Below are 48,307 nucleotides of genomic sequence, written 5' to 3'. Positions count from 1 at the left end.
ATCATGTTCACCGACAGCAATGACGAGGCGCCCATGCAAGTGCTCGAGCGGGTACGTCAGCACTTGAATGGCACACCGGTCTCCCACCTCCACGCCAAGCTGCGCATCACCTTTTCAGCCGGCCTGACGGCCTACCGCACGGGCGAAGACATCTACCAGGTCATCGAACGCGCCGATCAGGCGCTCTACGAGGCCAAGGCCGCGGGACGCAACTGCACCCGCCGCGCCGCGTCTCCTCCAGCTGCGGCAGCCTGACTCAGACGGACGGATCGTCGCGCTCGAACACCGCCATGCTTTCCACGTGTGCCGTGTGCGGGAACATGTTCACCGCACCGGCCGCCGTGCAGCGGTAGCCTCCCTGGTGCACCAGCAGGCCGGCATCACGTGCCAGCGTCGCCGGGCTGCAACTGACGTAGACGATGCGGCGCGGCAGAGTGAAGCCGGGTGTCAGGCTCGGATCCTGATGGATGTCTGCCACGGCCTTGGCCAGGGCAAAGGCTCCCTCGCGCGGCGGATCGACCAGCCACTTGTCGGCCTGGCCATAACTGGCCAGCTCCTGCGGCGTGATCTCGAACAGATTGCGGGCGACGAAACGGGTGCGCTCGGACAGTCCATTGGCGCGGGCATTCTCCCGCGAACGCGCCACCAGTTGCTCGCTGCCCTCGATGCCCAGCACCTCTCGGGCCTGGGTGGCCAGCGGCAGGGTGAAGTTGCCCAGACCGCAGAACCAGTCGATCACGCGCTCCTGAGGCTGCACGCCCAGCAGGCGCAGGGCACGACCCACCAGCACCTGGTTGATGTGGTGATTGACCTGCGTGAAGTCAGTCGGCTTGAAGGGCATGGTGATGCCGAACTCGGGCAAGGTGTAATCCAGCCCGGGCAGGGATTCGTCCAGCGGATGGACCGTCTCAGGGCCCTTGGGTTGCAACCACCATGACAGCGGGAAACGCCCCTCGCTCCAGGCGCTGTGCTCGGCGGCAAAGGCCCTCAGCAAGGCCTTGTCGCGCTCGCTGAGCGCCTCCAGGTGGCGCAGCACCAGCACGGTGATCTGGGTGCCCACGGCCACCTCGATCTGGGGCAGGCGGTCACGCTGGTCCATGCTGCCGATCAGCGCCCGCAAAGGGGTGAGCAAACGGGCGACATGGGGGGGCAGAATCTCGCAGTGCTGCATGTCGGCCACATAGCGCGACTTGCGCTCATGAAAGCCCACCAGCACGGTGCCCTTCTTGGCCACATAGCGCACCGACAGGCGAGCGCGGTAGCGGTAGCCCCAGGAGGGCCCTTCGATGGGGCGCAGCAGCCGTTCGGCCTTGACCTTGCCCAGGTGCCAGAGGTTGTCCTCCAGTGCCCGTTGTTTGACAGCCACCTGGGCGCTGGGATGGAAATGCTGCATCTTGCAGCCACCGCACAGCCCGAAATGAACACATTGAGGCACGACCCGCTGGGAGCTCTCGTTGCGACGCTCGGTCACATCGGCCTGCTCCCAGTTGTTCTTCTTGCGCGAGACGCTCACGCGCACTTCTTCACCCGGCAGGGCGCCATCGATGAAGACAACCTTGCCATCAGGGCGATGGGCCACCCCCTGGGCTTCGAGGTCAAGGGACTCCACCTTCAGCCACTGAAGGTGGGCAGGCACGGCGGCGGCTTCTGCCGCCTGGGGGTCAAGCGCCGCCTGGGGCGCAGCAGTCAGATCAGTCATCCCCCGATTGTCTCAGAGGGCGACGATCACACGACGGCCTCAGCGTGCCGGCAAGGATTTGGACGGGTCGATGGGCTTGCCCTGCTTGCGGATCTCGAAGTGCAACTGCACACGTTCCGCGTCGGTGTTGCCCATCTCGGCGATCTTCTGGCCCTTGCGCACGACCTGGTCTTCCTTGACCAGCAGAGACTGGTTGTGAGCATAGGCCGTGAGGTACTGGGCATTGTGCTTGACGATGACCAGATTGCCATAGCCACGCAAGCCGGAGCCGGCATAGACGACGCGGCCATCGGCGGCGGCCAGCACCGGGTCACCGGCCTTGCCTCCCAGCACCATGCCCTTGCGCTTGCCTTCTTCGAAACTGCCCAGGATCGGGCCCGAGGCGGGCCACTGCCAGGCAGGCTCATCCGCGTCCCGAGTGTCGGGCGTCGACGCCGCCGGTTCGCTGCCCGCAGGTGCGCTGGCCACAGCCGGGGCACCAGTCGCCGGTTTCGCGGCACTGGCGGGCACGGGCGTGCCGCCCGGGGCCGCCGGGGTCGTGGTGGTGGTGCTGGCGGTGGTCTGAGGCTTGCTGTCCAGGCTGCGGGACTCCACCTTGGGCGTCGTGATGGGCTTGGTGGCCGTCGCCGTGGTCTGTGCGCCTGAGGCCACCGCAGGGGCCGGGGCCGTGGAGGTGGAGGTCAGCTCGCCCGGGCGAGGTTCGACGCGCAGCACCTGACCGACTTCAATGAAGTTGGGATTGTCCAGATTGTTCCAGGCTGCCAGATCACGCCAGTTCTGGCCGCTCTCCAGCGCCACGCGGATCAGCGTGTCGCCCGGCTTGACGGTGTAGTAGCCCGGTTTGCCCGCGTTCTCGATCCCCGGCGGCAAGCGAGAGGAGCTCAGGCCGGTGCCCACACGGCCTCGGTCTTCGACCGGGGCCTTGTGAGTCGGAGAAGCGCAGCCCACCAGGGTGAGCACCACGGCCGCGGAGGCCAGCAACCGGAAGGTATTTCGCGTGTCGTACATGTTGGATAGCTCAGGCCGGAACGTCATGTCGTGCCTGATTTTAGAGGGACGAACAAGACCTGTCCCGCCACGGCCTGTTGCAATTGGCCATTGGGCAGTCGATCAATGATGGTGAGCACCTGGTGGCCGGTGCGGGGGTCTTCCATGGGAGCCACCAGACGCCCACCGGGCGCGAGCTGTTCGATCCAGGGTTGGGGCACCGCAGCGCCACCGGCGGCAGCGATGATGGTGTCATACGGGGCGTTGGGCGGGTGTCCGAGCATGCCATCGCCATACACCAGGCGGACATCCTGCCAGTGGGGCATGTCGCGACGCAGCCGATCCAGATTGGCGCGCGCCTTGAGGTGCAGATCCCGCAGCCGCTCGACCGACACCACGCGACGTGACAGCACCGACAGCAGGGCCGCCTGGTAGCCGCAACCCGTGCCGATGTCCAGACAATGCCCCAGGGGATGAACGGTCTCGGGCGTCAGCCCGGGGCGCACGCACAGCAGCTCGATCATCGAGCCGATGACCGAAGGCTTGGAGATGGTCTGTCCCAGACCGATGGGCAGACTGGTGTCCTCATAGGCCTGATTGACCAGGGCCGAGTCGACAAACCAGTGGCGTGGAATGGCGCTGAAAGCCTCCAGCAGGCGCTGATGCCGGATGCCATCGGCATACAGGCGCTCGACCATGCGCCGCTGCACCGCGCGGGAATCCATGCCCAGCCCTTGGGGCGTGCTCTGCTGGCGTCGATCACGCGCGGCGTGCTCCAGGGGCGCCTGCGGACGCAGCAACTCGCGCGGTGACGTGGGGCGCGCGGGTGTTGCCGCGACCTGATCGAGGCGCAGGGGGAAACGCCGAGGCTTGTTGCCCGATGGCGCGCTGCTCATGACCGAGCCCTCCTCATGCCCGGCCCGCCCAGTCGCGCCAGCGCGGCAGGCCGGCATGGTCCGTCATGTCGACCTGCAGCGGGGTGATGGACACCGCTCCGCTCCGGGTGACCTCGAAGTCGGTGCCCGCCCCTTCGTCACGGGCCTCACCGGCCGGACCGATCCAGTAGATGGGCTCGCCGCGCGGGTTGGTGGTGGCAATGGCCGGTCGGCTGGAGTGCCGGCGCCCCAGGCGGGTCACCACCCAGGGGGCCTGCTCGCACTCGGCCACCGAGGGAATGTTGACATTGAGCAGCCAGGGGGCAGGCCCCGGCGGTTGGGCCAGCACGTGTTCCACGATGCGACGGGCCACGCGCGCGGCAGCATCCAGATGCGCCCAGCCCTTGTCGACCTGAGAGAACGCGATGGCAGGCACACCGAACAGATAGCCCTCGGTGGCCGCGGCCACCGTGCCCGAGTACAAGGTATCGTCGCCCATGTTCGCGCCGTTGTTGATCCCCGACAGTACCAAGTCCGGCTTGGGAATCAAGCCCGAGGTCAGGGCCAGGTGCACGCTGTCGGAAGGGGTTCCGGTAACAAATCGAAACCCGTTGGTGGCCGTGTGCACCGTGAGGGGCTGATGCAACGTGAGAGCATTGGACGTCCCGCTCGCATTGCGTTCGGGGGCGAAGACGTCCACGGTGCCCAGGCCTTCACACGCCTGCACCAGGGCAGCGAGCCCCGGCGCCAGGTATCCATCGTCATTGGCGATCAAGATGCGCATGGCCCGATTGTAGGTGCGACACGGCTCCATCCCGACAACCTGATTCAGGACTGTCCGAACATCCCGCATCGCACCATAATGTCATTCCTACCCTGCAGGTCTTCTCATGGTTCAGGGAGCCCTTCCCGACAAGATGCGTCACTCAAGCATCGTTCGGGGACTTTGTGTGTTCAACCCAGGGGGTTGTACCTTCGACACCCCCTCGGGAGCATTTCATGGCCGTCAAAGTATTGATTCTTGAAGACAATCCCGTCGCACGGGGCTTTCTGTGCCGCGTGGTGCGAGAGAGCTTCAGCGACGTGAGCAGCATCACCGAAGCCGGTGATCTCGAAGCCGTCCGCCGCTTGCTGGGCCACAGTGCTGGCCAGCGCGCTCCGGTGACGGCCGACCCCTTCCAGCTCATCCTGGTGGATCTGGAGCTGCCCGACGGCAGTGGCCTGGAGTTGCTCTCCGAGTTGTCGGCCTATCCCGCCACCCGCATCGTCACGACGCTCTACTCCGATGACGAGCACCTCTTCCCGGCTCTGCAGCACGGCGCTGACGGCTACCTGCTCAAGGAAGACCGCTTCGAGGTGCTGGTGGAAGAGTTGCAGAAGATCGTGCGCGGCCAGCCTCCACTGTCGCCGGCCATCGCACGCCGCCTACTGACGCACTTCCGCTCCGGGGACGGTCAGCCCATGGGCAACCACCATGCTGCGCCCGCCGCGCCTGCGGCGCCCGCCGTCCCGATGGACCACGAGCGCCTGACGCCCCGTGAGAGCGAAGTGCTGACCTACCTCAGCAAGGGCTTCACGATCAAGGAGATCGCCAGCCTGATGGGCATCAAGTGGTTCACGGTCAACGACCACATCAAGTCCATCTACAAGAAGCTCAATGTGTCCAGCCGCGCTGAGGCGGCGGTGCTGGCCAGCAAGCAGGGGCTGGTGTGACGCCTGCTCAGGCAGGTGTCGGACGTCCGCCGCGCAGCATGCCAGGGACCCTGGATGAGGCACTGCAGGGCGACAACCCCCTGCCCCGCTGGATCGGCTGGCGTCTGCGGCTGCTGGTGGGCGTCATCCTCGGGGGGTGCCTGCTGGTGTTTCTGGTGGCGCAGTGGCTGAGCACCCAGCCCCGCTTGCCCGTGGGCCTGCGCGCCACGGCCGAAGGCCAGGTCAAGCTGGTGTCGGCCATCACGCCCCCGCTGCAACGCCTGGAAGGGCATGCGCTGGAAGGCCTGCGGATTGAGCAGATGGGCCCCCTGGGCGAAGTCAGCGTCGTCGAAGCGCCGGTGGACATCCTGGCGCTGCAGCGCAGCGCCCGCTGGATCATCGACCCTGCCGATCGCGAACGCTACACCACCTTGCACCGCAGCCTGGCGCGCCTGGCCGACAGCCTGCCCGCCCAAGGCGGCGTCGTTCTGCTGGAGCTGGAAGATGCCCCCGACGAGCCCGTGCTGGTCGCTCCTCGCGGCTGGGGCGGGCTGACCCCCCTGTTCTGGCTGCTCTCCCTGCTGGCCCTGGTGGTCTCGGGCGTGGGGGCGGTGGTGCTGCTGGCGGGCGTGCAGTGGCGCAATGCCGCCTTTGCCCTGATGGCGGTGACGCAGGGCGGCCACCTTCTCCTGATGGCCATGGAGTCCAATCTGGAGCTCTTCATGCCGCTGTGGTTCATCCACCTGGACACCACCTTGCGCACCGGCTTCGATGTGGCCTCGGCGGCCGCCATGATCCAGGTGGCCGTGCTGCACCCCCGCAAACATCCCTGGTGGCCATGGATCAGCGTGGCCGGCTGGAGCGCGGCCTTGCTGCTGGGGCTCAGCACCCCCTTGATCACCGACACCTGGCGCTGGTGGTGGATCCAGGGAGGCTGCACGGCCCTGGCGCTGGCTGCCATCGGGCTCATGGTCCTGACCTACCGCCAGGCCCCCCACCCCTTCAATTTGCTGCTGCGGCGCTTCACCTCCATTTCCCTGGGCACCTGGGTGGTGGTCTGCGCCGCCACGGCCTACCCCGACGGACGGGCCGACATGCTGCTCAACGTCACCACCTTCGGGGTGATGACCTGGCATGTGTTCTTTGCCTCGCAATTGCTGCTGGCGCCTTATCTGTCACGCTCCAAGCCCATCTTGCAGGAGTTCTCGCTGCTGGCCGCGTCCAGCACGGTGGCCGCCTCGCTGGACCTGCTCTTTGTGGCCGCGTTCTCGCTGGGCCAGTTCGCGTCGATGACGCTGTCGCTGTTCCTGTCCTTCGGGGTCTATCTGAGCCTGAGGCGCTGGGTGATGACCCGCGTGCTCAGCCGGGACCCCATCACCACCGAACGCCTGTTTGAGCGCCTCTACCGCATCGCGCGCGAACTGGAGCGCCGACCCGAGCGGCTGGACGATCTGATGGCCCGCCTGATGCGCGAGTTGTTCGACCCGCTCGACACCGCGCTGGTGAAGGGCGATGTCAGCAGCAGCACGCTGCGTGGCAATGGCGGCATCCTCATCGTGCCCCTGCCCCGGCTGTCCGGTGCGGATGGCAGCAACGCCAGAGTGTTCGTGCTCAAACATGCGGACAAGGGGCGGCGCTTGTTCACCTCCGAAGACGCCCGCCTGGCCGATCGCATCGTGGAGCAGTTGCACCGTGTGCTGACCTTCGACCGTGCGGTCGAGCAAGGCCGCAGCGAGGAGCGGCTGCGCATCGCCCAGGATCTGCACGATGACATCGGCGCACGCTTGCTGACCCTGATGTACCAGGCTCCCAACCCGGAGATCGAGGACTACATCCGGCACACCCTGCAAGACCTCAAGACCCTGACGCGCGGCCTGGCCGTGCAGAGCCACACCCTGATCGACGCGGCCAGCGAGTGGAAGCGCGATCTCAGCCACCGCCTGCATGCGGCGCGCTGCGAACTGGACTGGGTGCTGCGATGCTCACAGGACATGGAACTCAACGTCGTGCAGTGGTCGGCACTGACACGCATCCTGCGCGAGCTGGTCAACAACACCATCAGCCATGCCCGTGCCAACCGGGTGCGGATCGAGCTGTCGCTGGATGACGATCAACTGCACCTGGTGGTGACCGACAACGGTGTGGGTCGTGCCCCGGAAACCTGGTCCCACGGTCTGGGCCTGGGGGGCGTGCGCAAGCGGGTCAAGCAGCTCGGCGGCGCGGTGGCCTGGCGTGAGGTCGAGCCCAGGGGCATTTGTTGCGAGGTGCTGGTAGAGCACTTCTCGGCGCAGCCCAACAGCTGATCTCAGCCCTCCCACTGAGGCGTGTTGCGCAGCACCTCCTCCAGTGTGGTGACCCCCTCGGCCACCTTCATCATGCCCGCCAGACGCAGGGGCTTGAGGCCTTGCTGCACGGCATGCTGCCGCACCCGAGACAGGTCCACCACCGGCACGATGGCCTGGCGCACCGCCTCGCTCACCGACAGCAGTTCGTACAGGCCCACCCGACCCTTGAAGCCCGTCATGCGGCACTCCAGGCAGCCCACCGGCTTGTAGGCGCGTGGTGAGCCATTGAGCCGCCAGGGTTTGACCACATCGGCCAGGCTCTCGCTGGTCACCGACGGATCGGGCTGCTTGCACGCCGGGCACAAGGTGCGCACCAGGCGCTGGGCCAGCACACCGATCACGGTGGCGCTGATCAGGTAGGGCGGCACGCCGATGTCGGTCAGCCGGGTGATGGCCGACACCGCATCGTTGGTGTGCAGGGTCGAGAACACCAGATGCCCTGTGAGAGCCGACTGGATGGCCATGTCGGCGGTTTCCCGATCACGGATTTCACCCACCATGATGATGTCCGGATCCTGGCGCATCAGGGCACGCACGCCCTCAGCAAAGCCCAGATCGATGTTGGCTTGCACCTGCGTCTGGTTGAAGGCAGGCTCGATCATTTCGATCGGGTCCTCGACCGTGCAGACATTGACCTCTTCGGTGGCCAGGCGCTTGAGGGTCGAGTACAGGGTGGTCGTCTTGCCCGAGCCCGTGGGCCCGGTGACGAGGATGATGCCGTGCGAGCGCGCCGTGAGCTGCTCCCAGACCTGGGTCTCCTGGGGCCCGAAGCCCAGGGCATCGAAGGACTTGAGCGCATTGTCGGGATCGAAGATGCGCATGACCAGCTTTTCGCCAAAGGCCGTCGGCATGGTCGACAGACGCATTTCGACCTCTTCCCCGCCAGGGTTGCGGGTCTTGATGCGGCCATCCAGCGGGCGGCGTTTTTCCACGACGTCCATGCGGCCCAGCAGCTTGATGCGGGCGGTCATGGCCTGCATCACCGACAGGGGCACCTGGTAGACCATGTGCATGACGCCGTCGATGCGAAAGCGGATGGCGCCCATGTCGCGGCGCGGCTCCAGGTGGATGTCCGAGGCGCGCTGATCGAAGGCGTACTGCCACAGCCAGTCCACCACCTGGATGATGCCCTGGTCATTGGCATCGAGCTGCCGTGTGGTGCGCCCCAGCTCGACCAGTTGCTCGAAGTTGTGGGCCACACTGTCGCCCGACTTCTTGTTGGCATCACGCACCGACTTGGCCAGGGTGTAGAACTCGGTGCGATAGCGCTGCAGGTCCAAGGGGCTGGACACCACCAGGCGCACCGACTTGCGTGTGTGTGCCAGGATCTCGTCGACCCAGGCCACGTCCAAGGGCTCACAGGTGGCGATGGTGATCTCGCTCAGCCCCACCTGGATCGGCAAGGAGCGGCGGCGCTCGGCATAGGTGATCGACATGACATCGGCCACGCGGGAGACATCGACCTTGAGCGGGTCGATGCGCACATAGGGCATGCCGACACGCGAGGCGAGCCACTCCGTCAGCGGCTCCAGCTCCAGCAAGGAGCCCGTGTCCAGGCGTGTCAGGCTCAGGCCCGCGATGCGCACCAGCGGATGCTGGGCACTGTCTCCTGCCGCGAAGCGATGGGCCACCTTCTCGGCGTCCTTGAGCGCGATCACGCCATCCTCGGTCAGCCAGGTCACCAGCAGCTTCCAGTCCAGCGGCCCCTGGTGGGTCACAGGGCGGCGTGGCGCAGGGCTCTTGGGAGTGATCGAGGAGGTCGCGGCGCTCATGCAAAGGCTCCGTTAAGCAGGGGGGTCAGTCGGCCACGGCGGCCGGCGTGAAGGCCGACAGCAGCTTGACCCATTTTCGCGCGGGCAGCTCGAAACGGGCTTGTAAAGTTTCGGCACGTGCAGCCAGAACGTCACGCTCAGGCAGGTCAAAGCCCTTCCAGGCCAGCACGATGGTGTTGCCTTCGCGCGTGGGCTTGAGCATGGCCGTGCGCCCGGCGCCGAAGGCCGCGGCGATGCGGGCCGTGCTGCGCTCGAAGCTGGCCTCGCGGCCAAACAGGTTCACGCTCATCACGCCGCCGTCGTCAAGCACCTGCCAGCAGGCGCGGTAGAAATCTTCGTCGTCGAGGACCGGACTGGCCGCCTCATGGTCGTACAGATCCACGCTCAGGGCATCAAACTGGGCCACCTGTTCCGGATCATTCACGAAACGTGCGGCGTCGTCCTGACAGACCGTCAAGCGTTCGTCGTCTTCAGGCAGATGGAACCACACCCGGCACACCTGGATGACCTTGGGGTTGATCTCGACGGTGGTGGTCGGCACGCGCAGGACGCTGTGACAGTACTTGGTGATGGCGCCCGAGCCCAACCCCAGTTGCAGGGTGCGCGTGGACGCCCAGTCACGAGGGTCGCGCAGCAGCAACCAGGCCATCATGCGCTGGATGTAGTCCAGTTCGAGCTTGAGGGGTTTGCGGATGCGCATGGCGCCCTGAATCCAGGGGGTCTCCAGATGCAGGTAGCGCAGGCCACCTTCTTCGGAAATGGTGGCATCGGGCAGCTTGAGTTTCTTTTTGGCAGGGGCTTTCACGGCGGGAAGTGTGTCACAAAGGTGTCTGTACTGGGCACAATGGGGGCGTGAATCCAGCCACCCCTGCCCCGACGCTGCTGGGCCTGCCGCCCATCCTGGATGCCCGCACCCGCCTGCTGGTGCTGGGCAGCTTTCCGTCGATCGCCTCGCTGCAGGCACAGCAGTACTACGCCCACCCGCGCAATCAGTTCTGGCCCATCGTCTCGGCGCTGTGGGGCCTGACGGGTTCACAGTCGCTGCAGCATCGCCCTTACGCCGATCGGGTCGCCGCCGCCCTGAACCACGGACTGGGCATCTGGGATGTCTACGCCCGCTGTCGGCGCCAGGGCAGCCTGGACAGCGCCATCGAAGAGGCGGAACTCAATCCCTTGCATGAACTCCGGCAGCGTGCGCCCGGCTTGCGGGGCATCGCGCACAACGGCGGCGAATCGGCGCGTCACATCAAGATCACTCAGGCACTGGGTCTGCCTGTGCTGAAACTGCCTTCCACCAGCCCGGCCAATGCCTCGTGGTCCTTGGAGCGCAAACTCGCCGCGTGGGGGGAGGCCTTCGAGCGCTTCGGCCTGCTGCCCACCCCCATGGCTGAGTGAGCCCTCAGGCGGGGGATCGGTCCAGGGCCGCCAAGGCACCATCCAGATGCTGCAACAGGCCGTCGACGTCCAGTGGTTTGGGCCAGAAATCGGCAAATCCCTGCTCGCGCGCACGGGCCAGGGGGTCTCCCGACACATCGGCCGACATGGCGATGCAAGTCAGATGGCTCGCCTCGGGGATCTGACGGATGGCCGCAAGCACCTCGGCCCCGCTCATGTCAGGCAGATGCAGATCGATCAGGACCAGATCCGGATGCTGCGCCCTGACTTGAACCAGACCCTGCTGGCCCGAGTCGGCGATCACCAAGGTGAGCTCCGGCCTGAGGTCGAAAATGGCACGCAGAAGGGCCGCGTTCAAAGGGTTGTCTTCGATGCACAGCACCGTCGCACGGGTGAGAACCGCCACGGCAGGCGCTTCATCGCCAGGACCCGGTTCGACCTCCGTCGTGGCAGGAGTCTGCCCTGGCGCCGCCCGGGGCAGACGCAGGGTCACCACCGTGCCGGTGCCCGGCGTGCTGTCCACCTCGATCACACCGCCCATCGCTTCCACCAGCCGGCGCGAGATCACCAGCCCCAGACCCGTGCCCTCGATGCCGGCACGCTCGGCCCCCAGGCGGTTGAAGGGCTCGAACAGGCCCTTCAGTTGCTCGGCCGTCATGCCACAGCCCGTGTCCGCGATGATCAGTGCCAGCTCATCGCCCTGCAGCTCCGAGGTGACGGCCACCCGCCCCCCGCTGTGGTTGTACTTGATGGCATTGGACAGCACATTGATCAGGACCTGCTTGAGTCGCCTGGGATCGCCCAGGATCTCCCGCTGATCTCCCAGGGCCTTTTCGGCCAGGACCGCCACACCGCGCGCCTCGGCCTGCGGCAAGACCATGGGCAGGCTGTCGGCCAACCAGGTGCCCACGCGCACGGGCTCGACCACCACATCCGAATGACCCGATTCGATCCGGGTGAGATCGAGGATGTCATTGATCATCTCCAGCAGATGCTGGCCCGCACTGAGGATGTGCTCGACGTACAGCTTCTGTCCACCGGTCAAGCGTGCATTGCCGCTGTGCAGCAGCAACTGCCCAAAGCCGATGACGGCGTTGAGGGGCGTGCGCAACTCATGGCTCATGCGCGACAGGAACTCACTCTTGGCCCGGCTGGCCTGATTGGCGGCCTCCTGTGCCCGGATGGCGGCCTCGGCCTGTCTGCGCTCGGTCACATCGCGCGAGAGCACGATGAAACGGGTGTCAGCCTCCATCGCCGCCCCCTTGCGAGACACGGACAGCTCGAACCAGCGGCGTCCATGGGGCACGGGCAACTCCAGTTGCGTGCCCACCGATCGCCCCCGGACCAGGGCCTCCTGCAAGGCCGCCGTCACCGCACGGGCATCTTCGGGTGGCAAGACCTCGTGCACCGTCTTGCCCACCAGATCGCTTTGAGGTCGCACCAGCAGGTCCTGTTGCGGGGTATGAACCGCGTGATACCGCCCTTGCAGATCCATCTCCAGCATGACGTCGGGCACGGCGTCCAGCGTGGCCTTCAACTGATCCCGCATGGCCGCCATCTCACGATAGGGCTCCTCGATCACCTCCACAAAGACCGCACGGTACAGAAACAGGTAGGCGATCACCTTGTAGAGGTGCCCCATCAGGTTGTAGACATCGTGCACGCGGAGGTAGAGCGTGAAGAAGCATTCGCTCAGGGCCATGGCGCACACCGCGCCGAACAGGGCCGCTGCATTGAAGTCCTGGGGGCTTCTCATCCGCCACCACAGGATTCCCCCGGAGACGGCATAGAGCCCGATGATGAGGAACTCCGCCCGCACCTTGAAGGCAGTGAGCCCCACCCCAGGCACAAAGGTCGCCGGCATCCACTCGGGCCGATACAGGAAGACCCCATGCGCCAGTGCGACCACGGCCACCGCACCTGCCAGCCAGCCATAACGCTCCAGCGCTGACGACAGAGGGCGTGCCGGCGTCAGCACGGCCGTCAGCAAGCCCACGGCTGCCATCATGCGTGCCGCCAGCCAGAAATTGATGGCTTTCTGGGGGCTGCTGGGGGTCACGAAGGCCGGCATGCCCGCGTAGGACATGGCGTGCGAGAAATCCAGCGCAGCCACGCCCATGAAGGTGCAGGCCAGGATCACGGCATTGCCCGGCAAGGCCCGGCTGTAGGCGTTCCACCCGGAGGCAAACACCAGCACGGCCACCACGACGGCGAACATCTCCAGGATGGTGTGCGCCGGCAGGTAGCTCTCGACCTTGCCAAACCCCTCTCCCACAGGCAGGGCCCACGCCAGCAACAAGCCCAGAGCCATCAAGGCCAGCATGCCCATGGCCTGACGCAGTGAGCGCAGGTGGCTGTGATGCACCATCACGAGACTCCTATGGATTTATGGGTTCAATCCTGACATTCTGGCATGGTCATTGAAATACGCAAGCGCGCCCAGACGGGGCAATGCCTGTAGCGCATTCTCACCCGTACGCGTACAAGTTTCCAGCAAATTCCAGCCGCGCAAACTGGCGAGCGTGTCGGCAATGCGCGGCAACTCGGCGGGCTCATTGCGGCTGCGTGCGCCCTGCGCGCGGGCCGTGGCCCGTTGATACAACCAGTGCGGCGGGATGTCCGGCGCATCGGTCTCCAAAACGATGGCCTCGGCCGGCAAGGTGGCCGCCAAGCGCCGTATCTGCAGGGCGCGCTCAAACGTCATCGCCCCGCCGAAGCCCAGTTTGAAACCCAATGCCACAAAGGCCAGCGCCTGTTGCTCGCTGCCATTGAAGGCATGGGCAATGCCTCCAGGCACAGGCCGCCCCAAGGCCTGCTGCCTTCGCAAATGCTTGAGCAAGGCATCCGCGCTGCGACGCACGTGCAAGATGACGGGCAGACTGAACTCGGCGGCCAGGGCCAGTTGCCCGGCATAAAGGGCTTCCTGCTGCCGGCGGCTGTGCTCATCCTGCAACTCAGGCACAAAGTGATCCAGGCCGATCTCACCGACGGCCACCAGACGGGGATCATCCCGGTACTGCATCAAGGCCTGACGCAGCGCGTCGATGGCGCCCTCCCCCACCTCGTGAACGTACAGGGGGTGGCTGCCCAGGGCATAAGCACCACCACAGGCCTGCGCCGCCTGCCGAGCCCCTTCGAAGGTCTGCGGTGACACGGCGGGCACCACCATGAGCCCGACGCCCGCCTGACGGGCCCGCTCGATCACCTGTTCACGGTCCGCATCGAATTCCGGCGCATCGAGATGGCAATGGGTGTCGACCCATCCGATGGCAGCCAGGTCGGTGGCGGCAGACATCGTCAGCTCGCCAATCGACCTTCAATCAGGCGGACCTGACGCTCGCACCGCGCAGCCAGACTGCCATCGTGCGTGACCATCACCAGGGCCGTGCCCTGTTCGCGGGCCACCTCGCGCATCAGCTCGAACACCGCGTCGGCCGTGTGTCGGTCCAGATTGCCGGTCGGCTCGTCGGCCAGCAGGCAGGCCGGTCGGGTCACCAGGGCACGCGCGACCGCCACACGCTGTCGCTCGCCACCGGACAACTCGGACGGGCGGTGCTCCGCCCGCGCACCCAGGCTCACCTGCTCCAGCACGGCACGGGCCTGGCGCCGAGCCTCATCCAGCGCCAGACGACGGATCAGCAAGGGCATGGCCACGTTGTCCAGTGCGGAGAACTCGGGCAGCAGGTGGTGGAACTGGTAGATGAAGCCCATGTGCTGATTGCGCCACCGACCCTGATCGGCCGCGTTCAGGTCCGACCAGTCGCGCCCCATGAGCGTGACATGGCCCTGGCTGGGGCGCTCCAGGCCACCCAGCACATGCAACAGGGTGCTTTTGCCGGAGCCCGAAGCCCCGACAATGGCCAGGGACTGTCCACGGTGCACCATCAGGTCGACACCGGACAGCACACTGACATCCAGCGGCCCTTCGGAGAAACGCTTGTGAACGCCCTGCGCGATCAGGATGGGGGCATCGTGTACCGGCTCGTTCATGCGCGCCTCAGATCTTGAGCAGCCAGGCGATGACCTGCTTGGCCACGAAGCCCAGCAGACCAAACCCCAGCACGACAAACAGCACGAAGGTGCCGAACTTGCCCGCCTTGGACTGTCGCGCCAGCTGCAAGATGATGAACACCATGTACAGCATGAAGCCGCCGACACCGACGGTCATCCCGAACTGGGCAATTTGCTCTTCGCTCCAACCAAACATCGCTCATCAACTTTCCCGCACCACCAGGTCGCGGTAGGCGTGCCAACTGGCGTGACCCAAGACCGGCAACACCATGATCAACAAAAACATCATCGAGGCGAACCCGATGAGCGTCAGCGTCATCAGGATCGCCGCCCACAGACTGCTCAACACCGGATTGGTGGCCACCGCCCGCAAGCTGGTACCGATGGCCTGCATGACGCCCACCTGAGGCCGATCCATCAGCAAGGGGATGGTGACCAGCGTGGAGGCGAACACCGGCGCCGCCAGCAGACCACCGAACAGCAGCCACCCCTCAAACAAGCCCGCGTGGGGTGACAGGATCACATGGCGCACGAACTGCTCGGGGGTGTCCACCGGGGCATCGGCCCAGACCTGGATCAGGGCCGCCGAGGTCAGCACCCAGACCGTGCCCTGCGCCGTCAGCAGCAGGCCGAAGGCCACCAGGCGCCGGTCCAGCGACAACCAGACACGCCAGACCGTGGACCAGCTCACGGCTTCATCCCGCGCCAGGGCGCGACTGACGGCATACAGCCCTGTGGACAACACCGGGGCCACCAGCAAGAAACCTGAAAACGCGCCGGCCAGCGCCCAAAAACGTGTCCACCCGAACCACAGCAGCAGGCCGCCAAAGAGGGCAATGACCGCGCCATGCGTCAGGCCGATCATGGGCGCCGAGGTGAAATCCGACCACCCCTTGGCCAGCCAGCGCAGTGAACGCAGGGAGTGGATGCGCCGAACGCGCAGGGGTTCATTCATATCTCAGGGCCTCCGCAGGTTGGACACGGCTGGCGCGCCAGCTCGGATAGAGCGTGGCCGCCAGGGACAGCAGCAGCGACACCACCGCGATCGGAATGATGTCCCCGGACTGGGGATCGCTGGGCATGCTGGTGATCAGGTAGATGCTGCCAGGCAGGAAACGCACGCCCAGCAGGTGTTCAATGAATGGCACGATCACATCGATGTTGAAGGCCACCAGCAGGCCCAGGCCCAGGCCCGCCAGCGTGCCCATCACGCCCGACAAGGCCCCCTGCACCATGAAGATGCCCATGATGGAGCCCGGACTGGCGCCCAGGGTGCGCAAGATGGCGATGTCGGCGCGCTTGTCGGTCACGGTCATGACCAGGGTCGACACCAGATTGAAGGCGGCCACGGCCACGATCAGGGTCAGGATGATGAACATCATGCGCTTTTCGATCTGAACGGCATCGAACCAGGTCGCATTGGTGCGCGTCCAGTCCCGCACGATCACGTCGGAGCCCAGGACCTCGGCCAGATCGTTGGCCACCCCGCGGGCCTGCTGTGCATCGCGCAGCTTGAGCTGCACCGCCACCGGCCCGCCGGTGCGAAACAGCTTGGCCGCATCGTCGATGTGCATCATCACCGTGCCGCTGTCGTATTCATAGTGACCGGCCTCGAACAGCCCCACCACCTGCATCTGCTTGAGCCGCGGCACCACACCGGCCGGGGTCACCTGGCCGCCGGGGGCCACCAGGGTCACGGGATCGCCCTCGCGCACGCCCAGACTGCGGGCCAGCTCCAGCCCCATCACCACCCCCCACTCGCCCGGCTTGAGACGCGACAGCACTGGCTGCATGCGTGCCGCCAGGGGCGTGACCTGGGCCTCCTGGGCCGGGTCGATGCCACGCACCACGGCGCCGCGCATGTCCTCGCCGCGAGCGATCAAGGCCTGGGCCGGCACAAAGGGCGCCACCCCCACCACCGCCGGATGCCGGCGTGCCTGATCGGCCAGGATATGCCAGTCGGGCAGCGCGCCCCCATCGGCGTGGAACAGCTCCACATGGGCGATGACGGAGAGCATGCGGTCACGGACCTCCTTCTGGAAGCCGTTCATCACGGACAGCACGATGATCAGGGCCGCCACGCCCAGGGCGATGCCGATCACGGACACCCCGGAGATGAAGGAAATGAAGCCGTTGCGTCGTGCGCTGCGGCCGGCTCGCGTGTAGCGCCAGCCGATCCGCCACTCATAAGGAAGTTTCATGGTGTGCGCAGTGTACTCACTCGATAATGCAGACCATGCCTGCGACCGTGAATGACACTCCTCCTGACACCCTGGACCGCCCCCTGCATGTGCTCATTCCCTGGGCCGCGGGGCTGGCCGATGACAGCGTGCGCGCCCTGGCCCAGCTGGACGATGCTGCCCGGCTGCCCCATCTGCACCAGTTGCTGTCCCGGCTGACGCAGCAGACCTGGCATCACGGCGACGAATACACCCTCACCCCACCTCACGAAGCCTTGTGGTCTCAGGCCCTGGGCTGGACCCTGCCCCCCTCGGGGCAAGCGCCCTGGGCGGCGCACCTGGCACGCGCGGACGGCCTGCCGGTGGCCGAGCACGAGGCCTGGGGCCTGCTCACGCCCGGGCACTGGTACATGGGCCGAGACCACCTCACGGTGCTGCACCCCGATGAGCTGCAACTGAGCGAAGCCGAATCCCGCGCCCTGCTGGACGCCGTGCGCCACCTCTTCGAAAGTGAAGGCTGGACACTGCACTGGGGTGCCCCCACGCGGTGGTACGCCTGCCACGACACCCTGGCCGACCTGCCCACCGCCTCACTGGACCGGGTGCTGGGCCGCAATCCCGATGTCTGGATGCCCGAGCACCCCCAGGCCCGCCTGATCCGGCGCTTGCAGGCCGAAGTGCAGATGCTGCTCTATCAGCATCCCATCAATGACGAGCGTTCGGAGCGGGGCGTCTTCACCGTCAACTCCTTCTGGCTCAGCGGCTGTGGCCGAGCCCAGCCCATCCAGGCGTCTCACTCGCTGCAGGTCCTCGACGGCCCGCGCCAGGCCTTGCTGCGCGCCGACCTGGATGCCTGGCTGGCCGCCTGGGACGCCCTGGAGCGCGAGGCTCTGCCACGCCTGACCGAGGCCCTGCAGGCCGGACGCGATGTCCGGCTGAGCCTGGGTGGTGAGCGCCATGCACTGACCCTGTCGGCACCCACATCCGGCCCCTGGTGGCAGCGCGCCATGGCCCGCCTGCGCCCGCGCCAGGTCCTGCCCTCCTCTGTCCTGCAGTCTCTGTGACCGCCCCTGGATCCCCATGAAGTTCATCCCCCGAGACGTCCCGCCCCGCCCTGCCTGGGCCCTGGAACAATCCGGTACCCACCCACTGATGGCGCGCCTGCTGGCCGCCCGGGGCGTGCGTCAGCTGGAGCAGATGGACGACACCCCCTCTCGCCTGCTGCCCCCCGACTCCCTGCGTGGCGCGGTCGAGGCCGCCCGGCTGCTGGCCGACACCCTGGCCGCCGGCCAGCGCATCTGCATCGTGGCCGACTATGACTGTGACGGCGCCACCGCCTGCGCCGTGGGCCTGCGCGGCCTGCGCATGCTCGGCGCCCAGCCCGGCCAGGTCAGCTATGTGGTGCCCGACCGCGCCTTGCATGGCTATGGTCTGACGCCTCCCATCGTGGATCTGGTGCGCGCGCAAGGTGCCCACCTGTTGATCACGGTGGACAACGGCATGGCCAGCCACGAGGCGGTCACGCTGGCCCATGCCCAGGGCATGAAGGTCATCATCACCGACCACCATCTGCCCGTGGTCGACGCCCAGGGCACGGCCTCGCTGCCGGACGCCGACGTGATCGTCAACCCCAACCAGCCTGACTGCCCCTTCGAGAGCAAGGCCCTGGTCGGTGTGGGCGTGATGTTCTATGTCCTGCTGGCCCTGCGGGCCGAGCTGCGCCGACGTGGCGCGTTTGATGCGGCCAGTCAGCCCCGCATCGACAGTCTGCTGGACCTGGTCGCGCTGGGCACCATCGCCGACGTGGGCCGACTGGACGACAACAACCGGCGCCTGGTGTCCCTGGGCCTCAAGCGCATCCGCAGCGGGCGCATGCAACCGGGCATGGCTGCGCTCTTTCAGGCGGCTGCGCGAGATCCTGCCAAGGCCAGCGCGCAGGATTTCGGTTTTGCGCTGGGCCCGCGCGTCAACGCCGCCGGCCGACTGGCCGAGATGGGGCTGGGCATCGAGTGTCTGTCCACCGACGATGCCTCACATGCCCAGGCCCTGGCCCGCCAGTTGGACGCCATCAACCGCGAGCGACGCGAGGTCGAATCCGGCATGCGCGACCAGGCCGAGGCCAATCTGGAAGCCCTCATGCCCTCGGGCGAGCCTCCGCCAGCCGTGTGCATCTTCGATGCGCAGTTTCATGAGGGCGTGGTCGGCATCGTGGCCTCGCGCCTGAAGGATCGGCTGCATCGGCCCACCTTCGTGTTCGCCATGGGTCAGGACGGTCTGCTCAAGGGTTCAGGGCGCAGCATTGCGGGCTTCCATCTGCGGGATGCCCTGGACCTGGTGGGCAAGCGCCACCCTGGGCTGCTGCGCAAGTTCGGCGGGCACGCCATGGCGGCGGGCTGCACGATCACGCCGCAGGACTTCCCCACCTTCGAGCAGGCACTGACCGAGGTGGCCCGCGATGGACTGGATGCGGATGTGCTGATGCGGCGTCTGCACACCGATGGCTCGCTCGACGCTCAGTGGTACACGACGGAGATCGCGTCCTTGCTGGACCAAGCGGTCTGGGGGCCGGGGTTTGAAGCGCCGGTTTTCCAGGATGTGGCACAGATCATCCAGCAGCGCCTGGTGGGTGAGCGTCACCTCAAGCTGAGTGTGAAGGTGCAGGGGCAGGTGCGCGATGGCATCTGGTTCGGGCGCAGTGAGCCTCTGCCCAGTCAGGCGCTGCTGGCCTACCGGATTGCCGTCAATGAGTTTCAGGGACGGCAGAGTGTGCAGATGATTGTCGAAGGGGTCGAGGAGTGAGCTGCTGCCGGGCCGTGCGCTTTGGCGGGAGAGCGCAGGGCTGGGTCGGAGGGGGGCTCTGACCTGGCTTCAAGTGGGTGGTCCCGCTGCGCGGGACTGCCTTGCGGTGCTCGTCGAGAGGCAGCGTTGGCGAACTCGCTTCGCGCCCTTCGGGCTCTGCGCTCAGACAACGCCACCGGGTCAGATGTTGACGCGTGCTACGCACGCCTGCCTCCCGCCTGCGCTCCTCAGCACCCACACAGGCGCCCGGTCAGAGCCCCCCTCCGCCCTTGGTCGCCCTGCTGGTGGCATACATAGGCCCAAGGTAGAGGTCCGCGACGGATGGTGCTTCCGGCTCCGAGTTTCGTGGCACGCCACCCAGTGGGGCGATCAAAGGGCCGAGGCCTCCTCGGCCCGCGCCCCACGCTGCACCGAAAAACCGCTCAACCGCGATACGCGTTGATGGCAGCCGCAGGGCCCACCTTGGGCCCCAGTGAGGAGTAGGTGGCGGATGCATCCGGCGCATCGGACACCAGCAACACCCCCAGGGTGCGCTGCAAGGTCGACGCGGCATGGTGCACAGACTGCTGCAGCCCCGTGACACGGGTCTGAGCCAGCATCAGGCGATGCCTCAATTCAGGAGACAGAGGCTCTTGCCCCTCTTGTTGCGCATGGCGGAAAGCCACCAGCGCATCCGCGAGCACCTTGTGCAATGCGGCCGAAGCGGCCTCCATGCCCAATGAATCCTGCGAACGCAGTTTCTCATCGAGATCACGGAGGCGCTCTTCGATGTCATGCACGTGGCTTGACAGATCCTGCATCGCGCTCAGTGTGCTGTCCATGGTGTGACTCAGGACGTTTTGCGGGCCAGGACTTCCTGGGCATTGGCGATCAATTTGTCAGCAATGGCTTCGGGATTGATCTTGTAAGACCCATCCTCGATGGCCTGCTTGACGCGAGAGACCTTTTCCGCGTCGAACGACGCGTCCGCACCGTTCATCAAATCGCCCGCCAGAGTGGACAGACTGACTTTGGCACTGGCCTCGGGTCCGCCCTCAAGCGAACCTGTCTTGCCAGGTGGGCGAGCGACGCTCGTGGTGCCTTCGGTGCGTGCGCCACCGCTGGGGCCGTTGACCGCGGTGTCTGTGGTGTTGCCGATCTTCATTTTGGACTCCTTACTCCCAGTACTTTCCGGGTAGTGACATCTGCGATATCGACGCGGTCGCCACCGACTTTAATTCCAAAGCCCTGAACCCCCCTAAATCAGGGGAGAGATACTTTTTGTAACGTATCACAACGTTACCTCCGCCTGCCTCTCGGCCATCGGCCGGGCGCACAGGACACGGCCACTGTCCACCCGGATGCGTACACATTGTCCCTCGTCACCGTGTGACAAGGCTTGCCCCTCGGCGCTTGCTGCAAAGCCAGCCCCCTTCACGGTGACCTTCACCACATCGCCAGCGGCAAACCAGCGGCGCAGACGGACATCGTCCTGGCGCAGTCCCTGCCCGGGTGCGATCCCCCGGATCACGGAGCGACCAATGATCTCCCGGGGATCGAGCACTGCGGGCGAGATCGATTCAGCCACATCCACCTCTGAAATGCGCAGATCGGCTGCGCTCAGGATGGTGCCCGGCTTGAGCGGCACCACGGCCACCACGGCGGGCGCCCAGACCTTGACGGTCAGGGGCCAATACACATTCCAGCGCACGGAGCCTTGCTCGCAGCGCAATCCTACGCGGGTGCGCCCCCACAGACGGGTGCCATCGGGCAGGTAGGCGCGCACTTTGTCACAGGGTGCCAGCTTCAGACGGGGATCGAGCTTGCCCAGCACCACTTCCACACGGGGGCGAGCGCCCGGCAGGGCCGTGACGTCCTTGCTCACCTGATCGGTGGCGCCGCGCAAGAGGGTCTCCAGTTCCCGCTGCAAAGCGACCGACTCCGATGCCGATGACGGCGCCTCCTGCGGAGAGGGCGTGGGCCCACCGCTCGTCGCAGGCGCCCAGGCCACGGTCTGCTGCGCCCGGGCCTGGGCCGGCGCAAACAACACGGCCAGGCCGCACACCACCATCCATAGCAGCCACCACACCAGGCCCATGGTCAGGTGTGTCGTGCTCAGGGGGATGTCACCCATGCCACTGGCGCCACCGGTCAAGCCGGAGGGCGCATGTGATGCAAAGAGGCAGGAGGCGGATCTTTTCATGATGGGTCTCACTCTAGTCGTCCCCCCCGGGCCCCAAGGGGCGGAATTGCGAGGTCTTGCGCCTGCTATTTCGGCTCATGTTTCCGACCTGCCGGGATCACAGTGATGACATCTCCCAAAAGGTCACTCCAAAGGTGATGCCATGCTGAACCGACTCACTGACAGCATCAATTTCCAGTCCGAAGCCTTGCGGCTGCGTTCTGAGCGTCAGCGCCTGATCGCCAGCAACATCGCCAACGCCGACACGCCCGGCTACATCGCCAAGGACTTTGACTTCTCCGCCGCCTTGCGCCAGGCCACGGGGGCCAGTTCGTCCGCTCAAAGCGCCCTGGCCCAGCCCCGTCTGGCCATGGCCACGGCCAACCCTGGCCACATGAACCTCAACGGTCAGCCTGCCGGCAGCCGCCAGGACCCGGAACTGGGTTACGCCACCAACTCGATGAGCAGCCTGGACAACAACACCGTGGACATGGACCGGGAACGGGCCAACTTTGCGGACAACACCGTGCGCTATGAAGCCACGCTTCGTTTCATCAATGGGTCTCTCAAGACCCTGAACACGGCCATCACCGGCCAGTGAAGGAGCTTGAAGCATGTCCATGTTCAAGATCTTCAATGTCGCGGGCTCGGCGGTGTCCGCCCAGTCCCAGCGCCTCAATGTGGTGGCCTCCAACCTGGCCAACGCCGACACCGTGGGCGGCCCCGACCGCAGCCCCTACAAGGCGCGCCACGTGGTCTTCACCACCCAGCCTATGGGCGAGGTCGGGACCGCTGGCGTGGCCGTGACCAAGGTGACGGAAGACGACACCCCCGGGCGCCGCATCCACGACCCCAAGCACCCTCAGGCCGACGCAGAGGGCTACGTCACCTACAGCAACGTCAATGCCGTGGAGGAGATGGTCAACATGATCTCGGCCTCCCGCTCCTACCAGAACAACATCGAAGTGATGAACACGGCCAAGAGCCTGCTGATGAAAACACTGCAACTGGGCCAAGGGTCCTGATCACTGAAGGAAACCTGAGATGAGCACCACCACCGCCACCAGTTCGAGCAGCGCCCTGCCCAGCAGCCTGTTCAACAGTTCATCGACCAGCAGCGACAAGACCAATGAAGCGGCTGATCGCTTCCTGAAGCTGCTGGTCACGCAGATGCAGAACCAGGATCCCCTCAACCCGATGGACAACGCGCAGATGACCAGCCAGATGGCTCAGATCAGCACGGTCACCGGGATCGAGAAGCTCAACACGACGATGGAAGGCGTGGGCAGCAGCTTCTCGCAGATGCAACTGATGCAGGGCGTGAGTCTGGTGGGTCATCAGGTGGTCGTCGAAGGCAACCAGCTCAGCATGACCGATGGCAGCGGCATCGGCGGCTTCGAAATCAACTCTGCGGCCACCAACGTGACCGTGGAGATCAAGGATGCGGGCGGCAAGGTGGTCGACACCATCGACCTGGGTGCCGCCAAGGCCGGTCAGCACGGCTTCGAGTGGACACCGAGCACGGCGGCCAACTCGTCGTCCTACACCTTCTCGGTCAAGGCCAAGGTGGGATCGACCGAGCTGCCTGCCACCTCGCTGGTCACGGACCATGTCGACGCGGTCACCACCAAGGACGGCACCTTGAATCTGCAATTGCGCAACGGCGGCGAAGTGGCCTACAGCAAGGTCAAAGCCCTTTCCTGAACCAACCAATCTTCTCTGTAGGAGTACATCATGGGCTTTCAACAAGGACTCTCCGGCCTCAACGTCTCGGCTCGCAACCTGGAGGTGATTGGCAATAACGTGGCCAACACCGGCACCTATGGTGCCAAGTCTGCGCGTGCCGAGTTCGCGGACATGTATGCCGCCGCGCTCAATGGCGCGGGCAGCAACAACATCGGTATCGGCGCCACGGTGGGCGCGGTGGCCCAGCAGTTCACACAGGGCAACATCACCACCACGGAGAACCCGATGGATCTGGCCATCAACGGCGGGGGCTTCTTCCAGCTCAGCGATGGCAAGAACCCCACCATGTACTCCCGAAACGGTCAGTTCAAGCTCAACCGCGACGGCTTCATCGTCAACAACGAAGGCCACAAGCTGCTGGGCTACCAGGCCGACAACCAGGGCACCGTCGTGCAGGCCCAGGCCTCACCACTGCGGCTGCCCACGGCCGGCATCGAGCCCAACGAGACCGATCTGATCACCCTGGAGATGACCTTCGACTCGCGCGCGGCGGTGGGCACCGGCAGCACGCTCAATGTCAACGACCCCACCAGCTACAACTTTGCGACCTCGCAAACGGCCTACGACATCAAGGGCCAGAACCTGGGTCTGACCTACTACATGCGCAAGACGGGTCCGGACAACTGGGACATGTATGCCACGGCCAACGGCACCCCGATCCTGCAGGATGCGTTCGGCAACCCCGCCCGCGTGGCGAGCATCACCTTCCCCTCGGCTGGCGGTGCGCCCACATCCAACAATGCGGCCCCGGCACAGGGCGATCCCGGCACCATCACCACCTACGACGCCGATGGCAACCCGCTGGCCACCACGTCGGGCGGTGTCTTCACCCTGCCCGACATCCCTTCCGTGGCCATGAGCTCCGGCGCCATGACGGAAGTCATCAGCGGCGTCCAGTTCAATCTGGCTGGGTCAGCCGAATACGGCACGGCCTTTGGCGTCACCAACCTGGCCCAAACGGGCTATGCACCCGGCCAGTTGTCGAGCATCACGGTCGAGTCCAACGGCATCGTGATGGCGCGTTATTCGAACGGTCAATCCAAACCGGCCGGCCAGGTCGAGCTGGCCTCCTTCCGCAACCCGCAAGGCCTGCAGCCCCTGGGTGGCAACGAGTGGGCCTCGACCTTCGGCTCGGGTGATCCGATCACCGGCGTGCCGGGCGACGGCAACATGGGGGTGCTGCAATCCGGCGCCCTGGAAGAATCCAACGTCGACCTCACGGGGGAGCTGGTCAACATGATCGTGGCCCAGCGCACCTACCAGGCCAATGCGCAGACCATCAAGACCGAGGACCAGGTGCTTCAGACCCTGGTCAACCTGCGCTGATCGCTGAAAGGGGCACGCCATGGATCGCATGATTTATATCGGCATGGCCGGCGCCAAGATGGACATGCAGCGCCAGGAGGTGATGGCCAACAACCTGGCCAACGTCTCCACCACCGGCTTTCGGGCCGAATTGCACGCCGTGCGGGCCGTGCCCGTGCGGGGCGACGGCGCCAGCACCCGCGTCTATGCCCTGGAGACCACGGTGGGCTACGACGACGGGGCGGGCCCCATCACGGCCACCGGGCGTCCGCTGGACGTGGCCGTGCAGGGCAAATCCTGGCTGAGCGTGCAGGCGCTCGATGGCACGGAAGGCTATACCCGCTTCGGCGCCTTGACGATGGACAGCGAAGGCGTCCTCAAGACCCAGAACGGCTACACCGTGCTGGGCGATGGCGGCCCCATCAACCTGCCCCCCAATACCGAGGTCACCATTGCCCCGGACGGCACGGTGAGCGCCAAAGCGGCCAACGGCACCGTCACCCCGGTCGGACGACTCAAGCTGGTGACCCCCGAAAACAAGCTCGAACGCGGCGCGGACGGCCTGTTCCGCAGCCCCGATGGCGATCTGCCCGCCGACGCCAATGCCCGCGTGCAGGAAGGCGCCCTGGAAGGCTCCAACGTCAACCCCATCGAAACCATGATCTCCATGATCTCGGCCTCCCGCCAGTTCGAGACCCAGATGAGGCTGATGCAGACGGCGGAAAAAGACGAGCAGCAAGCTGCTCAACTGCTCTCCAACAGCAGTTCCTGATGTAACGAACCCCTGAAAGGAGCACCGCCATGATGCGTTCTCTGTGGATTTCCAAATCGGGCATGGATGCCCAGCAGACCCAGCTGGACCACATCTCCCACAACCTGGCCAACAGTGCGACCACCGGCTACAAGCGCTCGCACGCGGTGTTCGAGGACCTGATGTACCAAAACCTGCGTCAAAGCGGCGCCAACAGCTCCGAGCAGACGCAGTTGCCCACGGGTCTGCAGGTGGGCCTGGGCGTGCGCACGGTGGCCACGGCCCGCCAGTTCACCCAGGGCACGCTGCAGCAGACGGGCAACTCCCTGGATGTGGCCATCCAGGGGCAGGGCTTCTTCCAGATCCAGATGCCCGATGGCACCACCGGCTACAGCCGCGACGGCACCTTCAAGGTCGACTCGCAAGGGCGCGTGGTCACCAACAATGGCTACACGGTGCTGCCCGGCATCACCGTGCCTGCCGATGCCAAGAATGTCACGATCGGCGATGACGGCATCGTCACGGCCCTGCAGCCGGGCAACACCACACCCACACAGATCGGCCAGATCCAGCTGGCGACCTTCATCAATCCGGCCGGCCTGGAGCCGATCGGGCAGAACCTCTTCACCGAAACGGCAGCCTCGGGCGCGCCACAAACCGCCGATCCTGGCACCGACAACATGGGCACCCTGGCCCAGGGCTTTGTGGAGACCTCCAACGTCAATGTGGTGGAAGAGCTGGTCACCATGATCCAGACCCAGCGCGTCTATGAACTCAACTCCAAGGCCATCCAGACCTCGGATCAGATGCTGCAACGCCTTGGACAACTGTGATGCGAAGCATGAGCACCTTCATCCCCTCCATGCGCGCCCTGTGGTGCGCGCTGGGTGCGGGCGCCCTCACGGGCTGCATGGCCACCACGCCCACGGTCGAGGTCCAGGGGCCCACCCAGGTGCGCCCGCTGCCGGTGGTCACGCCCACGGTCCAGAACGGCTCCCTGTTCCAGGCCGCCAGCTACCGCCCGCTCTACGAATCCCCGCGCGCACGCCTGGTGGGCGACATCATCACCGTCACCATCACCGAGCGGGTCAGCGCCAAGCAGGAGTCGAGCAGCACGATCGAGAAAACCGGCAACATCAGCGGTTCGATCTCGGCCCTGCCCTTCGCCAAGGCCGCCCAGTTGGCCAAGCTGGACACCGCTGCCACGTCCAGCAACACGTTTGACGGCACGGGCAGCACCGAAAGCACCCACAACTTCTCGGGCACCATCACGGCCACGGTCGTGGAGGTGCTCTCCAACGGCCATCTGGTCATTGCGGGCGAGAAGCAGATCGGCGTCAACCGCAATGTCGAGGTGCTGCGCTTCTCCGGTCAGGTGGACCCGGTGACCATCCTGCCCGGCAACACGGTGGCCTCCAGTGCCATCGCCAATGTGCGGGTGGAGCAAAGAGGCCGGGGCGCGCAGGATGCAGCCCAGGGAATAGGGTGGATCGCCCGATTCTTTTTAAGCCTTTCACCGATCTAAAGTTGGCCAACAATGGGCCGAGTCTTCTCCAGGAATCGGCCCATCATGACCACCCAACGCCTCCTCAAGCTTCTGATCGCCCTGGCGTTCGTTGCTGCCTCGGCAGCGGTGTGGTGGCCCACACAGGCCCACGCCGTTCGCCTCAAGGAAATCGCCGCCGTTCAAGGCGTGCGCCCCAACCAGCTCATGGGCTATGGCCTGGTCGTCGGCCTGGACGGCACGGGCGACCAGACCACCCAGACCCCCTTCACCGTTCAGAGCCTGAACGCCATGCTGCAGCAGATGGGCATCACCGTGCCCCCTGGTGCCGCCATGCAGCTCAAGAACGTGGCCGCCGTGCTGGTCACCGCTTCCCTGCCACCCTTCGCCCAGCCGGGCCAGGCCATTGACATCAATGTCTCGTCCCTGGGCAATGCCAAGTCCCTGCGGGGCGGCACCCTGATCGCCACTCCCCTCAAAGGCGCCGATGGTCAGATCTATGCCCTGGCCCAGGGCAATATGGTGATCAGTGGTGCTGGCGCCTCGGCCAACGGCTCCAAGGTCACGGTCAACCACCTCAGCGCCGGTCGCATCCCCAACGGCGCCACCGTCGAGCGCAGCGTGCCCACGCCTTGGCTGCAAAGCAGCATCGCCCAGCTGGATCTGCAAAGCGATGATTTCAACACCGCCCGCGAGGTGGCCGATGCCATCAACAAGGCCAAGGGCAACGGCACGGCCGAAGCCCAGAACGGCCGCACCGTGGCTGTGCGCCTGCCCGCCAACGCCGGTGAGCGCGTGGCCTTCATGGCCGACATCGAAAACCTCGACATCTCTCGTGCCACCCCGGCCGCCCGCGTGGTGGTCAATGCCCGCACCGGCTCCATCGTGATGAACCAGGCCGTCACCATCGGCCCCTGTGCGGTCGCTCACGGCAATCTGTCGGTCACCATCAGCTCGACCCCGGTCATCAGCCAGCCCTCACCCATGTCCCAAGGGCAGACTGTGAGCGAGCAGAAGTCCGACATCCGCATCAATCAGGAGCCCGGTGCCTTGATTCAGCTGCCCGCCGGCACCAAACTCACCGATGTCGTCAAGGCCCTCAATGCCTTGGGCGCCAATCCGCAGGACCTGCTGGCCATCCTGCAAGCAATGAAGACGGCCGGCGCTCTCCAAGCTGAGCTGGAGGTGATCTGATGAGTCTGAGCTCCCCCGCCAACAACGCCGGCCTTTCGCTGGACCTGCGCTCGCTGGACCGCCTGCGGGCCTCCGGCGGCACCGACCGCAACGGCCTCAAGGAGGCCGCCAAGCAGCTGGAGTCGCTCTTCATGCAAGAGTTGATGAAGTCCATGCGCGCCACCACCATGAACAGCGGCATGACGGACAACGCTGCCACCGAAATGGGCACCGGCATGCTGGACACGCAGATGTCCACGCAGATGAGCGGCCTGCCCGGCGGTCTGGGCGACCTGATCCTGCGCCAGCTCGAACGCCAGATGGGCAAGGTCGCCACGCCGACGGCCCACGCGGCAGGCGCGGCGGCCGCCCCGGCACGAGCCGAAGGCGCTGCCAGCAGCGGCAAACTCAGCCATACCGAAAATTTCGTGAAAAAACACCAGGCTGCTGCCGCTGCCGCCGAAGCCAGCACCGGCATCCCGGCCGCCCACATCCTGGGGCAAGCGGCGCTGGAGTCAGGCTGGGGCAAACGCGAGATCCGCGCCACCGATGGCAGCAACAGCCACAACCTGTTCGGCATCAAAGCCGACTCGAGCTGGAAGGGCAAGGTCGCCGAGGTCACCACCACCGAGTACATCGGTGGCGTGGCCCGCAAGGTCACGGCCAAGTTCCGTGCCTATGCCTCTTATGAAGAGTCTTTCAAGGACCATGCCCGCCTGCTGAGCCAGAGCCCCCGCTACAGTCAGACCATGGCCCAGGCCGACTCGGTTCAGGGCTTCGCCCGTGGACTGCAGAAGGCAGGCTACGCCACCGACCCTGCGTACGCTGACAAGCTCACCAAGGTCATCAACACCACGCTGCGCCTCCAACGCACCGTGACCTGAGCAGCGGAGGGATTGAGGTATGGGATCCGGTCTGTTCGCTCTCGGCACGCGTGCCATGTTCGCCAACACGGCGATGCTGGAGACCACGAGCCACAACATCAGCAACGCCAATACCGAGGGATATTCGCGCCAGGACGTGAAGCTCGCCACGGAAAACGGCCGCTTCACGGGTGCCGGCTTCTTCGGTCGGGGCGTGCGCGTCTCCACCATCGAGCGCACCTCGGACCCCTATCTGGCCCGCGAAGCGAACCAGACGGCCTCGGTCTCCTCCTCGGACAAGACACGCCTGGACAAGCTCAACCAACTGGAAAAGATCCTGCCCATGGGCGAGGCCGGCATCGGCCATGCCGCAGGCGAAATGCTCAACGCCTATGTCGATGTGGCCAACCAGCCGCAGGACATGTCCGCGCGCCAGGTCGTGCTGGCCCGTGCGGAAGACGTCGCCTCGCGCACCCGTGCCGCGGCTGGCCAGCTCAACTCCCTGCAAGAAGGTGTGGTCGCTGACATGAAGGCCACCGTCGAGCAGATCAACGGCATTGCCGTCCAACTGGCCGACATCAACCAGAAGATCGCCTCCGTCAAGGGCGTGGGGCATGAGCCCAATGACCTGCTGGACCAGCGCGACATGCTGGTCAAGGACCTCAACAGCCTGATCCAGGTCTCCACCGTCATGGCGGGCGATGGCACGATGGGCATCTTCATCGGGGGTGGCCAGCGGCTGGTGCTGGGCAACGACTCGGATGAACTGAGCATCATGCAAGATGAGTTCGACCCCTCCCAGGGTCGCCTCATGATCAAGGATCCTTCGGGCACCCGACCGGTCAACGAGGCCATGATCACCGGCGGCTCCATCGCCGGGCTGCTGAGTGTCCAGAACAATGACATTCCTGAGGCGCGCAACATGCTGGGTCAGTTGACCGCTGCCCTGGCCTGGCGTGTCAACCAGCAGCAGTCCTTCGGGATGGACCTCAGCACCCCGGCCGGCAGCGGCGTGCCGATCTTTTCCACGGGCGCCCCCCAGGTGCTGCCTTCCAACCGCAACACCTCGTCGCTGACCACCCCGCCCGTGAGCCTGAGCGTGGTGGATGGCCGCTTCCTGCAGGCCAGCGATTACACCCTGGCGCCCGATGCCGCCAATCCCGGCCAGTTCGTAATGACACGGCTGAGCGACGGTGAGGTCACCAACGTGACCGATGGCAGCATCGTCGACGGCTTCCAGATCAGCATCTCGGCCGCTGTGCCCGACACGGACCGCTTCGTGCTGCGTCCGGTGGGCACCGCGGCCACCTTCATGAAGCGATCGCTCGACAAGCCGACCGGCATTGCCGCAGCCTCGCCCTTCACGGCCATCACCAAGCCGGCCAATACCGGTACGGCCTCCATCGGCTCTCTGTCGATCTCCTCCACGCCAGATGCTGCCCTGCCCCCCTTGACCGGCGATGCCATCAGCATCGTCTTCACCTCGCCCAACGGCGACTACGAACTGCAGGCCCCGATGGGCACCACCGTCACCACCGGCACCTGGGTGCCTGGCCAGGCCATCAGCTACAACGGCTTTGACCTGCAGCTCAACGGTGTGCCCTACCAGGGCGATGTCATCAACGTCGAGAACACGGCCTACCCATCCGGCAACAACGGCAATGCCCTGGCCATCCTGGCCCTGCGGGACGAGGACCTGGTCGGTCGGCAAACCCTGTCGGGCGGCACGGTCCAGCGTGGCTCCACCGTCAGCAGCACCTACTCCCAGATCATCGGTACCGTGGGCGTGATGGTGCAAGGCGCACAGACCTCGGCCGACATCTCCGCCGCCCTGGCCTCCAATGCCCAGGACGTGCTGGCCAACAAGGTCGGCGTGAACCTGGACGAAGAGGCCGCACGCCTGATCCAGTTCCAGCAAAGTTACCAGGCTGCAGCCAAGATCCTGCAGATTGCACAGTCGGTCTTCGACACCCTGATGCAGGTCGCATCCTGAGGAGGCACATCATGCGCATCAGCACCGCCAACAGCTTTGACTCCGCCATCGGCAACCTGCAGCGTCGCCAGCAGGATCTGAGCGAATCGCAGATGCAGCTCACCACCGGCAAGCGCATCAATGTGGCCAGCGACGACCCGGTGGCCGCCGCGCGCGCCGAACGCGCGATGAGCTCCATTGCCCGCAGCGAAGCCAATCAGCGCGGCCTGGAAGCCAGCCGCAACACCATGGGCCTGAGCGAGGCGGCCCTGGGCGATGCCGTCGAGCTGCTGCAACAGGCCCGTGAAACCCTGATCGCCGCCGGCAACGGCAGCTACTCCGATGGCGAGCGCCGCAGCCTGGCCATCCGCCTGCGCGAAGTGCGCAACCAGATGCTGTCGGTGGCCAACCGACCTGACGGCGGAGGTGGCTTCGTCTTTGGTGGTCAGGGCAGTTCCTCCCCGCCCTTCGTCGACATGCCCGGTGGCGTGCAGTTCGTCGGTCAGGGCGGCGAAGCCCAGGCCTCGTCCAGCGAAAAACTCAGTCTGACCGTGGACGGTGACCTCGTCTGGCTCAAGGCCAAGACAGGCAATGGCGTGTTTGAAACCCAAGTGGCGACAACCAACACCGGTGAAGCCTGGATCAGTGCCGGCTCCATCAGCGCCCCCGGCAGCCTGCCCTACCCCGCCCCGACCGGCACCACCCCGCCGGTCTACACCATCCAGTTCGCCACCGGCCCCGGTGGCACGACCTACGACATTCTGGAAGACGGCAATGCGCTCGCCTCCGGCGTGCCCTATGAAAAGGGCAAGAGCATCACCATTCCTGGTCGCGGCATGGATGTGGGCATTTCGGGCAACCCCGCCAACGGCGACTCCTTCTCCATCCAGCAATCGACCAACACCCTGAGTGTGTTCGACACGCTGGACCGTGCCATCAATGCGCTCAATGCCACGAACATGAACAACGGCCAGGTGCAGCAGACCGTCAACACCGGCCTGGCTGGCGTCGACAGTCTCCTGAGCAACATCCAGTCCGCCCGCTCGGCCGTGGGCGAGACCCTCAACCGCATGGACGGCATCGAGAACCGCATCAGCTCGCTCAAGCTGACGGCGGAAAACGACCGTTCTTCTGCGGAAGATCTGGACATGGTCGAAGCCATCTCCAAGTTCCAATCCAAACAGACCGGTTATGACGCTGCGCTCAAGAGCTACGCCATGGTGCAGAAGCTCTCGCTGTTCCAGTACGTCAACATCTGACCCTTGTGTCCTCCACGGAACACCACACCATGCTTGATCACGCCATCCTCAGCCATGTTGCTCTGGCCTACAGCCCCGTCATCGACCGCAACCGTGCGGTGGTGGCCACCCGCCTGACGGTCTTCCCCCTGCAACAAGGCGCCCATCTGGACGCGGCCTCCCTGCTCGCTGCCGTGGCCGAAGTCTGGCCTGCGGACAACCCGGCCCAGGTCTGGCTCAATGTGCTCAGCGAAGGTCTGCTGCAGGACCTCATGCATGCGCAGCCTGCCACCAACATCCTGATCGAGATCCCCGCCTTCATGGCCTGTGACGAGGCCAACAGCGCAGCCATCTGCGCCCTGCATGCCAATGGCAGCATCCTGGTGCTCAAGGGGCGGCCCTACAAGGACCTGCCACGCGAGGTGATCCCCTGCTTCAAATACTCCCTGATCGAGCTGGAGGATGACCGGCGCGTGGACCGCTCCACCGGGGGGCTGCTTCAGGCACCCGGCGGCATCACCCGCCAGATCGACATGGTCCAGGCCGGGGTGGGCAATGTGCCCGACATGGAAGCCAGCTTCCGCCGGGGTGCCGTGGCCGTGCTGGGCTGGCCCATCGACGATGTCACCCAGGGCGGCAACACCCGCAACGCCGACCAACCCACCTTGCAGGCCATCGTGCAACTGATCGACCAGGTGCACAAGGAAGCCGACATCGAGGTGCTGGAAAACACCCTCAAGCGTGATCCGGCCCTGGCCTACAAGCTGCTGCGCTACATCAACTCGCCGGCCTTCGGCCTGTCGGTGGAGATCAGCTCCTTCCGCCACGCCATCATGGTGCTGGGCTACCAGCGCCTCAAGCGCTGGCTGGCCCTGCTGCTGGCCACCGCCAGCAAGGACCCCAATATGCGCCCGGTGATGTACGCCGCCGTGCGTCGCGGTCTGCTGATGGAAGAACTCTCGCGCGGCTGCGGCAGCGACGAGATGCGCAACGAACTGTTCATCTGCGGCGTGTTCTCCCTGCTGGACCGCATGTTCAAGCAGCCCTTCTCCGAACTGCTCAAGACCATCCCCGTGCCCGAGCGGGTCTTCATGGCCCTGTCGGAGCGCACCGGCCCTTACGAGCCCTACTTCCGCCTCGTGAAATCCATCGAAGGCCAGACCATCGACGAAATCCGCGAAGCCAGCGACAACCTGATGATGTCGGCTCAGGACATCAACTCTGCCGTGCTCAAGGCCATCCGCGCGGCCACCGAACTCGACTCCTGACGTGAATCGTGCCGGGTCAGCCCCCTCAAATCGAGGGCTAACCCTTAACGCGAGGGGCAATTCTGAGTATGCTTGCGCCCCTCGCCCGGACTCTCTTGGTCGTCATGCCGGGCACCGCTGTACCGTGCCCATCATGCATCCCCTGAGTCCCTTCTTCGGCATCGCTGTTCTCTCCGGCCTGCTGGCCGCCAACTACTTCCGCACCACCTGGCGCCTGGGCATCCTGGAGGCCTTCGTGCGCCGCCAGCCCCTGCACTGGCGCACCCGCATGGCCGGCACCCTGGCCGGCTGCCTGCCCGTCACCGGCGCCCTGCTGGCGCTGGCCCTGGTGCCCACCGGTGATCACGGCGAGGTGCACGGCACCGCCGGGCAACTGGCCCTGATGCTGTCGGGCTGCGGTCTGGCCATGCATGTGCTCAACGACGCCCTGGTGGCCTGGGGCGCACCCAAGACGTCGACGCGCCAGCGCTGAGCCAGACGGCAGGCGCTACCATCGGGCATGACCGATGACCTCACGCCCTACGCCCAGCTCACTCCCGATGTCGTGATCGACGCCCTGGTGGCCGTCGGACTGGACCCCGACGGGCGCCTGATGCCCCTGAACTCCTACGAGAACCGGGTCTTCCAGGTCGGCCTGAGCGACGGCCAGATGGTGGTGGCCAAGTTCTACCGCCCTGGCCGCTGGAGCGACGCACAGATCGTCGAGGAACACACCTTCTCGCACGACCTGGCCCAGGCCGACATCCCGGCCGTGGCCCCCCTGCCCCTGCACGGCGTCAACAACGATGTGGCCCGCGTGCTGGGCTCGCCCCCCACCCTGGCCATGTGGTCGCGCGACGGCGTGCAGCACCGCTTCAGCATCAGCCCGCGCCGTGGCGGCCGAGCCCCCGAACTGGACGACCCCGAGGTGCTGCAATGGATCGGCCGCCTCATGGCCCGCCTGCACGCCGTGGGCCGCCAGTCGCCCTTCGAGCACCGCCACACCCTGAGCGTCGAGCAGGTTGGGCGCAGCGCCTGGCGCTGGCTGGACGAGCATGGCGATCTGCCCGATCCCCAGCGCCGCATCTGGCTGGATGTCACGGCCCAGGCGCTGGACCTGGCCCAGGCCTGCTTCGACCGCGTGCCCGGCCTGCGCACCGGCCGCCTGCACGGCGACTGCCACCTGGGCAATATGCTGTGGACGCCCGAAGGCCCTCACTTCGTCGACCTGGACGACGCCTGCAACGGCCCGGCCGTGCAGGACCTCTGGATGCTGCTGGGAGGCCACCGCCGCGAGCGTCAAAGCGCCCTGTACGCCCTCATGGAGGGCTATGAAAGCATGGAGGATTTCGACTGGCGGGAGTGGACCCTGGTCGAGGCCCTGCGCACCCTGCGCCTGATCCACCACAGTGCCTGGCTGGCGCGCCGCTGGCACGATCCGGCCTTCCCCGCGGCCTTTCCGTGGTTCGGCACGGCCATGTACTGGCAACAGCAGGCCGACCAGTTGCGCCAGCAGATCGAGCTGATGCAACAGGAGCTGGAGGGCCCCGGGTTTCAATGAGCGCAGGGCGTGCGTATGTCGCATGCCAGGCCCGCTTGTGCCGTCGAAGTGCCCCTCGGCCGTAGTACCTTGGCGACTTCGTGAACTGCCCTGAGGACGCCTGGATGTCATCGACTCTGACCGCCCCCACCGCCACCGATCGCCGCGACTGGACCCCGGGCCTGCTCGTCGGCCTGGGTGTCTTGCTGACCGCCGCCCTGGTCTGGGCCTACTCGATGCTGGGCGCCACCTCAGGGACAGAGCGGCCGCGCCCCGTCTGGCTGGGGCTCGACAAGGTCGTCTCGCAACTCTCGGATGGGCGGATGATGGCCGTGAAGGTCAATTTCGAGCTCAAGAGCGTGGATGACCCCCAGTCCTTGCAGGACTACAACGCCGCCCTGACGGTGCTCGTGCGCGACGTGGCCGCCACCCTGTCCTATGAAGACCTCAAGGGCCGCGAAGGCATGAAACGCTACGGCGCAGCACTGCATGCCGCCACCAACGACTATCTGCATGAACAAGGCTTGCCCGGGCGCGTCAAGGGTGTGGCCTTTGAAGAACTCGTCCTCATGCCCTGACCATCCGCAATACGCCGCCGCGATATCGCCAGACTCCGCTTCTCCATCCCTCCAGATCTTGATCAGGGTTAATTTTTCCCAGATCCATAGAGTCGCCTCCATGGCCTGAAAACCTCAGGTCAGCGAGGCGCCGAGGGAATCGTTTCCAAGGCCGTACAAGCTCAACGAATCGATACAGGAGACTGCAATGTCGAAATATCTCAAAGGCTGGATGATGCCCGGGCTGTCCGTGCTCTTCATCTGGGCCGTGTCACATGGCGGCTGGTGGATGTGGTCGCCCTTCCTCTTTGCGATCACCGTGTTTCTGGCGGCCGACATGTTCATGCCGCGCGACACCTCCGAGCCGCCCAAGGTCCAGATCCGCTGGCTGCTGAACCTGCCGCTCTACACGATCTTGCCGCTGCTGGCTGTGCTCAACTTCCTCGTCATGTGGATGTTCAGCTCCACCGATGTCCTGGGTTTCGGGGCCTGGGTGCAACAACACCTGAATGTTGACCTGTTCGCGGCCCGCGCTGCCACTGACCACTGGGGCATGTGGGCCGGCTGCATCGTCTCGGTCGGCCTGATGAACGCCGTGGGCGGCACGGTGACCGGGCATGAGCTCACCCACCGCACCGGCAAGCCCTTCGACCTCTTCATGGGGCGCTGGATGCTGGCCTTCACCTGCGACACCTCGTTTGCCATCGAACACGTGTACGGCCACCATGTGCGCGTCGCCACGCCGGAGGACCCCGCCACGGCACGTCGCGGCGAGAGCTTCTACCAGTTCACTGTGCGCTCGACCATCGTGAGCTATGTGCACGCCTATCAGGTGGAAAAGGCCCGTCTGGCCAAGCTGGGCAAGTCGGTGTGGAACCCCCTGGCCAGCCCCTTCCTGCGTGGCAACCTCGAGAACCTGTGCATGTTCCTGGTCGCCTACCTGATGGCGGGTTGGGCTGGCGTGGGCTTCTGGGCACTGCTGGCCTTTGTCGGCAAGCAGTACCTGGAGATCACCAACTACTTTGAGCACTACGGCTTGGTGCGTGTGCCGGGCCAGCCCGTGCAGCCCCGCCACTCCTGGAACTCCAACCACTGGGGCAGCACCAATGTGCTCTACAGCCTGGCGCGCCACTCGCACCACCATGCCGAAGGTGAAGCCCCGTACTGGACGCTGTATGCCTACCCGACCGCGCCCATGCTGCCGGCCGGCTACCTGTCGATGCTGCTGATCGCCCTGGTGCCGCCCCTGTTCAAGAAGATGATGACCCCGGCCTTGAACGACTGGGATGAAAAGCACGCCACCCCCGCTGAACGCAAACTGGCACAGCAAGCCAGCGCAAACAGCGGCATGCGTGGCCTGAAGATCGTCAACGCCAAGCTCGCCTGACGCCCTACCCCCCCTTCGATGGCCGACCGGTGCATCCCACCGGTTGGCCGTCACCGTTTCAAGGAGCGAGTCTGTGTTCGATCGCCTGTTTCGTCGCGGCCCCACGGAGTTCAATCTCCAGATCAATTCTCCTGGCACCACGGTCCGCGCCTCCACCAAGGAGAGCCTGCTGCTGGCCGCCATCAACCAAGGCATTGCCTTCCCCTACAACTGCCGCGTCGGCGGGTGTGGCGAATGCAAATGCAAGCTGGTGCAAGGCAAGGTCAAGGAGTTGACCGACAAGAGCTATCTGCTCTCGGCGGAGGAACTCCAGCAGAACTACATCCTGGCCTGCCAGAGCCTGCCCCGCTCGGATGTCGTCATCGAAGTCGCCCTGCGGCAGGGCGCAGCGGCCCACCCGATCATCGAGACCGAAGGCCGGATCCAGAGCCTGCGGCACCTCACCCACGACATCCTGCATGTGGTGCTTGAGCTCCAACAAGCCATGCCCTACACCGCCGGCCAGTATGCCGATCTGATCGTACCCGCCGAGGCCGATCGCTGTGTCGGCGAAGGCCGCAGCTTTTCCTTTGCCTCGGCCCATGATCCGCAGCGTCCTCAGCGGGTCGACTTTTTCATCCGCAAGACCCATGGGGGCGCCTTCACCGAATGGCTCTTCGAGCAGGCGGTGGTGGGCAGCTCGCTGAGCCTCCAGGGGCCCTACGGGGACTTCCAGTTGCGCCCGGGCCTCCAGCCCTTGCTGTGCATCGCCGGGGGCAGCGGCCTGGCCCCCATCAAGGCCTTGCTCGAACAGGCCATCGAGGATCACCAGGGCCATCGCCACGTCACCTTGATCCTGGGCGCACGCACCGAGAAGGATCTGTATGCCCTGGACGAGATCGATCAGATCCGGCGCCGCTGGACCGGGCGCTTCCAGTTCATCCCCGTGCTGTCCACCGAACCCGCACACAGCGCCTGGGCCGGCCAGCGCGGCCTGATCCACGAACAACTGCATGCCATCGTGGGCGACCGCTTGAACGAGCACCAGGCCTACCTGTGCGGCCCCCCGCAGATGATCGATGCCTGCATCGCCGTCATGACCCAGGCGGGGATCGACCCCAGCCAGATCCACTTCGACAAGTTCCTCGACAGTGGACACATGGTGGTTCCCCAGGACGAGTGAGGTCTAATGAGCGCCTCACCGCCCCGCACGGGGCAGAAAGCACACATGATTGACGGACTCATCGTCGGCAAACTGCACGGCGCCCCGGACCAGCGGCAGGACAAGCACGGCAAACCCTTCAGCGTGGCCAAGGTGCTGGCCACCACGGGCGAGGGCGACCAGTTGATCGTGAACGTGATCGCCTTCGATGCCCAGGCCTGCACGGCCTTGATGGCCCTGGAAGACGGCGATTCCCTCGCCCTGGCCGGCAGCCTGACCCCCAAGGTCTGGACCGACAAGCAGGGCAATACCCGCCCCGCACTGGACCTGGTGGCCCATCGCGTGATGACGGCCTACCATGCTCAGCGCAAGCAACAGGCCATGGACGACTGAGCGCCGGCGCGCGGGCCGTTCCGTGGCACAGTGTCAGCACATCTGCCACGTCTGACTCCGCACCATGGAAGCCACACCTGCCGCGAACGTTGTCACCACCACCGTGAGCGATCACATCGCCCTGGTGACGATCTCCAACCCGCCGGTCAATGCCCTGAGCACCGCCGTGCGTCGCGGCTTGCAACGCGCCATCGAAGAAACCAGCGCTGACCCAGCCGTCCACGCCGTGGTGATCTGCGGCGCGGGCAGCAACTTCATCGCCGGCGCCGACATCCGCGAGTTCGGCCTGCCGCCGCAAGCCCCCTCGCTGCCAGAGGTTGGTGCCCTCATCGAAGCCTGTCCCAAACTGGTGATCGCGGCCATCCATGGCGCGGCCCTGGGTGGCGGCCTGGAGGTGGCCCTGTCCGCCCACTACCGCCTGGCCACCGACACGGCCCGCCTGGGCCTGCCCGAAGTGGCCCTGGGCCTGCTGCCCGGCGCCGGAGGCACCCAGCGCACGCCACGCCTGATCGGCGCGCAAGCCGCCCTGGACCTGATGCTCACGGGGCGCCACGCCAGTGCCAGAGAGGCCCTGCGCCTGGGCCTGATCGATCACCTGGCCACCAGCGATGACATCGCCGCCGAGGGCATCGCCTATGCCCGCAGCCTGCTGTCGGATGGCAGCCCCGTGCGCCGCAGCAGCGCGCAGACCGATGCCCTGGCCGATCGCGCGGCCCAGCAGGCGGCCATCGATGCCGCCCGCGCCGACGTGCAGAAAAAACGCGGACTGTTCTCGCCCGGCAAGATCGTCGATTGCGTGCAGGCCGCACTGGACCTGCCCTTCGAGCAAGGCCTGGCCACCGAGCGTGAGCTGTTCACCCAATGCCTGGAGAGCCCGCAGCGCGCCGGCCTGATCCACGCCTTCCTGGCCGAGCGCGAAGTGGCCAAGGCCCCCGAAACCCGCGCCGCCCGTCCCCGCCCCTTCCAGCATGTGGGCGTGATCGGTGGCGGCACCATGGGCGCCGGCATCGCCGTGGCCTTGCTGGATGCCGGTCTGACGGTGACCATGATCGAGCGTGACGAAGCCGCACTCACCCTGGGCCGGTCACGTGTGGCCAAGGTCTACGACGGACTCATCCAGAAGGCGCGCATGACAGAGGACGGCAAGGCCGCCGTGCTGTCGCGCTTTCATGGCTCGACCACCTACGATGCCCTGGCCCATGCCGACATCGTCATCGAAGCCGTGTTCGAGGACATGGCCGTCAAGAAGGCCGTGTTTGCCGAGCTGGACCGCGTCTGCCGCGCAGGTGCCGTGCTGGCCACCAACACCTCCTACCTCGACGTCAACGAGATCGCTGCCAGCGTCTCTCGCCCCGGGGACGTGGTGGGCCTGCACTTCTTCTCGCCTGCCAACATCATGAAACTGCTGGAGATCGTCGTGCCCGCCCAGGTGAGCGCCGACGTGGTCGCCACGGGGTTCGAGCTGGCCCGGCGTCTCAAGAAGGTGCCCGTGCGGGCCGGCGTGTGCGATGGCTTCATCGGCAACCGCATCCTGGCCGTCTACCGCCAGGCGGCGGACTTCATGATGGAAGACGGTGCCAGCCCGTATGAGATCGACCAGATGGCCCGCGCCTTCGGTTACCCCATGGGCCCCTACGAGGTGAGCGACCTGGCTGGCGGCGACATCGGCTGGGCCACCCGCAAGCGACGCGCGGCCACGCGCGATCCACGCGCCCGCTATGTGCCCATCGCCGACCGGCTGTGTGAGCGAGGCTGGTTCGGCCAGAAGACCGGGCGAGGCTGGTATCTCTACGCCAACGGCGCCCGTACCGGCCAGCCCGACCCCGAGGTCGAAGCCATCGTGGCCGAAGAGCGTGCCAAGGCGGGCGTGACACCACGGCGCTTCACACAGGACGAACTGCAGCGCCGCTACCTGGCCGCCATGGTCAACGAAGGGGCCAAGGTCGTGGCGGAAGGCATTGCCCTGCGCCCCCTGGACGTGGATGTGGCCATGGTGCACGGCTACGGCTTCCCGCGCCATCGCGGCGGCCCCATGAAGTGGGCAGACATCGTGGGTCTGCCCACGATCCTGGCCGACATCCGCGCGTTCGCTCAGGAGGACCCGCTGTTCTGGGCCCCCGCACCGCTGCTGGTGCAGTTGGTGGCCTCAGGCCAGTCCTTCGACAGCCTCAACCGGGCTTGATCCGCACCGGTGTGGCTGGCCGAGGGGCAGTCAGGGCAGCACGAAATAGCCGCCGGAGGGCGCCTTGCAGACACTCTTGCGCTGATCCACGGGCACATTGCGCAGCAGGTAGTACAGATCGGTGAACACCGTGCTGGCCGCAGCGAAATAGCTGTGCCCCAGGCCCAGCATCTGCGCCCCGGCGCTGCTGACATCCACCGTCACGACACGCGGCATGACACAGGGCGGCTTGGCATCACCCGCACGCGGGTTGTCGTGCAGCAGCCGTGAGGCCAGGATGGCGCGGTCCGTTCGCGAGGCATACAGGGTCACCTGCCACTCGGGTTTGAAGCGGGCCACCAATTGCTTGAACAGGCCCGTGTCCACATCCGGCGCGGCCAGCACCACCTGGCCGATGGGGGCCTGCCCCGGCTGCTCGGCCCATTGGCTCAGCACACGGGTCAGGGCCCGATTGCCCATGCTGTGACAGATCACATGCAGGGTCTTGAGGCCCAGCTTCGTGGTCACCAGCTCCAGGAAACGCCGCAGGTTGTCGGTCGACCACTCCACGGTCTGCTCATCCTGGATGTAGTCCTCCGTGTCCCCGACCGAGGCCCAGCTGTAGCACAGCGGCACGCCCGCGAACTTGAGATCGAAGGCCAGCTGGGCGGCCCGCAGCACCGCCTCTTCGAAGGTGACATTGAAACCGTGGACAAACAACAGCCCCTCGGCGCCCGCATGCGCAGCATCCTGCACCCATTCGGCCTGATCCAGCACCTGCAAGCTGCGCACGACCATGTGCTTGTCAGGGTCCTCACTGAACTCCAGGCGCCACCACGATGGGCGCTCGATGTCGCCTTCCTGGTGGGTCGAGGGGATGGACACCTCCACATGCCCCAGCGACAAGGTGTCGTCCTCCGCACTGCGATCCGAGCCGAAGCTCAGAGCCGGGCGTGGGGCATCGCTCACCCGGTTGCGATCCGTGCCAAACCAGACCTTGACACCGGTGCCGCTCTCCGTCACGGCCGAGATGGACAGCTCGCGTGTATCGATCCGCTGCACACTGAACTCCGGCGCCTCGGGCGGTATCGCCCCCGCCATGGGTGGCTTGCTGCGCTTGTAGGCATCAAAGGATTTGGATGGGGCCCCATGGGTCCGTTGTCGGGCGAGCTGGCAGGCGCCCTCGTAGAACGCCTTCGGGTCGGTCAGTCTGCCGTAGGCTTCGCGCCCCTCGTCCGTGACCTGCCAGGCCCCCTGCTCCTGCTGCAGCCAGCCCGCCTTGAGGGCCTCCTGGGCAGCGTCGCCCAGCACCGCTTCAAAGTGAGGCTCTCCCGAAGGATCCGGCGCCAGCTCCTGTGGCGTGAGCGGGAAGGTGCCCGCCAGCCGCGCCAGCGCCTCGGGCGCGGGCAATCCGTCTGGCGACGACATGAGGATCTCGAACAAGGCGCGCATCAAGGCGCCCACACGACGATGGCTGGTCTCCGACATGCTGCCCCTCCTTGGCATGGATATGCAATGCGCAGCATACGACACACCACCGAGGACGCAACAGTGTGCACACGCTCCCGTCAGCTTGTACCATGTCCAGCCATGACGTCGCTCCATCCTCGACTGCGCTGGGTCGCAGGTTCGCTGCTGTCCCAACTGGCCCTGGTGAGCGCCTGCGCGGCCCCCTCCCCCGATGCGCCCAACGCGCCCCGTCTCGTGCCATCGGCCGATGGCACCGAAGTGATCAACACCCGCGCCCGCCTGGCGTGGTCACGTTGCGTGGAAGGCATGTCCTGGAACGGCCAGACCTGCACGGGCAAGCCCAAGCTGGTCGATCACGCGGGCGCCATGGGCCTGGCCGCCGCCCGCCGGCAGGCCGATTCATTGGGCTGGCGCCTGCCTCGGGTGACGGAACTCAAGCGCCTGGTGAGCAAAGGCGTCACGCCGCCCGGTGTGGACCCCGTGCTGTTCCCCGCCGCGCCACGCGGCTGGTACTGGTCAATGACCGCCAACCTCCGTACGGGGGGCAACTTCAATCAGTACAACTATGGCAACGTCATGCGGGGTCGCACCAGCGACGATGGCCAGCCCCCCGCGCTGCAGGGCTGGGCCGTCAACCTGAGCGACGGCGAAGCCCGCGACGACGTGTCCAAGCAAAGCAGGCTGCCCGTCAGGCTGGTGCGCCCGCTGCCATGATGTGATCGCCATCCATGGAATAGCTGTCATCAAACTGCCTCATTTCTCAGCAATGCAAGGTCTGCCCGGGGGAGAAGGTGGTTTGCACAGCACTTTCCAACAAGGTTATCCACAGCTTGCGGGGATAACCCGCTGACCGCAGTTGACGCAACGTGGCAAGAAGGTCAAACACCAACATTTGCTTACGTTTCAAGAGCCGAGGCCATGGCACATTCGTCCCTCGCTATTTAGGACATGAAGCTGAGGCCGATGAATCAGGAGTACACACCAGCCATGCTGGAAAACCGCACCTACGACGAACTCGCCGTGGGTGACAGCGCCACCTTGACCCGCACCCTGACGAAGGACGACATCGACGCCTTCGCCATCCTCAGCGGAGACGTCAACCCCGCCCACCTGGACGATGCCTACGCCAAGGAGACGCCCTTCCAGAAGGTGATCGCCCACGGCATGTGGGGCGGCACCCTGATCTCGACCGTACTGGGCACCCAGTTGCCCGGCCCGGGCACCATCTACATGGGCCAGAACATGCGCTTCGTGCGCCCGGTCAGCCTGGGCGACACGGTGGCCGTGACCCTGACGGTCAAGGAGAAGAAGGACAAGAACGTGGTCGTGCTCGACTGCGTCTGCACCAACCAGAACGGCAAGAACGTGATCGTCGGCGAAGCCGAGATCATGGCGCCCACCACCAAGGTCCGCCGCCCGCAAGCCACCCTGCCCAAGATGCGTCTGCAGCGTCTGGAGCGCTTTGAAAAGCTGATCGCCCTGGTGGACAAGTCCAGCGCGCTGCGCTGCGCCGTGGTCTACCCCGAAGAGCTCCACACCCTCAAGGCGGTGGTGGAAGCCGCCCAGGCCGGCCTGCTGCGCCCAGTGCTCATTGGTGACAGCGCACGCATCGCCGACACCGCCCGGGCTGCCGGGCTCGACCTGGGCGCCTGCGACTGGCATGAGGCAGGCTCGGCCCTGGAAGCCGCCACCGTGGCCGTGGACATGGCACGCGCCAAAGAGGTCGCCGCCATCATGCAGGGCAGCATCCCTGTGCACACCCTGCTGCACGTCGTGCTCAGGCATGCCGGTGGTCTGCGCACCACGCGCCGCGTCTCGCATGCCTACGTGGCCGACGTTCCCAGCTACGCCCAGCCCCTCATCATCACCGACGCCGAGGTCAATGTCTCGCCCTCGCTGGAGGACAAGCGCGACATCGTCCAGAACGCCATCGACCTGGCGCATCTGCTGGACATCGAGCAACCGCGCGTGGCCATCCTGTCGGCGGCTGAAGCCTTCAACAGCAACCTGGATTCGTCGACGGACGCCGCCGTGCTGTGCAAGATGCACGAGCGCAACGACATCACCGGGGGTGAGGTCGACGGCCCCATGACCTTTGACGCGGCCATCAAGCCCGAAGTGGCCAGCCGCAAGTACCCTCAGTCCACCGTGGCCGGACAGGCCAATGTGCTGATGGTGCCCAATCTGGAAGCCGCCAACATGCTGGTCAAGCAACTGGCCCACTTCGCCCATGCCGACATTGCCGGCATCGTGATGGGGGCACGGGTGCCCGTGATCCTGAGCAACCCGATCGACAACGTCCGCACCCGCCTGGCCTCGGCGGCCATGGCCCATCTGCTCTTCCATCGCTGAAGGATCGGACACACACCATGAGCATCGTCGTGTACTGGCTCTCCAACGGCATCCCTTATGTGGAGACCTTCACGGACGATCAGTTGCTGCCCGCGCTGGCCTTCTCCGAAGCCAAGCGCAAGGAAAAGGATGCGCAGGGCCGCCCCCTGAACAACCACGTGGTCACCAACTCCGAACTGGGTGATTCGGTCGGCAAGCCCGGGGTCAGCGACGAGCTGCCCGCGGACTACAGCTGGAGCAAACAGCATCGTGGCGGCCCACCGGGGCCCGACGGCCAGCCCAAGACCCTGGCCTGAGCGCGCGGGCTGGCGCAGCGTCCACTACACTGGCGCCCGTCTGACGACTGAAGTGAACCCATGAATCAAGCCACCTCCCGCCCCGAACTGCCCGACCACCTGTCCATCGACCCACGCAGCCCGCACCATGTCGCGGCCGTGTTCGAGCACGACATCGGCATCCGCTTCAATGACAAGGAGCGTTTCGATGTCGAGGAATACTGCATCAGCGAAGGCTGGATCAAGGTGCCCGCCGGCAAGACGCTCGACCGCAAGGGCCGCGCCCTGACGATCAAGCTCAAGGGCAAGGTCGAGGTCTTCTACCGCTGAGGGCAGTGTCGGCCTCAGCGCCGACGCCCGGCCTGCCCCCCCTGCGGCTTGGGCGCCATGCCCAGCGCCGCACGCGCCAGGGCATCGGCCTCGCCATTGCGATGGCGCGGGATCCACTGCAAGGTCACGCGCTCGAACCCTGACAGCAGGGCCCTGGCCTCATCGAACAGGCTGGCCAGGCGCACGATGGGTGGCGCACCGCGCACCCCGAGCTGCTCGATGAGGATGCTGTTGTCGCTGAAAACCTGCAGTGCCACCGCCCCCTGCGCCCGCACCGCCTGCAGCGCCGCCATCAAGGCCCTCAGCTCGGCCTCGTTGTTGCAGCCGCGTGCCTCGCTGGCCTGCGACAGGGTGTAGCGCGTGCCATCGGGCGCGACCATGACAGCCCCCAGGCCCATGCGGCCGGGGTTGGGAAAGGCACTGCCGTCGCAGTGGATGCGCCAGGGTGGCGCCACGCTCGTCTCACCAGAATCCATGCGGCACGCTAACAGAAATGCAGGCCGTGGGCGTGGACCATGGCCGCCGGATCCAGCCACACGTCCAACTGCTCCGGGGTGGCATGGCCCAGGGCCAGTGCCGCCTCACGCAGGCTGCGGCCCTGCTGGTGGGCCAGCTTGGCGATCTCCGCCGCCCGGTCGTAGCCGATGTGCGGCACCAGCGCCGTCACCAGCATCAGGGAGCGGCCCAGATGCTCGGCGATGCGCACCCGATCAGGCTCGATGCCACGGACGCAATGGGCCTGGAAGCTGCGCATGCCATCGCTCAGCAGACGGATGCTTTGCATGAGGTTGTGCGCCAGCAGGGGCTTGTAGACATTGAGCTCGAACTGGCCGCTGGCCGCACCCATGGTCAGGGCCACATCGTTGCCCATCACCTGACAGCACAGCATGGTCAGTGCCTCGCACTGTGTGGGGTTGACCTTGCCGGGCATGATGGAGCTGCCGGGTTCGTTCTCGGGGATGCGGATCTCGCCCAGCCCCGACCGTGGGCCCGAGGCCAGGCTGCGGATGTCGTTGGCGATCTTCATCAGCGCCACCGCCAGGGTCTTGAGCGCCCCATGGACCGTCACCAGGCCATCGTGGGCCGCCAGCGCCGCAAACTTGTTCCCGGCACTGGTGAAGGGCAGGCCATGGGTGCGCGCCAGCTCGGCCGCCACCCGTGCGCCGAAGTCCGGATGCGTATTGAGCCCGGTGCCCACCGCCGTGCCCCCGATGGCCAAGGGGTACAGACAGGGCAAGGCCTGATGCATGGCCCGCTGAGCCTGACTGAGCTGGGCCACATAGCCGGAGAACTCCTGCCCCAGCGTGAGCGGGGTGGCGTCCTGCAGGTGCGTGCGCCCGATCTTGAGGATGTCGACAAACGCCGTGGCCTTGTCTGCCAGGGTGGCACGCAAAGACTCCAGCGCCGGCAGGAGTTGCTCGACGATGCCCAGCGCCGCCGCCAGGTGCATGGCGGTCGGGAACACATCGTTGGACGACTGCCCCAGATTGACATCGTCATTGGGGTGGATCAGACGCTGCATGCCACGCGACCCTTTCAGCAGCTCGGAGGCCCGGTTGGCCAGCACCTCGTTCATGTTCATGTGGGTCTGGGTGCCCGAGCCGGTCTGCCAGACGGACAAAGGGAACTCCGCCTCGTGCTGGCCCGACATCACCTCGTCGGCGGCCGCCATGATGGCCCCGGCCTTGTCGGGCGACAGCAGGCCCAAGTCCCGATTGACCATGGCCCCCGCCCGTTTGACCGACGCCAGGGCATGGATCAGCACCGTGGGCATGCGCTCAGTGGAAATCGCGAAGTGGTGGCTAGAGCGCTGCGTTTGCGCGCCCCACAGGCGCTCGGAGGGCACATCCACCACACCGAAGGAGTCGTGTTCCTGGCGGGTCGGGGTCATGGGGGTCTCCTCGCGGTGTTGAAGAAGACCATGCTAGACCGGTGAACACGGAGATGCACCACCGGGGAGCGAAAGACACCACCAGGGTCTGTGATTGGTAGGCCGTGTTGGACTTGAACCAACGACCAAAGGATTATGAGCCAAAAAACCGCCCAGTCTTCAACAGGTCGCGAAAGCTAAGTGGTTGAAAACAAATGACTTTTTTTGACCGGAGTTGACTCCGGACCACTCAATTCTACTTCTGACTGTGGCAAAACTGTGGCAGAAATCAGCCTCTAGAACGGCCGAGTTGCCCAGGGTAGACAGGGGTCAAGCCAGTGTCGAGGCAACCACATCTATTGCGTTCAAGAAGTTTACGGCCAGTGTGTCTCTGCGCACCTGCCAGAGCCAACTTGCGTTCATGCACACATGCCCCTTTTGGGGAACTGCATCAGGTGAACGTTGATGGCTCCGGGCTGATCGAGAGCAGGTCCGCGCCCATGTCACAATGTTGGTCTCGTTGGATGTCAGCGAGATCAGTGGGCCGTTAGCTCAGTTGGTTAGAGCAGAGGACTCATCAAAAGGTGACCTCGGTGGGTAACCGCCGTTGGAAAAACCGGGTGAATTCAGGGAAACCTACAGCGCAAGCCAAGGCAACCCTGAGCCAAGCCCGCCGAAGGCAGGTCGAAAGACCGGTAGGCGGGAAGGTGCAGAGACTAGGGTGTGAGGAGCCAATCCGATAAGCACCCCACGAGCGCCCGGCACCCTACCAGTTCGGCTGGGGGTGATGAGATAGTCCAGGGAACAGGGAAACCTGTGCCAACCTGAATCCTTTGGTCGTTGGTTCAAGTCCAACACGGCCTACCACTGATTCCTTCTGGCCTCAGCCAAACATGGCCTGAGGATGCCAGGCCCCCAGCCGTGAAGGCGTTGACGCAGGCATCTCTTGCAGATGAGACGCCAGACTGCCGGACGTTCCTTCTCTTGCCGATATCGAAGCTCAGGTCTAGCAAGTCTCCTGGCGACACGGCAATCTGCGGCTCGGACCAAAGCGAGTGCGCGCTGGTAGCCAGCTACCGAACCGTCCCAGCCGGCATAGCACTCATCCCATCTTTC

At 65.7% G+C, this 48,307-nt stretch carries 47 protein-coding genes; 29 read left to right on the top strand and 18 right to left on the bottom strand.

The features are described from left to right. On the top strand, positions 1-255 hold a 255-nt coding region (locus VFW84_RS08355; RefSeq protein WP_329679994.1), incomplete at its 5' end, for a GGDEF domain-containing protein. Position 256: 1 nt separating this feature from the next. Here the strand turns inward: VFW84_RS08355 and rlmD are convergent. Genes rlmD through surE form a run of 4 tightly spaced genes read right to left on the bottom strand, consistent with a single transcriptional unit; the run spans position 257 to position 4,345 of the window. Next, complete coding sequence (gene rlmD / locus VFW84_RS08350; RefSeq protein ID WP_329679993.1) at positions 257-1,699, bottom strand: 23S rRNA (uracil(1939)-C(5))-methyltransferase RlmD; 1,443 nt, start codon at positions 1,697-1,699, stop codon at positions 257-259. 39 nt (positions 1,700-1,738) lie between these two features. Next, positions 1,739-2,707: a peptidoglycan DD-metalloendopeptidase family protein gene (locus tag VFW84_RS08345; RefSeq protein WP_329679992.1), complete on the bottom strand. Its 969-nt coding sequence runs from the start codon at positions 2,705-2,707 to the stop codon at positions 1,739-1,741. Between the two features lie 23 nt (positions 2,708-2,730). Next, on the bottom strand, positions 2,731-3,582 hold the full coding sequence (pcm, locus tag VFW84_RS08340) for a protein-L-isoaspartate O-methyltransferase (RefSeq protein WP_329679991.1): 852 nt from the start codon (positions 3,580-3,582) through the stop codon (positions 2,731-2,733). A 13-nt stretch (positions 3,583-3,595) separates the two neighbouring features. Further along, positions 3,596-4,345 (bottom strand): 5'/3'-nucleotidase SurE, encoded by a 750-nt coding sequence (gene surE / locus VFW84_RS08335; RefSeq protein WP_329679990.1) that lies wholly within the window; start codon positions 4,343-4,345, stop codon positions 3,596-3,598. A gap of 215 nt (positions 4,346-4,560) precedes the next feature. Here surE and VFW84_RS08330 point away from each other — a divergent pair, with 215 nt between their 5' ends. Together VFW84_RS08330 and VFW84_RS08325 are read left to right on the top strand one after the other, a co-directional pair. Beyond that, positions 4,561-5,274, top strand: a complete 714-nt coding sequence (locus VFW84_RS08330; RefSeq protein ID WP_329679989.1) for a response regulator transcription factor — start codon at positions 4,561-4,563, stop codon at positions 5,272-5,274. 38 nt (positions 5,275-5,312) lie between these two features. Beyond that, a complete protein-coding gene (locus VFW84_RS08325) occupies positions 5,313-7,556 on the top strand; it encodes a sensor histidine kinase (protein WP_329679988.1) in 2,244 nt (747 codons plus the stop codon). A 2-nt stretch (positions 7,557-7,558) separates the two neighbouring features. On the opposite strand, the gene VFW84_RS08320 is transcribed toward VFW84_RS08325, so the two are convergent. Together VFW84_RS08320 and VFW84_RS08315 are read right to left on the bottom strand one after the other, a co-directional pair. Next, positions 7,559-9,370, bottom strand: a complete 1,812-nt coding sequence (locus VFW84_RS08320) for a GspE/PulE family protein (protein WP_329679987.1) — start codon at positions 9,368-9,370, stop codon at positions 7,559-7,561. Positions 9,371-9,395: 25 nt separating this feature from the next. Next, positions 9,396-10,175 carry a spermidine synthase gene (locus VFW84_RS08315; protein ID WP_329679986.1) on the bottom strand — a complete coding sequence of 260 codons (780 nt, stop codon included), beginning with the start codon at positions 10,173-10,175 and terminating at the stop codon, positions 9,396-9,398. A gap of 47 nt (positions 10,176-10,222) precedes the next feature. On the opposite strand from VFW84_RS08315, the gene VFW84_RS08310 reads away from it, so the two are divergent. Continuing rightward, positions 10,223-10,765: a DNA-deoxyinosine glycosylase gene (locus tag VFW84_RS08310; protein WP_329679985.1), complete on the top strand. Its 543-nt coding sequence runs from the start codon at positions 10,223-10,225 to the stop codon at positions 10,763-10,765. 4 nt (positions 10,766-10,769) lie between these two features. Here the strand turns inward: VFW84_RS08310 and VFW84_RS08305 are convergent, their stop codons facing one another. From VFW84_RS08305 to VFW84_RS08280, 6 genes are read right to left on the bottom strand one after another with little or no spacing between them, the layout of a single operon-like run. Then, positions 10,770-13,133, bottom strand: coding sequence for an MASE3 domain-containing protein (locus VFW84_RS08305; RefSeq protein WP_329679984.1), 2,364 nt, complete (start codon positions 13,131-13,133; stop codon positions 10,770-10,772). Between the two features lie 18 nt (positions 13,134-13,151). Then, complete coding sequence (locus VFW84_RS08300) at positions 13,152-14,060, bottom strand: TatD family hydrolase (RefSeq protein WP_329679983.1); 909 nt, start codon at positions 14,058-14,060, stop codon at positions 13,152-13,154. Positions 14,061-14,062: 2 nt separating this feature from the next. Further along, positions 14,063-14,755, bottom strand: coding sequence for a lipoprotein-releasing ABC transporter ATP-binding protein LolD (lolD, locus tag VFW84_RS08295; RefSeq protein ID WP_329679982.1), 693 nt, complete (start codon positions 14,753-14,755; stop codon positions 14,063-14,065). Positions 14,756-14,762: 7 nt separating this feature from the next. Next, entirely contained in the window at positions 14,763-14,972 is a 210-nt protein-coding gene (locus VFW84_RS08290) for a DUF2788 domain-containing protein (protein ID WP_329679981.1), read from the bottom strand. A 6-nt stretch (positions 14,973-14,978) separates the two neighbouring features. After that, entirely contained in the window at positions 14,979-15,731 is a 753-nt protein-coding gene (locus VFW84_RS08285; RefSeq protein WP_329679980.1) for a DUF2189 domain-containing protein, read from the bottom strand. Next, the gene (locus VFW84_RS08280) at positions 15,724-16,977 is read right to left on the bottom strand and encodes a lipoprotein-releasing ABC transporter permease subunit (protein ID WP_329679979.1); all 1,254 of its coding nucleotides are present in this window, start codon (positions 16,975-16,977) and stop codon (positions 15,724-15,726) included. Before VFW84_RS08280 ends, VFW84_RS08285 begins: the two co-directional genes overlap by 8 nt. Positions 16,978-17,012: 35 nt before the next feature. Here VFW84_RS08280 and VFW84_RS08275 point away from each other — a divergent pair, with 35 nt between their 5' ends. Both VFW84_RS08275 and recJ read left to right on the top strand, forming a co-directional pair. Next, positions 17,013-18,020: a hypothetical protein gene (locus VFW84_RS08275; protein WP_329679978.1), complete on the top strand. Its 1,008-nt coding sequence runs from the start codon at positions 17,013-17,015 to the stop codon at positions 18,018-18,020. Between the two features lie 16 nt (positions 18,021-18,036). Next, positions 18,037-19,755, top strand: coding sequence for a single-stranded-DNA-specific exonuclease RecJ (recJ, locus tag VFW84_RS08270; protein WP_329679977.1), 1,719 nt, complete (start codon positions 18,037-18,039; stop codon positions 19,753-19,755). Between the two features lie 422 nt (positions 19,756-20,177). Here the strand turns inward: recJ and VFW84_RS08265 are convergent, their stop codons facing one another. From VFW84_RS08265 to flgA, 3 genes are all read right to left on the bottom strand, one after another. Beyond that, a complete protein-coding gene (locus VFW84_RS08265) occupies positions 20,178-20,576 on the bottom strand; it encodes a hypothetical protein (protein ID WP_329679976.1) in 399 nt (132 codons plus the stop codon). Between the two features lie 8 nt (positions 20,577-20,584). Next, positions 20,585-20,899 (bottom strand): flagellar biosynthesis anti-sigma factor FlgM, encoded by a 315-nt coding sequence (gene flgM, locus VFW84_RS08260; protein ID WP_329679975.1) that lies wholly within the window; start codon positions 20,897-20,899, stop codon positions 20,585-20,587. A 126-nt stretch (positions 20,900-21,025) separates the two neighbouring features. Next, entirely contained in the window at positions 21,026-21,937 is a 912-nt protein-coding gene (gene flgA / locus VFW84_RS08255) for a flagellar basal body P-ring formation chaperone FlgA (protein ID WP_329679974.1), read from the bottom strand. Between the two features lie 142 nt (positions 21,938-22,079). Here flgA and flgB point away from each other — a divergent pair, with 142 nt between their 5' ends. From flgB to VFW84_RS08160, 19 genes are all read left to right on the top strand, one after another. Then, positions 22,080-22,517 carry a flagellar basal body rod protein FlgB gene (gene flgB, locus VFW84_RS08250; RefSeq protein WP_329679973.1) on the top strand — a complete coding sequence of 146 codons (438 nt, stop codon included), beginning with the start codon at positions 22,080-22,082 and terminating at the stop codon, positions 22,515-22,517. Positions 22,518-22,530: 13 nt separating this feature from the next. After that, on the top strand, positions 22,531-22,941 hold the full coding sequence (flgC, locus tag VFW84_RS08245; RefSeq protein WP_329679972.1) for a flagellar basal body rod protein FlgC: 411 nt from the start codon (positions 22,531-22,533) through the stop codon (positions 22,939-22,941). Between the two features lie 19 nt (positions 22,942-22,960). Then, positions 22,961-23,620: a flagellar hook assembly protein FlgD gene (locus VFW84_RS08240; protein WP_329679971.1), complete on the top strand. Its 660-nt coding sequence runs from the start codon at positions 22,961-22,963 to the stop codon at positions 23,618-23,620. Positions 23,621-23,650: 30 nt separating this feature from the next. Continuing rightward, on the top strand, positions 23,651-24,988 hold the full coding sequence (flgE, locus tag VFW84_RS08235; protein WP_329679970.1) for a flagellar hook protein FlgE: 1,338 nt from the start codon (positions 23,651-23,653) through the stop codon (positions 24,986-24,988). 19 nt (positions 24,989-25,007) lie between these two features. Continuing rightward, positions 25,008-25,739 (top strand): flagellar basal-body rod protein FlgF, encoded by a 732-nt coding sequence (flgF, locus tag VFW84_RS08230; protein ID WP_329679969.1) that lies wholly within the window; start codon positions 25,008-25,010, stop codon positions 25,737-25,739. Between the two features lie 29 nt (positions 25,740-25,768). After that, positions 25,769-26,551: a flagellar basal-body rod protein FlgG gene (gene flgG, locus VFW84_RS08225; protein ID WP_329679968.1), complete on the top strand. Its 783-nt coding sequence runs from the start codon at positions 25,769-25,771 to the stop codon at positions 26,549-26,551. A gap of 8 nt (positions 26,552-26,559) precedes the next feature. Next, positions 26,560-27,243 (top strand): flagellar basal body L-ring protein FlgH, encoded by a 684-nt coding sequence (locus VFW84_RS08220; RefSeq protein WP_329679967.1) that lies wholly within the window; start codon positions 26,560-26,562, stop codon positions 27,241-27,243. A gap of 45 nt (positions 27,244-27,288) precedes the next feature. Continuing rightward, a complete protein-coding gene (locus tag VFW84_RS08215) occupies positions 27,289-28,416 on the top strand; it encodes a flagellar basal body P-ring protein FlgI (RefSeq protein ID WP_329679966.1) in 1,128 nt (375 codons plus the stop codon). Then, a complete protein-coding gene (gene flgJ / locus VFW84_RS08210; protein ID WP_329679965.1) occupies positions 28,416-29,279 on the top strand; it encodes a flagellar assembly peptidoglycan hydrolase FlgJ in 864 nt (287 codons plus the stop codon). The genes VFW84_RS08215 and flgJ overlap by 1 nt, the downstream gene beginning before the upstream one ends. Before the next feature lie 19 nt (positions 29,280-29,298). Next, positions 29,299-31,251, top strand: coding sequence for a flagellar hook-associated protein FlgK (gene flgK / locus VFW84_RS08205; protein ID WP_329679964.1), 1,953 nt, complete (start codon positions 29,299-29,301; stop codon positions 31,249-31,251). Positions 31,252-31,262: 11 nt separating this feature from the next. Continuing rightward, positions 31,263-32,489, top strand: a complete 1,227-nt coding sequence (gene flgL, locus VFW84_RS08200) for a flagellar hook-associated protein FlgL (protein ID WP_329679963.1) — start codon at positions 31,263-31,265, stop codon at positions 32,487-32,489. A 29-nt stretch (positions 32,490-32,518) separates the two neighbouring features. Next, the gene (locus VFW84_RS08195) at positions 32,519-33,736 is read left to right on the top strand and encodes an EAL and HDOD domain-containing protein (protein WP_329679962.1); all 1,218 of its coding nucleotides are present in this window, start codon (positions 32,519-32,521) and stop codon (positions 33,734-33,736) included. 133 nt (positions 33,737-33,869) lie between these two features. Further along, positions 33,870-34,208 (top strand): hypothetical protein, encoded by a 339-nt coding sequence (locus VFW84_RS08190; RefSeq protein WP_329679961.1) that lies wholly within the window; start codon positions 33,870-33,872, stop codon positions 34,206-34,208. Between the two features lie 27 nt (positions 34,209-34,235). After that, complete coding sequence (locus tag VFW84_RS08185) at positions 34,236-35,276, top strand: serine/threonine protein kinase (protein WP_329679960.1); 1,041 nt, start codon at positions 34,236-34,238, stop codon at positions 35,274-35,276. A 104-nt stretch (positions 35,277-35,380) separates the two neighbouring features. Then, positions 35,381-35,833: a flagellar basal body-associated FliL family protein gene (locus VFW84_RS08180; RefSeq protein WP_329679959.1), complete on the top strand. Its 453-nt coding sequence runs from the start codon at positions 35,381-35,383 to the stop codon at positions 35,831-35,833. Positions 35,834-36,020: 187 nt separating this feature from the next. Beyond that, entirely contained in the window at positions 36,021-37,199 is a 1,179-nt protein-coding gene (locus VFW84_RS08175; protein WP_329679958.1) for an alkane 1-monooxygenase, read from the top strand. Between the two features lie 73 nt (positions 37,200-37,272). Beyond that, positions 37,273-38,361 (top strand): 2Fe-2S iron-sulfur cluster binding domain-containing protein, encoded by a 1,089-nt coding sequence (locus VFW84_RS08170; RefSeq protein ID WP_329679957.1) that lies wholly within the window; start codon positions 37,273-37,275, stop codon positions 38,359-38,361. Positions 38,362-38,406: 45 nt separating this feature from the next. Continuing rightward, complete coding sequence (locus tag VFW84_RS08165) at positions 38,407-38,733, top strand: single-stranded DNA-binding protein (protein ID WP_329679956.1); 327 nt, start codon at positions 38,407-38,409, stop codon at positions 38,731-38,733. A gap of 64 nt (positions 38,734-38,797) precedes the next feature. Next, complete coding sequence (locus VFW84_RS08160) at positions 38,798-40,915, top strand: 3-hydroxyacyl-CoA dehydrogenase NAD-binding domain-containing protein (protein ID WP_329679955.1); 2,118 nt, start codon at positions 38,798-38,800, stop codon at positions 40,913-40,915. Positions 40,916-40,945: 30 nt separating this feature from the next. On the opposite strand, the gene VFW84_RS08155 is transcribed toward VFW84_RS08160, so the two are convergent. Next, positions 40,946-42,382 carry an alpha/beta fold hydrolase gene (locus tag VFW84_RS08155; RefSeq protein ID WP_329679954.1) on the bottom strand — a complete coding sequence of 479 codons (1,437 nt, stop codon included), beginning with the start codon at positions 42,380-42,382 and terminating at the stop codon, positions 40,946-40,948. A gap of 102 nt (positions 42,383-42,484) precedes the next feature. Here VFW84_RS08155 and VFW84_RS08150 point away from each other — a divergent pair, with 102 nt between their 5' ends. From VFW84_RS08150 to VFW84_RS08135, 4 genes are all read left to right on the top strand, one after another. Then, positions 42,485-43,078: a DUF1566 domain-containing protein gene (locus VFW84_RS08150; RefSeq protein ID WP_329679953.1), complete on the top strand. Its 594-nt coding sequence runs from the start codon at positions 42,485-42,487 to the stop codon at positions 43,076-43,078. Positions 43,079-43,327: 249 nt separating this feature from the next. Further along, on the top strand, positions 43,328-44,716 hold the full coding sequence (locus VFW84_RS08145; protein WP_329679952.1) for a bifunctional enoyl-CoA hydratase/phosphate acetyltransferase: 1,389 nt from the start codon (positions 43,328-43,330) through the stop codon (positions 44,714-44,716). A 17-nt stretch (positions 44,717-44,733) separates the two neighbouring features. Beyond that, positions 44,734-45,012 carry a hypothetical protein gene (locus VFW84_RS08140; RefSeq protein ID WP_329679951.1) on the top strand — a complete coding sequence of 93 codons (279 nt, stop codon included), beginning with the start codon at positions 44,734-44,736 and terminating at the stop codon, positions 45,010-45,012. Between the two features lie 60 nt (positions 45,013-45,072). After that, positions 45,073-45,321, top strand: a complete 249-nt coding sequence (locus tag VFW84_RS08135; RefSeq protein ID WP_329679950.1) for a DUF3297 family protein — start codon at positions 45,073-45,075, stop codon at positions 45,319-45,321. Between the two features lie 14 nt (positions 45,322-45,335). On the opposite strand, the gene VFW84_RS08130 is transcribed toward VFW84_RS08135, so the two are convergent. Continuing rightward, positions 45,336-45,797, bottom strand: coding sequence for a ribonuclease HI family protein (locus VFW84_RS08130; RefSeq protein ID WP_329679949.1), 462 nt, complete (start codon positions 45,795-45,797; stop codon positions 45,336-45,338). An 8-nt stretch (positions 45,798-45,805) separates the two neighbouring features. Continuing rightward, positions 45,806-47,212, bottom strand: a complete 1,407-nt coding sequence (gene fumC, locus VFW84_RS08125) for a class II fumarate hydratase (RefSeq protein ID WP_329679948.1) — start codon at positions 47,210-47,212, stop codon at positions 45,806-45,808. Between the last annotated feature and the right edge of the window lie 1,095 nt (positions 47,213-48,307).

The sequence above is a fragment of the Aquabacterium sp. genome (genome assembly GCF_036279655.1).
Classification (GTDB): Bacteria; Pseudomonadota; Gammaproteobacteria; order Burkholderiales; family Burkholderiaceae_C; genus Aquabacterium.
This window is presented reverse-complemented; position numbering and strand designations above follow the sequence as displayed.

Coding starts and splice junctions, on each gene's coding strand:
- recJ (WP_329679977.1), top strand. CDS start 18,037: ATGAAGTTCATCCCCCGAGACGTCCCGCCCCGCCCTGCCTGGGCCCTG.
- VFW84_RS08190 (WP_329679961.1), top strand. CDS start 33,870: ATGCATCCCCTGAGTCCCTTCTTCGGCATCGCTGTTCTCTCCGGCCTG.
- VFW84_RS08265 (WP_329679976.1), bottom strand. CDS start 20,576: ATGGACAGCACACTGAGCGCGATGCAGGATCTGTCAAGCCACGTGCAT.
- VFW84_RS08185 (WP_329679960.1), top strand. CDS start 34,236: ATGACCGATGACCTCACGCCCTACGCCCAGCTCACTCCCGATGTCGTG.
- flgF (WP_329679969.1), top strand. CDS start 25,008: ATGGATCGCATGATTTATATCGGCATGGCCGGCGCCAAGATGGACATG.
- VFW84_RS08330 (WP_329679989.1), top strand. CDS start 4,561: ATGGCCGTCAAAGTATTGATTCTTGAAGACAATCCCGTCGCACGGGGC.
- VFW84_RS08325 (WP_329679988.1), top strand. CDS start 5,313: ATGCCAGGGACCCTGGATGAGGCACTGCAGGGCGACAACCCCCTGCCC.
- flgB (WP_329679973.1), top strand. CDS start 22,080: ATGCTGAACCGACTCACTGACAGCATCAATTTCCAGTCCGAAGCCTTG.
- VFW84_RS08290 (WP_329679981.1), bottom strand. CDS start 14,972: ATGTTTGGTTGGAGCGAAGAGCAAATTGCCCAGTTCGGGATGACCGTC.
- VFW84_RS08160 (WP_329679955.1), top strand. CDS start 38,798: ATGGAAGCCACACCTGCCGCGAACGTTGTCACCACCACCGTGAGCGAT.
- flgL (WP_329679963.1), top strand. CDS start 31,263: ATGCGCATCAGCACCGCCAACAGCTTTGACTCCGCCATCGGCAACCTG.
- VFW84_RS08180 (WP_329679959.1), top strand. CDS start 35,381: ATGTCATCGACTCTGACCGCCCCCACCGCCACCGATCGCCGCGACTGG.
- lolD (WP_329679982.1), bottom strand. CDS start 14,755: ATGAACGAGCCGGTACACGATGCCCCCATCCTGATCGCGCAGGGCGTT.
- VFW84_RS08165 (WP_329679956.1), top strand. CDS start 38,407: ATGATTGACGGACTCATCGTCGGCAAACTGCACGGCGCCCCGGACCAG.
- VFW84_RS08175 (WP_329679958.1), top strand. CDS start 36,021: ATGTCGAAATATCTCAAAGGCTGGATGATGCCCGGGCTGTCCGTGCTC.
- VFW84_RS08305 (WP_329679984.1), bottom strand. CDS start 13,133: ATGGTGCATCACAGCCACCTGCGCTCACTGCGTCAGGCCATGGGCATG.
- flgA (WP_329679974.1), bottom strand. CDS start 21,937: ATGAAAAGATCCGCCTCCTGCCTCTTTGCATCACATGCGCCCTCCGGC.
- VFW84_RS08300 (WP_329679983.1), bottom strand. CDS start 14,060: ATGTCTGCCGCCACCGACCTGGCTGCCATCGGATGGGTCGACACCCAT.
- pcm (WP_329679991.1), bottom strand. CDS start 3,582: ATGAGCAGCGCGCCATCGGGCAACAAGCCTCGGCGTTTCCCCCTGCGC.
- flgK (WP_329679964.1), top strand. CDS start 29,299: ATGGGATCCGGTCTGTTCGCTCTCGGCACGCGTGCCATGTTCGCCAAC.
- VFW84_RS08150 (WP_329679953.1), top strand. CDS start 42,485: ATGACGTCGCTCCATCCTCGACTGCGCTGGGTCGCAGGTTCGCTGCTG.
- flgC (WP_329679972.1), top strand. CDS start 22,531: ATGTCCATGTTCAAGATCTTCAATGTCGCGGGCTCGGCGGTGTCCGCC.
- rlmD (WP_329679993.1), bottom strand. CDS start 1,699: ATGACTGATCTGACTGCTGCGCCCCAGGCGGCGCTTGACCCCCAGGCG.
- flgJ (WP_329679965.1), top strand. CDS start 28,416: ATGAGTCTGAGCTCCCCCGCCAACAACGCCGGCCTTTCGCTGGACCTG.
- VFW84_RS08145 (WP_329679952.1), top strand. CDS start 43,328: ATGAATCAGGAGTACACACCAGCCATGCTGGAAAACCGCACCTACGAC.
- VFW84_RS08240 (WP_329679971.1), top strand. CDS start 22,961: ATGAGCACCACCACCGCCACCAGTTCGAGCAGCGCCCTGCCCAGCAGC.
- fumC (WP_329679948.1), bottom strand. CDS start 47,212: ATGACCCCGACCCGCCAGGAACACGACTCCTTCGGTGTGGTGGATGTG.
- VFW84_RS08345 (WP_329679992.1), bottom strand. CDS start 2,707: ATGTACGACACGCGAAATACCTTCCGGTTGCTGGCCTCCGCGGCCGTG.
- surE (WP_329679990.1), bottom strand. CDS start 4,345: ATGCGCATCTTGATCGCCAATGACGATGGATACCTGGCGCCGGGGCTC.
- VFW84_RS08195 (WP_329679962.1), top strand. CDS start 32,519: ATGCTTGATCACGCCATCCTCAGCCATGTTGCTCTGGCCTACAGCCCC.
- VFW84_RS08155 (WP_329679954.1), bottom strand. CDS start 42,382: ATGTCGGAGACCAGCCATCGTCGTGTGGGCGCCTTGATGCGCGCCTTG.
- flgM (WP_329679975.1), bottom strand. CDS start 20,899: ATGAAGATCGGCAACACCACAGACACCGCGGTCAACGGCCCCAGCGGT.
- VFW84_RS08215 (WP_329679966.1), top strand. CDS start 27,289: ATGACCACCCAACGCCTCCTCAAGCTTCTGATCGCCCTGGCGTTCGTT.
- flgG (WP_329679968.1), top strand. CDS start 25,769: ATGATGCGTTCTCTGTGGATTTCCAAATCGGGCATGGATGCCCAGCAG.
- VFW84_RS08130 (WP_329679949.1), bottom strand. CDS start 45,797: ATGGATTCTGGTGAGACGAGCGTGGCGCCACCCTGGCGCATCCACTGC.
- flgE (WP_329679970.1), top strand. CDS start 23,651: ATGGGCTTTCAACAAGGACTCTCCGGCCTCAACGTCTCGGCTCGCAAC.
- VFW84_RS08275 (WP_329679978.1), top strand. CDS start 17,013: ATGCCTGCGACCGTGAATGACACTCCTCCTGACACCCTGGACCGCCCC.
- VFW84_RS08135 (WP_329679950.1), top strand. CDS start 45,073: ATGAATCAAGCCACCTCCCGCCCCGAACTGCCCGACCACCTGTCCATC.
- VFW84_RS08280 (WP_329679979.1), bottom strand. CDS start 16,977: ATGAAACTTCCTTATGAGTGGCGGATCGGCTGGCGCTACACGCGAGCC.
- VFW84_RS08220 (WP_329679967.1), top strand. CDS start 26,560: ATGAGCACCTTCATCCCCTCCATGCGCGCCCTGTGGTGCGCGCTGGGT.
- VFW84_RS08285 (WP_329679980.1), bottom strand. CDS start 15,731: ATGAATGAACCCCTGCGCGTTCGGCGCATCCACTCCCTGCGTTCACTG.
- VFW84_RS08320 (WP_329679987.1), bottom strand. CDS start 9,370: ATGAGCGCCGCGACCTCCTCGATCACTCCCAAGAGCCCTGCGCCACGC.
- VFW84_RS08140 (WP_329679951.1), top strand. CDS start 44,734: ATGAGCATCGTCGTGTACTGGCTCTCCAACGGCATCCCTTATGTGGAG.